46 protein-coding genes and 2 pseudogenes are annotated in these 56,942 nt (G+C 44.8%); 26 read left to right on the forward strand and 22 right to left on the reverse strand.

Going from position 1 to position 56,942, the window contains the following annotated elements; genetic code table 11:
• Positions 1 to 125: 125 nt before the first annotated feature.
• The gene (locus K6Y31_RS18870) at positions 126 to 1,385 is read right to left on the reverse strand and encodes an HD-GYP domain-containing protein (RefSeq protein ID WP_233054574.1); all 1,260 of its coding nucleotides are present in this window, start codon (positions 1,383 to 1,385) and stop codon (positions 126 to 128) included.
• Positions 1,386 to 1,499: 114 nt separating this feature from the next.
• Between K6Y31_RS18870 and metA the strand changes: the two genes are divergently transcribed.
• The 10 genes from metA (at position 1,500) to cobD (ending at position 18,263) form a co-directional block, all read left to right on the forward strand.
• Positions 1,500 to 2,426, forward strand: coding sequence for a homoserine O-acetyltransferase MetA (metA, locus tag K6Y31_RS18875; RefSeq protein ID WP_233054575.1), 927 nt, complete (start codon positions 1,500 to 1,502; stop codon positions 2,424 to 2,426).
• A gap of 133 nt (positions 2,427 to 2,559) precedes the next feature.
• Positions 2,560 to 6,252, forward strand: a complete 3,693-nt coding sequence (gene metH, locus K6Y31_RS18880; protein WP_233054577.1) for a methionine synthase — start codon at positions 2,560 to 2,562, stop codon at positions 6,250 to 6,252.
• Between the two features lie 136 nt (positions 6,253 to 6,388).
• A complete protein-coding gene (locus K6Y31_RS18885) occupies positions 6,389 to 6,556 on the forward strand; it encodes a rubredoxin (protein WP_233054579.1) in 168 nt (55 codons plus the stop codon).
• A gap of 5 nt (positions 6,557 to 6,561) precedes the next feature.
• On the forward strand, positions 6,562 to 9,357 hold the full coding sequence (gene prsT / locus K6Y31_RS18890; protein WP_233054580.1) for an XrtA/PEP-CTERM system TPR-repeat protein PrsT: 2,796 nt from the start codon (positions 6,562 to 6,564) through the stop codon (positions 9,355 to 9,357).
• A 177-nt stretch (positions 9,358 to 9,534) separates the two neighbouring features.
• Complete coding sequence (locus K6Y31_RS18895; protein WP_233054582.1) at positions 9,535 to 10,641, forward strand: EDSAP-1 family PEP-CTERM protein; 1,107 nt, start codon at positions 9,535 to 9,537, stop codon at positions 10,639 to 10,641.
• A gap of 180 nt (positions 10,642 to 10,821) precedes the next feature.
• Positions 10,822 to 11,643 (forward strand): PEP-CTERM/exosortase system-associated acyltransferase, encoded by an 822-nt coding sequence (locus tag K6Y31_RS18900; RefSeq protein WP_233054584.1) that lies wholly within the window; start codon positions 10,822 to 10,824, stop codon positions 11,641 to 11,643.
• Between the two features lie 91 nt (positions 11,644 to 11,734).
• Positions 11,735 to 13,336, forward strand: coding sequence for an FAD-binding oxidoreductase (locus K6Y31_RS18905; protein ID WP_233054586.1), 1,602 nt, complete (start codon positions 11,735 to 11,737; stop codon positions 13,334 to 13,336).
• Between the two features lie 18 nt (positions 13,337 to 13,354).
• Positions 13,355 to 16,156: an XrtA/PEP-CTERM system TPR-repeat protein PrsT gene (prsT, locus tag K6Y31_RS18910; protein WP_233054588.1), complete on the forward strand. Its 2,802-nt coding sequence runs from the start codon at positions 13,355 to 13,357 to the stop codon at positions 16,154 to 16,156.
• A gap of 76 nt (positions 16,157 to 16,232) precedes the next feature.
• Positions 16,233 to 17,192 carry an adenosylcobinamide-phosphate synthase CbiB gene (cbiB, locus tag K6Y31_RS18915; RefSeq protein WP_233054590.1) on the forward strand — a complete coding sequence of 320 codons (960 nt, stop codon included), beginning with the start codon at positions 16,233 to 16,235 and terminating at the stop codon, positions 17,190 to 17,192.
• On the forward strand, positions 17,193 to 18,263 hold the full coding sequence (cobD, locus tag K6Y31_RS18920) for a threonine-phosphate decarboxylase CobD (RefSeq protein ID WP_233054592.1): 1,071 nt from the start codon (positions 17,193 to 17,195) through the stop codon (positions 18,261 to 18,263).
• A 7-nt stretch (positions 18,264 to 18,270) separates the two neighbouring features.
• Here cobD and K6Y31_RS18925 read toward each other — a convergent pair whose 3' ends face one another.
• The 6 genes from K6Y31_RS18925 to K6Y31_RS18950 all read right to left on the reverse strand — a co-directional run bounded on the left by K6Y31_RS18925 (position 18,271) and on the right by K6Y31_RS18950 (position 21,914).
• On the reverse strand, positions 18,271 to 18,747 hold the full coding sequence (locus K6Y31_RS18925) for an Lrp/AsnC family transcriptional regulator (protein WP_233054594.1): 477 nt from the start codon (positions 18,745 to 18,747) through the stop codon (positions 18,271 to 18,273).
• Between the two features lie 324 nt (positions 18,748 to 19,071).
• Complete coding sequence (pyrI, locus tag K6Y31_RS18930) at positions 19,072 to 19,527, reverse strand: aspartate carbamoyltransferase regulatory subunit (RefSeq protein ID WP_233054596.1); 456 nt, start codon at positions 19,525 to 19,527, stop codon at positions 19,072 to 19,074.
• Positions 19,524 to 20,459 carry an aspartate carbamoyltransferase gene (gene pyrB / locus K6Y31_RS18935; RefSeq protein WP_233054598.1) on the reverse strand — a complete coding sequence of 312 codons (936 nt, stop codon included), beginning with the start codon at positions 20,457 to 20,459 and terminating at the stop codon, positions 19,524 to 19,526. The genes pyrI and pyrB overlap by 4 nt, the downstream gene beginning before the upstream one ends.
• A 135-nt stretch (positions 20,460 to 20,594) precedes the next feature.
• Positions 20,595 to 20,822, reverse strand: a complete 228-nt coding sequence (locus tag K6Y31_RS18940) for a hypothetical protein (protein WP_233054600.1) — start codon at positions 20,820 to 20,822, stop codon at positions 20,595 to 20,597.
• A gap of 8 nt (positions 20,823 to 20,830) precedes the next feature.
• Entirely contained in the window at positions 20,831 to 21,370 is a 540-nt protein-coding gene (locus tag K6Y31_RS18945; protein ID WP_233054601.1) for a hypothetical protein, read from the reverse strand.
• Complete coding sequence (locus K6Y31_RS18950; RefSeq protein WP_233054603.1) at positions 21,360 to 21,914, reverse strand: sigma-70 family RNA polymerase sigma factor; 555 nt, start codon at positions 21,912 to 21,914, stop codon at positions 21,360 to 21,362. Before K6Y31_RS18950 ends, K6Y31_RS18945 begins: the two co-directional genes overlap by 11 nt.
• Before the next feature lie 210 nt (positions 21,915 to 22,124).
• Here K6Y31_RS18950 and dacB point away from each other — a divergent pair, with 210 nt between their 5' ends.
• Together dacB and K6Y31_RS18960 are read left to right on the forward strand one after the other, a co-directional pair.
• A complete protein-coding gene (gene dacB / locus K6Y31_RS18955) occupies positions 22,125 to 23,570 on the forward strand; it encodes a D-alanyl-D-alanine carboxypeptidase/D-alanyl-D-alanine endopeptidase (protein ID WP_233054605.1) in 1,446 nt (481 codons plus the stop codon).
• A 93-nt stretch (positions 23,571 to 23,663) separates the two neighbouring features.
• Positions 23,664 to 24,356 carry a DUF2064 domain-containing protein gene (locus tag K6Y31_RS18960; RefSeq protein ID WP_233054607.1) on the forward strand — a complete coding sequence of 231 codons (693 nt, stop codon included), beginning with the start codon at positions 23,664 to 23,666 and terminating at the stop codon, positions 24,354 to 24,356.
• 173 nt (positions 24,357 to 24,529) lie between these two features.
• Here the strand turns inward: K6Y31_RS18960 and K6Y31_RS18965 are convergent, their stop codons facing one another.
• Positions 24,530 to 25,552: a GGDEF domain-containing protein gene (locus tag K6Y31_RS18965; protein ID WP_233054609.1), complete on the reverse strand. Its 1,023-nt coding sequence runs from the start codon at positions 25,550 to 25,552 to the stop codon at positions 24,530 to 24,532.
• Between the two features lie 272 nt (positions 25,553 to 25,824).
• Entirely contained in the window at positions 25,825 to 26,811 is a 987-nt protein-coding gene (gene acuI, locus K6Y31_RS18970; RefSeq protein WP_233054611.1) for an acrylyl-CoA reductase (NADPH), read from the reverse strand.
• Positions 26,812 to 26,965: 154 nt separating this feature from the next.
• On the opposite strand from acuI, the gene K6Y31_RS18975 reads away from it, so the two are divergent.
• Together K6Y31_RS18975 and csdE are read left to right on the forward strand one after the other, a co-directional pair.
• On the forward strand, positions 26,966 to 28,186 hold the full coding sequence (locus K6Y31_RS18975) for an aminotransferase class V-fold PLP-dependent enzyme (RefSeq protein WP_233054613.1): 1,221 nt from the start codon (positions 26,966 to 26,968) through the stop codon (positions 28,184 to 28,186).
• A complete protein-coding gene (gene csdE, locus K6Y31_RS18980; RefSeq protein WP_233054614.1) occupies positions 28,186 to 28,617 on the forward strand; it encodes a cysteine desulfurase sulfur acceptor subunit CsdE in 432 nt (143 codons plus the stop codon). Before K6Y31_RS18975 ends, csdE begins: the two co-directional genes overlap by 1 nt.
• A gap of 217 nt (positions 28,618 to 28,834) precedes the next feature.
• On the opposite strand, the gene tcdA is transcribed toward csdE, so the two are convergent.
• A complete protein-coding gene (tcdA, locus tag K6Y31_RS18985; protein ID WP_233054616.1) occupies positions 28,835 to 29,614 on the reverse strand; it encodes a tRNA cyclic N6-threonylcarbamoyladenosine(37) synthase TcdA in 780 nt (259 codons plus the stop codon).
• Between the two features lie 290 nt (positions 29,615 to 29,904).
• Here tcdA and K6Y31_RS18990 point away from each other — a divergent pair.
• Together K6Y31_RS18990 and K6Y31_RS18995 are read left to right on the forward strand one after the other, a co-directional pair.
• Positions 29,905 to 30,270, forward strand: a pseudogene (locus tag K6Y31_RS18990) (diacylglycerol kinase).
• Entirely contained in the window at positions 30,267 to 31,913 is a 1,647-nt protein-coding gene (locus K6Y31_RS18995) for a phosphoethanolamine transferase (RefSeq protein WP_233054618.1), read from the forward strand. Before K6Y31_RS18990 ends, K6Y31_RS18995 begins: the two are co-directional and overlap by 4 nt.
• 94 nt (positions 31,914 to 32,007) lie before the next feature.
• Here the strand turns inward: K6Y31_RS18995 and ilvC are convergent, their stop codons facing one another.
• Positions 32,008 to 33,495 carry a ketol-acid reductoisomerase gene (ilvC, locus tag K6Y31_RS19000; protein WP_233054620.1) on the reverse strand — a complete coding sequence of 496 codons (1,488 nt, stop codon included), beginning with the start codon at positions 33,493 to 33,495 and terminating at the stop codon, positions 32,008 to 32,010.
• Positions 33,496 to 33,665: 170 nt separating this feature from the next.
• Between ilvC and ilvY the strand changes: the two genes are divergently transcribed.
• The 3 genes from ilvY to ubiK all read left to right on the forward strand — a co-directional run bounded on the left by ilvY (position 33,666) and on the right by ubiK (position 35,798).
• Positions 33,666 to 34,544, forward strand: coding sequence for an HTH-type transcriptional activator IlvY (gene ilvY / locus K6Y31_RS19005; RefSeq protein ID WP_233054622.1), 879 nt, complete (start codon positions 33,666 to 33,668; stop codon positions 34,542 to 34,544).
• An 88-nt stretch (positions 34,545 to 34,632) separates the two neighbouring features.
• The gene (locus tag K6Y31_RS19010; protein WP_233054624.1) at positions 34,633 to 35,436 is read left to right on the forward strand and encodes an AAC(3) family N-acetyltransferase; all 804 of its coding nucleotides are present in this window, start codon (positions 34,633 to 34,635) and stop codon (positions 35,434 to 35,436) included.
• Positions 35,437 to 35,519: 83 nt separating this feature from the next.
• Positions 35,520 to 35,798, forward strand: coding sequence for a ubiquinone biosynthesis accessory factor UbiK (gene ubiK / locus K6Y31_RS19015; RefSeq protein ID WP_232803696.1), 279 nt, complete (start codon positions 35,520 to 35,522; stop codon positions 35,796 to 35,798).
• Positions 35,799 to 36,023: 225 nt separating this feature from the next.
• On the opposite strand, the gene K6Y31_RS19020 is transcribed toward ubiK, so the two are convergent.
• Positions 36,024 to 38,096: a bifunctional 2',3'-cyclic-nucleotide 2'-phosphodiesterase/3'-nucleotidase gene (locus tag K6Y31_RS19020; RefSeq protein ID WP_233054625.1), complete on the reverse strand. Its 2,073-nt coding sequence runs from the start codon at positions 38,094 to 38,096 to the stop codon at positions 36,024 to 36,026.
• 273 nt (positions 38,097 to 38,369) lie between these two features.
• Entirely contained in the window at positions 38,370 to 38,885 is a 516-nt protein-coding gene (locus tag K6Y31_RS19025; RefSeq protein ID WP_427901919.1) for a methylated-DNA--[protein]-cysteine S-methyltransferase, read from the reverse strand.
• Positions 38,886 to 39,467: 582 nt separating this feature from the next.
• On the opposite strand from K6Y31_RS19025, the gene K6Y31_RS19030 reads away from it, so the two are divergent.
• The gene (locus K6Y31_RS19030) at positions 39,468 to 40,211 is read left to right on the forward strand and encodes a hypothetical protein (protein ID WP_232803693.1); all 744 of its coding nucleotides are present in this window, start codon (positions 39,468 to 39,470) and stop codon (positions 40,209 to 40,211) included.
• A 1-nt stretch (position 40,212) separates the two neighbouring features.
• Positions 40,213 to 40,869, forward strand: a complete 657-nt coding sequence (locus K6Y31_RS19035; protein ID WP_233054627.1) for a MalM family protein — start codon at positions 40,213 to 40,215, stop codon at positions 40,867 to 40,869.
• 81 nt (positions 40,870 to 40,950) lie between these two features.
• Here the strand turns inward: K6Y31_RS19035 and K6Y31_RS19040 are convergent, their stop codons facing one another.
• Entirely contained in the window at positions 40,951 to 41,595 is a 645-nt protein-coding gene (locus K6Y31_RS19040) for a hypothetical protein (RefSeq protein WP_233054628.1), read from the reverse strand.
• A gap of 142 nt (positions 41,596 to 41,737) precedes the next feature.
• Between K6Y31_RS19040 and K6Y31_RS19045 the strand changes: the two genes are divergently transcribed.
• Complete coding sequence (locus tag K6Y31_RS19045) at positions 41,738 to 43,675, forward strand: alkaline phosphatase D family protein (RefSeq protein WP_233054629.1); 1,938 nt, start codon at positions 41,738 to 41,740, stop codon at positions 43,673 to 43,675.
• Between the two features lie 374 nt (positions 43,676 to 44,049).
• Positions 44,050 to 46,194, forward strand: a complete 2,145-nt coding sequence (locus tag K6Y31_RS19050; protein ID WP_233054630.1) for a polysaccharide lyase — start codon at positions 44,050 to 44,052, stop codon at positions 46,192 to 46,194.
• A gap of 57 nt (positions 46,195 to 46,251) precedes the next feature.
• Here K6Y31_RS19050 and K6Y31_RS19055 read toward each other — a convergent pair whose 3' ends face one another.
• The 4 genes from K6Y31_RS19055 to soxR all read right to left on the reverse strand — a co-directional run bounded on the left by K6Y31_RS19055 (position 46,252) and on the right by soxR (position 52,024).
• Entirely contained in the window at positions 46,252 to 46,641 is a 390-nt protein-coding gene (locus K6Y31_RS19055; protein WP_233054631.1) for an MmcQ/YjbR family DNA-binding protein, read from the reverse strand.
• 36 nt (positions 46,642 to 46,677) lie between these two features.
• Positions 46,678 to 47,484, reverse strand: a complete 807-nt coding sequence (locus K6Y31_RS19060) for an ABC transporter permease (RefSeq protein WP_233054632.1) — start codon at positions 47,482 to 47,484, stop codon at positions 46,678 to 46,680.
• Between the two features lie 148 nt (positions 47,485 to 47,632).
• Positions 47,633 to 51,400 (reverse strand): metallophosphoesterase, encoded by a 3,768-nt coding sequence (locus K6Y31_RS19065; RefSeq protein ID WP_233054633.1) that lies wholly within the window; start codon positions 51,398 to 51,400, stop codon positions 47,633 to 47,635.
• 177 nt (positions 51,401 to 51,577) lie between these two features.
• A complete protein-coding gene (gene soxR, locus K6Y31_RS19070; RefSeq protein WP_232804113.1) occupies positions 51,578 to 52,024 on the reverse strand; it encodes a redox-sensitive transcriptional activator SoxR in 447 nt (148 codons plus the stop codon).
• Positions 52,025 to 52,101: 77 nt separating this feature from the next.
• Between soxR and K6Y31_RS19075 the strand changes: the two genes are divergently transcribed.
• A complete protein-coding gene (locus K6Y31_RS19075) occupies positions 52,102 to 52,902 on the forward strand; it encodes an SDR family NAD(P)-dependent oxidoreductase (RefSeq protein WP_233054634.1) in 801 nt (266 codons plus the stop codon).
• A gap of 78 nt (positions 52,903 to 52,980) precedes the next feature.
• Here the strand turns inward: K6Y31_RS19075 and K6Y31_RS19080 are convergent, their stop codons facing one another.
• Complete coding sequence (locus K6Y31_RS19080; protein ID WP_233054635.1) at positions 52,981 to 54,282, reverse strand: protein kinase; 1,302 nt, start codon at positions 54,280 to 54,282, stop codon at positions 52,981 to 52,983.
• Positions 54,283 to 54,643: 361 nt separating this feature from the next.
• Positions 54,644 to 55,141 carry a GFA family protein gene (locus K6Y31_RS19085; protein WP_345790273.1) on the reverse strand — a complete coding sequence of 166 codons (498 nt, stop codon included), beginning with the start codon at positions 55,139 to 55,141 and terminating at the stop codon, positions 54,644 to 54,646.
• A 64-nt stretch (positions 55,142 to 55,205) separates the two neighbouring features.
• Here K6Y31_RS19085 and K6Y31_RS19090 point away from each other — a divergent pair, with 64 nt between their 5' ends.
• Positions 55,206 to 55,787, forward strand: a complete 582-nt coding sequence (locus tag K6Y31_RS19090; protein WP_232804109.1) for a TetR/AcrR family transcriptional regulator — start codon at positions 55,206 to 55,208, stop codon at positions 55,785 to 55,787.
• Positions 55,788 to 55,827: 40 nt separating this feature from the next.
• Here K6Y31_RS19090 and K6Y31_RS19095 read toward each other — a convergent pair.
• Positions 55,828 to 56,030: pseudogene (locus K6Y31_RS19095) on the reverse strand (IS481 family transposase); the annotation flags it as partial.
• A 44-nt stretch (positions 56,031 to 56,074) separates the two neighbouring features.
• On the opposite strand from K6Y31_RS19095, the gene K6Y31_RS19100 reads away from it, so the two are divergent.
• Positions 56,075 to 56,284 (forward strand): hypothetical protein, encoded by a 210-nt coding sequence (locus K6Y31_RS19100; protein WP_233054637.1) that lies wholly within the window; start codon positions 56,075 to 56,077, stop codon positions 56,282 to 56,284.
• Between the two features lie 2 nt (positions 56,285 to 56,286).
• Here K6Y31_RS19100 and K6Y31_RS19105 read toward each other — a convergent pair whose 3' ends face one another.
• Positions 56,287 to 56,610: a hypothetical protein gene (locus K6Y31_RS19105; protein ID WP_233054638.1), complete on the reverse strand. Its 324-nt coding sequence runs from the start codon at positions 56,608 to 56,610 to the stop codon at positions 56,287 to 56,289.
• Positions 56,611 to 56,942: the final 332 nt, after the last annotated feature.

The following is a 56,942-nucleotide window of genomic DNA, read 5'->3' on the forward strand; positions in this document are numbered from 1 at the left end:
CGCCAAGCGCCAATTAGGCTCATTATGAGCAGTAGAAAGCCCGATTCGAAAGAGTCGGGCTTTTTTACGTCTGCAGAAAAATAATTCCCATCGTACAAGACACAAAAAAACCACTCGAAAGTGGTTTATTTTTTATCATGCTCAAAATAATAGCTGGTTCTCACCCTAGGGTTAAGGTACTCATGCACCGAGGGCGGTAGGCTTTGTGGCTTAATCACTTTTTCAATGGTCAACTCAGCTTCTTCGAGGTCAATAATCGGCGCTTCTGTTCTTGGTACAGCAGGATCAAACACTAGTACCTTGGGAAATAATAAACGATCCGAGGCAACTGACATTACCATGCCTACTTGGCCATTTGATAGTTGAACCACACTACCTGGTGGATAAATACCTAATAGTTTAATTAATCGGCCTAAATAGTCTTTGTTAAACAATTTTGCTTGCTGCTTAAAAAGAATAGACAATGCTTGGTAGGGTATTTTTGCGTGTTTAATATTGGTTGGGTGGCAAATGTTGTCATAGCGATTTACTACTGCAACGATCTGAGCCAATTCATTAATTTCATTAAGCTTTAGTCCGGCTGGATAGCCACTTCCGTCGGCACATTCATGGTGTTGTAATATGATTGTTTTGGCTTGCTCGGGAAAATCTTCAACCAGCTTCAGTAAATCAATTGCATACTTACAATGCATTTTATAAAGATTTTCTTCTGCGTTAGTTAATGGCGTGGCTCTTCGAACGATTTTAGAGGGAAGCTTGATGGTTCCGATATCATGAAACAAAGAGCCTAAGCCAAGCATTTTTATTTCTTCTAAGGTACAGCCTGAGGCTTTGCCTAACATCATGCTGAGCACGCTCACATTCAAAGAATGATAATAGAGCGCCTCGGTTTCTTTTGATTCTCCCATTAAATGTAATACGGTATTTTCCGCATTCATTAGCGATTCTGCCATGGTCTCAATTAATTCTACCGCATCATTAATTGCATTGAGGGGGCGGCTAAGTATTTTCCCCATCACGGATCTAACTTGCGACATGCTTTTAGTGAACTCTTTTTCACATTTTTGTAGCTGGCGTCGATAATTTTTTAGTTCTTCAATACGGTCCTGCTTGTCCTGCCATAGCTGCTTTTGCAATGCGAGTACAGCATCTTCTTCTTCATGAGAAAGTACCGAAATAGGAGTGTTGGCGGCTAGTGGGAGGTTATCTGACTTTTCAGGCACAATAGTGACATGCTTAAGTCCAAGGTTACGTATCACATCAATTTGATCTTGCGACTTAATCTTAAAATTACTGAATAAAAATGGGTGGTTACCCCAATTAACAGGCAGCTTCACATAATTACCGAGTTGTAATCGATTCACCGAGATTTTTAATTCAGCCATATCATCCTTGGCATTAAAGATAGTCTTATAACTTTAGCATATCGCAACTCCTAGCTGACAAGCTAACTTCTTTTATGTAGACTTCTGGAAGTCTAGACATTTTTGGAGATAACCATGCCCATCCGTATCCCTGACGCCTTGCCGGCAGTTGACGTGTTAAGATCTGAAAATATTTTTGTCATGCCTGAATCGAAGGCGATGCATCAAGATATAAGACCCCTTAAAGTATTGATCTTAAACCTAATGCCCAAGAAGATTGAGACCGAGACTCAATTGATGCGGCTGTTGTCAAATACACCATTACAGGTTGATGTTGAGTTAGTCCGCGTTGATGCCCGCGCCTCAAAAAATACACCAAAGGAACATCTCGATGAATTTTATCAAGATTTTGATCGGGTAAAATCGCAAAAATGGGATGGCTTTATCATTACCGGTGCCCCGCTGGGTACCGTGCCCTTTGAGGATGTCTATTACTGGGATAAATTTGTAGAAATAGTTGAGTGGTCGAAACATAACGTTACCTCTACGCTATTTCTTTGTTGGGCCGCACAAGCGGCACTAAACGTTATATATGGATTGAAAAAGCAAAGTCATGAGCAGAAGCACTCGGGCGTGTTTGAGCATCAAACCTTTAATCAACAACACCCACTAGTACGTGGTTTTGATGATTTCTTTCAAGCGCCTTTATCGCGTTATGCCAAATTTTGTCCCGAACAAATAGCAGCACAAACCGACTTGAATATTTTTGCTAACTCCGCAGAGGCTGGCGTTTATTTAGCGGCCACCACTGATTGTCGTCAAGTCTATATCACCGGCCATCCAGAATATGATTTTGATACCTTACATGATGAATATGTTCGCGATCAGAATGAAGGCTTGGCGCCGAAGTTACCGATTAACTACTACCCCAACGACGATGAAACACAAACGCCTAGGGCCAGTTGGCGTAGCCACGGTAACCTTTTGTACAGTAACTGGTTAAATTACTGCGTCTATCAACAAACGCCGTATGATTTAGATCAGCTTGGCCGCACAGAATAATAGTTGTTGGTGTGGCAAATAGAATAAAGCTACTGATTTAATCGTTATATGTTAGGTCATCGTAACGTCTTATCTCAGTCCAAAATATGATAAACTCGCGTAAATTTTGTACGCGTTACAGGCAGTAGAAGCAATGGAAAACAAAAAGCAATTATTGGAAGCGCAATTAGCAAAACGTATTTTGTTGATTGATGGTGGTATGGGTACAGAAATCCAATCTTATAAATTGGAAGAAGCCGACTATCGCGGCGAGCGCTTTGCCGATTGGCACTGCGATGTAAAAGGTAACAACGACTTACTAGTACTGAGCCAGCCGCAAATGATTGCTGACATTCATAAAGCTTACTTGGATGCCGGTGCCCATATTTTAGAAACCAATACGTTTAACGCCACCACCATTGCGATGGCGGATTACGAAATGGAATCTTTGTCTGCTGAGATTAACTTTGAAGCAGCCAAGATTGCGCGTCGCGTTGCCGATGAAAAAACAGCAGAAGATCCAGATAATCCAAGATTTGTTGCCGGTGTATTAGGCCCAACTAACCGCACCGCTTCTATCTCGCCTGATGTAAACGATCCCAGTTTTCGTAATGTCACGTTCGATCAACTGGTTGAAGCTTATAAAGAATCAACTAAAGCGTTGATTGATGGTGGCGCCGACATTATTTTGATTGAAACCATCTTCGATACCTTGAACGCCAAAGCCGCTTCCTTTGCAGTAGAAACTGTATTTGAAGAAATGGGTATCGTATTGCCCGTGATGATTTCGGGCACTATCACCGACGCCTCTGGCCGTACCTTATCGGGTCAAACCACCGAAGCTTTCTACAACTCCATGCGTCACGTTAAGCCACTTTCTTTTGGTTTGAACTGTGCGCTTGGCCCAGATGAGCTGCGCACCTATGTACAAGAGCTATCACGCATCTGTGAAACTTATGTTTCTGCCCATCCGAATGCAGGATTACCTAATGCCTTTGGTGAATATGACCTCGATGCTGAAGAAATGGCAGAGCATATTAAAGAATGGGCTGAACAAGGCTTTTTAAACTTGGTGGGTGGTTGTTGTGGCACCACGCCAGCGCATATTAAAGCCATGGCTGATGCTGTAGAGGGGGTCAAACCTCGTCAGTTGCCAACCATTGAAGTGGCATGTCGCCTAAGTGGTCTTGAGCCACTTAACATTAACGCAGATACCTTATTCCAAAACGTTGGTGAGCGTACCAACGTGACCGGCTCCGCCCGTTTTAAGCGTCTAATTAAAGAAGAACAATACGACGTTGCATTAGAGGTAGCACAACAGCAAGTAGAAGCTGGTGCGCAAATTATCGATATCAACATGGATGAAGGCATGTTGGATTCGCTGCACTGCATGGAAAAATTCCTCCACCTTTGTGCCACCGAGCCAGACATTTCTAAAGTGCCGATCATGATTGACTCATCGAAATGGGAAATCTTAGAAGCTGGCCTGAAATGTGTGCAAGGTAAAGGTATCGTTAACTCCATCAGCATGAAGGAAGGTAAAGAAAACTTTATCAACCAAGCTAAGCTTATCCGTCGGTATGGTGCCGCCGTGATCGTAATGGCATTTGATGAATTAGGCCAAGCTGACACTCGCGAGCGTAAATTCGAAATTTGCGAAAAGTCATACCGTATTTTGGTCGACGAAGTTGGCTTTCCGCCGGAAGACATTATTTTCGATCCGAACATCTTCGCCGTGGCTACCGGTATCGAAGAGCACAATAACTACGCCGTAGACTTTATCAATGCGGTTAAAGACATCAAAGAAAACCTACCACACGCCATGATTTCAGGTGGTGTCTCTAACGTATCTTTCTCGTTCCGCGGTAATAACCCGGTGCGTGAAGCTATCCATGCCGTGTTCCTGTATTACTGTATTAAAAATGGCATGGACATGGGGATCGTTAACGCGGGCCAATTGGCTATTTACGATGACATCCCCGCCGAGCTAAAAGAAAAAGTGGAAGCGGTCGTGCTTAATAAGCACCCTGGCGCCACGGAAGAGTTATTGGATATCGCGGCTAAATATGCGGGTACTGATGCTGAGGTTGAAGACCCTAAAGTAGCAGAATGGCGCAGTTGGCCTGTTAATAAACGTCTAGAGCATGCACTCGTCAAAGGTATCACGGAATTTATTGAAGACGACACCGAAGAAGCGCGTGCGGCAGCAGCACGTCCACTTCACGTCATTGAAGGTCCATTAATGGATGGCATGAACGTGGTGGGTGACTTATTTGGCGCCGGTAAAATGTTCTTACCACAAGTGGTTAAATCGGCGCGAGTAATGAAACGCGCTGTGGCCTACTTACAGCCCTTTATCGAAGCCGAAAAAGGCGAAGGCACGCAAACTGCGGGCAAGGTGGTGATGGCGACGGTAAAAGGCGACGTGCACGACATCGGTAAAAACATCGTCGGAGTGGTACTGCAATGTAATAACTATGAAATTATCGACCTTGGTGTGATGGTGTCGTGCGATAAAATCTTAAAGGTGGCCAAAGAAGAAAACGCCGACTTAATAGGCTTATCTGGCCTGATCACACCATCGCTAGATGAGATGGTGTACGTGGCCAAAGAAATGCAACGTCAAGGCTTTACCATTCCGCTGTTAATCGGTGGTGCCACCACATCAAAAGCTCATACCGCAGTAAAAATTGAGCAAAACTACGATCACCCAGTCGTGTATGTTTCCAATGCCTCGCGCGCGGTTGGCGTCTGTCAAACCTTACTCAGTGAAGACGGTAAACCCGCCTTTATCGAGCGTTTAAATAAAGACTACGACACTGTGCGAGAGCAACACGCACGTAAAAAGCCTCGTACCCCGCCGGTGACGCTAGAGGCCGCGCGTGCCAATGGTTTACAGTTAGATTGGGATGCCTACACTCCGCCAGCACCGCTCAAACCGGGTATCCATAAATTTGAAAATTACTCTATCAAAGAGATTCGTGAGTATATTGATTGGACGCCTTTCTTCTTAACGTGGTCGTTAGCAGGAAAATATCCACGCATTCTTAACGATGAGATTGTCGGTGAAGAGGCTAAGCGTCTGTTAAAAGATGCTAACGACATGCTTGATGAGCTAGAAGCGTCAGGTAAAGTGCAAGCGGCGGGGATTATCGGTATCTTCCCAGCTAACCGAGTCGGTGATGATTTAGAGGTGTATACCGATGAGTCTCGCACTGAAGTACTCACCAACCTTTGTGGCTTGCGCCAGCAAACAAAAAAAGGCAAAGGCTATGCTAACAATTGTTTATCAGACTTTGTCGCACCGAAAACCTCAGGTAAGGCCGATTACATTGGCGCCTTTGCGGTAACCGGTGGTATTGGTGAATCTGACTTAATCGAGGCATATAAAGCCAATCACGACGACTACAACGCCATTATGATGTCGGCGGTATGCGATCGTTTAGCTGAAGGCTTTGCTGAGCTACTGCATAAAAAGGTGCGTAAAGAAATTTGGGCTTATGCTCCGGATGAAAACTTAGATAACGACGATTTAATTCGTGAAAAATATCAAGGTATTCGTCCTGCGCCGGGCTATCCTGCTTGTCCTGAGCATACCGAAAAGGGCGAGATTTGGAAGCTGCTTAATGTTGAAGCTGAGATCGGTATGAAGCTGACAGAAAGCTATGCTATGTGGCCGGGAGCTGCCGTGTCGGGTTGGTATTTCTCGCACCCAGAGAGTAAGTATTTTGCGGTGGCGCAAATTCAGCAAGATCAAGTTGAAGACTATGCCAAGCGCAAAGGCATGACGCTAGTAGAAGCAGAGCGTTGGCTAGGGCCTAACTTAGGTTACAATCCAGACGCATAATCGTGACTAAATCAAGTCGACATCATTTTTAAGCCGCTTTTTGCGGCTTTTTTTATATCTGTAAATTTGCCAGCTATGCTTAGCATATCTTTTCTAAAATGGTTGAGGGAAGATATCAGTCATTATGGAGAAATTAATGCGGCGATGGCGTTGTCAGATCTGTGGATTTGTTTATGACGAACTAAGAGGGTTGCCTGAAGAAGGGATCCCTGCAGGGACTTTGTGGTCTGAGATCCCTGAACACTGGACCTGCCCCGATTGTGGTGCAGATAAGGCCAGCTTTGACATGCAACCGATAAGGTAAATAGCGTGGGCTGTTTATTAAAAATGATCAGCAAAGGTTTTTTTCGCATTTCCCTGTGCCTTGGCGCGCTATTGCTTACTGCTTGCGGTGGGCCATCCACAGCGGAGCATAAGGCGCTTGCTGAGCAGTATTTACAGCAACAAGACTGGGCCGCTGCGGCCTATCACCTAAAACAAAGTATTCAGCAAGATGGCAAGCAGGGCGATGCTCGGCTGAAGTTAGGCCAGTTATATCTACAACAATTTCAACTTGATAATGCGATAAAAGAGCTGCGAGTGGCGAAAGCGCTTGGCTTGGCCGCAGCATTACCACCTTTAGCTCAGGCATATAGCTGGCAAGGGAAATATGCCGATGTGTTAGTCCTTACCGTCAATGAAAAAGTACCCTACGAAGAGCAAGCCGAGCTACTTATGTTGAAAGTAGAAGCGGCCTTAGTGTTAGAGCCATTGGCTAAGGCAGAGCAATACCTTGAAACCTTGGCTAAGGTTGCTCCCGATTCGCGAGATTTTTACTTAGCTCAAGCTTATTATTTATTGGCGCAGCGACAGTTAGATCAGGCCTTGCCTTGGCTGGAAAAAGCGCTAACGCTAAACCCAACCGATCAACGAAGCTTATGGTTGCAAGCTAAAACACTTTATTCATTAAAGCATTATGATGATAGCGCAAAAATTTTAGCGCGCTTACTATCGCTTGCTCCCACCCGTGTTAGCTACTATCTATTAGCTGTTGATGTTGCTTTTGCCATGGGTGAAATTGATTTGGCTGAGCGCTATATCAATCAAGTTGAAGGCTTAGATAAAAAGCAACCACAGCACATCTTTAATCAGGCATATTTAGCCTTGCAGCATAAGAACTTTACTCAAGCTATTGCGCTAACAGATAAGCTACTCCTCATTCAGGAACATTTTGGCGCAAGGTTGATTAGTGGCATAAGCCATTACTATCTGTCTAATTGGGAGCAAGCTTACAATCAGTTTGCTCGTACGGCGGAGCAATTGCCAAAAGATCACATCGTGCAACAGTTGATGGCGGATGTGTTGTTCAAATTAGGTCAAGTTGAACAATCTGCTGAGGTTGCCAGCGCTGCTAATTGGTATGATGTTAATCAGTTACCCTTGCTCCTTTCACTCTCTTCTGGCTTACAGCAGCACGGTCAAAATGAAATGAGCCAACGCCTTTTACATCAAGCGCAGCGTATGGTTGAAACTGGCGCATCAGGGGAATTAAACACAGGTGTTATCCAGTTACTGTCCGGCGAGCTTGAAGCAGGTATTACGTCCCTTGAAATAGCGCTAAGCGAATCAAACGGCATCAAGGGTAATGATAGCGGCCAAGTATTGCTATTTAATGCTTACCTCGCTGCAGCAAAGTGGCCGCAAGCAGAAAAGCTCGCCTTGGACCTATTTAATAATATTGAATACAAGGTGTTAAGTTACCAAATGCAGGTTGTTTTATTACTAAAGCAACAGCAGTGGGATGCGGCACAAAAATTACTGCAGCACGCTATCTTAGAGCAGCCTAAATCAACTGAGTTATTGTACCTTTTGGCCCATTCGCAGTTTTTCCGTGGCAATATAATGGCAGCTCGAACCACTACTGAGCGATTACTACAACTGCAGCCTGAGTCGCAGCAAGGACTCAAATTAGCAACATTAATCGATCTAAAAAACCAGCAGATCGAACTTGCGATAGGGCGGTTATCTCAACAACTATCAGCGTCGCTATCCGCCGCTAATAGGTTATTGTTAGCGCGTTTATATCTGCTCCATCGACAACCTGATGCAGCGTTAACGTTGTTAATGGAGATGCCGAACCAAGAGAAGCTAAGTAAAACATGGCAGTTTTTAGTGGCCATGAGTCATCAGCAGTTACAGCATTGGTCGCAGGCAGAGCAAAGTTTCATCTATTTACTTAACGCTCAAGGGTTAACAGAGGCAATGCTATTACCACTGGCACAGGTGATGTTAATGCAAAATCAATATGCTGAGCTGTTAGCCATCTTAGAGCAATATCCCTTGGTTGAAAGTTCTGCCTATCAAGCTTTATATGTGCGATTACTGATTAAGCAACAGCGTTGGTCTCAAGCTAAGGTTGCGTTACGACAAGCCAAAGCGAATTTTCCTGATCAGGCCGCCATTTTTAACCGCTTGCTGCTACAGCTAACACTCGCGCGGGGAGAAAACCAAAGGGCGGAGCGGTTAATTGAACAGCAGATGCAACAAGACCTTCAGGTGCAACAAGTGCTCGATTTGGTGCACATTTATCGCGCACTCCAACCAGAAAAAGCTTTATTAACACTCGTGTCGGGTTTAAAACAGTTTCCACAAAACTTGATGTTGCTACAAACACAAGCCCAATTACTTTGGCATTTAGGCGAGGTGCAGCAAGCGAAGTCTATTTGGCGACATATTATTACTTTACAGCCAGATGATGTCATCGCCTTAAATAATCTTGCTTGGCTCAGTTACCAAGGTGGCAGGATCAGTGAAGGCTTAAGTTTGATAGAAACGGCTTACCAATATCAGCCAAGTAATCATAAGGTGCTTGATACTTATAGTGCGTTACTGGTCGCTCAGTCTCGCTATTCCGATGCGATTGCATTATTAGAGAGCATTCCTGCTGCATTAAGGGGGGAAAACGAATTGTTACACTTAGCTCAAGCATATTACGGCAACAATGAATATATCAAGGCTAAGCGAGTGCTTGATGAGTTATCGATAACTGAAATGGAGGCTTCTGCACAGATGGAAGTACGCGCTTTACGCGCGATGATAGATGCTAACTTGCAAACTGCTTCTTAGCTATTTACGCTGTCAGGATCCTTTACACTATGCCATACCTAGCGCGCTGTTAAACACGTAAAAACAATCTAACCGAATGAAATAAATAGCTTTAAAATAACTGGCACCAAGTATGCAACTTATGATTCAGAGGCAGCAGCACCGCCTTTGAATCATCTAACATACGAGGTGTACACCATGGATAAGTTTAAGAAAACAGCACTTAATGTTGCCCTAGCGGGAGCGGTATTAGCAGGCTTTTCAGTTCCCGCACAGGCTGAAGGGGTCCTCTCTACAGCTACTTTAGAATTAAAGAACCTATTATTCTTGAAAGATGACGGTTCACATTTCAGTTCTCTTGATTTTGATTTACTTTCCTCAACGGCTGAAAACGAGGTAAATAATGCAACCGCAGAATTAAATGGTGCTTTATCAGCTGCACCTAAGGTGACAGCAGACGCGTTTGGTCCCAATGCAAACATTGATTTAGCGCCACTATGTGTTGGTACTGGCTGCCCTGTCGCTAATAATGACTTTAATACCTCGATTATTAGCAGTACGTTAGGGGATCCAACTGTGAATCGAGCTTATTCTGATTCATTGATCGCGGGCTCGGTAATCGACCGTGATATTAATGGTAATGGTGTCATTGATGCCGGCACCTACTTTTTTGACCATGATGGGGATGCTGGTACGCCCGATATTTTAGTGTCAGAAGTAACCTCAGGGTCGAATACAGGGGCCGAATCTACAGTTGAGCTAATTAACGACGGCAGTGGTGCTGCTGGGGTGACCAACTCATTAAGCAGTACCATCAAGTTTACATATACTGGGCCAACAACCTTCTTCAATATTGCGTTTGATGCTACCGCATATATGGAAACCTATATTTCCACTTCACCTAAAACGCCAATGGATGCGTTTGCTGGTGCAAACTACGCACAAACATTTATTCTGACGGATCTTGCGGCTGGCGACATTCTAGATTGGACACCCGGTACGGCCGCTGCAGCGGGTTCATCAACCGACCCATTCCGGTTAACGGCTAAAATAACTGCGGATGAAATTTCAGCAGGCTTCTCTGAAACGCGTACGCCAACAGGTATAACATTAGGCTCTGTTAAAACAGGCAGCTTCACCGCTCAATCTTCTGCTCTGCTCGTGTCAGGACGGACTTATACCTTTAGTGCGAATACCGATACCAGTGTCAGTGCTTCACTTAAGGTTCCAGAGCCTGCATCTATTGCATTATTTGGCTTAGGTCTATTGGGCCTTTCACAGATTCGTCGTAAAAAACAAGCTTAAGACAGTGATAAGCACCTAGTTCGCTAGGTGCTTTTTTTATTTCTATTGAATTAATTAGCTAAGTGTAAAAAAAGCTGACACACCGTGTTAGACCTAACCCAAAGCTATGTAGTTAATCTTTGGTGGGAGACAAGTTGAGCTAGTTGAGCCGTTCCGTATTTTGTAGGCATGGAAGTATATATGGGCAAACTTAAGCGTAAAATTATTCACTTACCCGGTATCAATTATTTAATACGTAAGGTTGTGTCATACAAAGCAAGCCGTGAGGCTAACGAAATCGCCCATCACTTTGATGAATACTTAAAACCTCTTATCGCCCATGAGCAACACCTTCGCGATGAAGTGCATAAAATTCGTCACAATGTATATTGTGAGGAGTTGGCTTTTGAACCATCTCGCCCCGATGGTATGGAGCAAGATGATTTTGATCCCTTTTCTATTTTTTGTGTGATTGAGCACAAGGCGAGTCATCACTACGCGGGTTGTGTCCGTGTGGTCGCGCCGCAAACACCAGATCAACAGCTACCCTTAGAAAAATTTTGCCAAGGTGCAATTACCGATCCTCACCTAAACCCTGCCAATTTTGATCGTACTAAAATTTGTGAAATATCTCGTCTTGCTGTCCCTGCTGCGTTTCGACGTCGTAATGCTGATAAGTTTGCTGGGGCTGAGACCGGTGCCGTGAATGAAGAAACCTACTCAGAAAAAGAGCTGCGCTGCTTTCCTTTTATTGCTATTGGACTTTATTTAAGTGCGGCCTCAATCGTGATAAACCGTGATATCGAACACTGCTTTGTAATGATGGAGCCGAGGCTAGCGCGTAGTATGCGTTTTGTGGGAATTAAATTTAAACAAATTGGCCCTACGGTTGAGTATCACGGCAAGCGAGCGCCTTATTATATAAACCCAATATTATTTTTACGTAACTTGTCACCCGGCTTCAAAGTACTGCATTTGAACTTGGAAAAAGGATTGGCTAAAGATGTGCGCCATTTAGAATAACTCAGTACAGGGCTTTTCACATCTTTAGCGGGGCGCGAAGCAAAGAACTTAACTACACTCTACAATACCTGTTCTGGCTTGGGGGAGTAAAATGGAAGATGCACTATTAGGTAAGTATGCCGCGATTGTCGGAGAAGCTTATGCTTTAACCTCGCCCGAACAGCTACTTCCTTATGAGACAGCAACTTACGAAACATCAACTAAGGTGAAAGCGGTGTTGTTGCCCAATTCCACAGAACAAGTGCAAGCATTAATTAAGCTGGCTAACGAGCATTTAGATCCTATCTATCCCATTAGTTCAGGTAAAAATTGGGGTTATGGCTCAGCGGTGCCAACCGCAGACGGTTGCACCATTCTAGATTTAAGTCGGATGACAAAAATTGTTAAATTTGATCCTGATTTGGCTTATGTCACGTTAGAGCCAGGGGTGACACAAAAGCAGTTATACGATTTTTTGCAGCAACAAGGTGGTCACATGTGGATGGATGCCACTGGCTCCTCACAAGACTGCAGTATTATTGGTAATACCATGGAGCGGGGCTTTGGTCACACGCCATACGGAGACCATTTTGGTAGTGTTAGTGGTCTTGAGTTAGTGCTAGCCAATGGTGAGCGTTTTAAAACGGGTTTTGGCCGTTTTCCACAAGCGCAAGCCGCGGAGGTTTATCATTGGGGGGTTGGCCCTTATTTAGACGGTCTTTTTAGCCAATCTTCTTTTGCGGTGGTGACACAAATGACAGTGTGGTTGATGCCTAAACCTGCCTACTTTCAAGCTTTTTTTTGCAGTGTTGATAAAGACGATTTTGGTCCGATGGTCGATGCTCTGCGGCCACTACGCCTTGATGGCACGCTAAAAAGTGCCATGCATTTAGTGAATGGTGATAAGGTTGTTTCTGCCTTTGATCAATATCCTTGGCAAGAAATGGAAGGCGCAGCGCCTCTTTCTCGAGAGTGGCTGGCGCAACGTTTAAAGCAGCTAGATGCCAAAGAGTGGAATGCTTCTGGTGCCCTATATGGCACTTGGCTTGAAGTCGCTATTGCCCGTAGAAAGATTAAAAAAGCGTTAGCAAATATCCCTTCGCGTAACATCAAGTTTCTCGATGACAAGCTGTTAAAGCTTGCGCGTTTAGTGCAAAAACCCTATCAGATGATCACCGGTTTTGATTTAAAAGGAGCCCTTGATAAAAGTATACCTGTTTACCTGCTAAAACAGGGGGTTCCCACCAATGCCTTTATTCCCAGCACTTACTGGCGGAAAAAAACGCCGCCGCCTGAAATGGACCAAGCGCATCCCGATCGCGATAGATGCGGACTACTATGGTTGGCGCCCGTCGCGCCGATGACAGGCAAGCATGCAACACGCTTAGAGCATCTCGTTTATAAGTATCTTCTGGAATACGGTTTTGAGCCTGCGATTTCAATGACCTTGCTGACTGAGCGGTGTATTGATTGCGTTATTTGCATAACTTATGACAGAGATAACCCAGAGGAAGAGCAGCAAGCACTGGCTTGTCACGATGCCTTGTTTAGCGCGTTAACCAGCGAAGGCTATTTCCCCTATCGCTTATCAACTCGTGCGATGGGGATGTTGCCCGCCGCAGCACCTGCGTATATCAAGGTTGTTAATGATATCAAACGCGTCTTAGACCCTAACTTGATATTGTCACCTGGTCGTTATCAAGAAAAGGATTAACCTTGTAAGGACACAAATATGATCAGCTTGAGAGTAAAATCTTATATTGCCTGTTTTTTATGCTTTTGTTTAACGATGTTAGTCGGTTGTGGTGAAACCAGTATTAATGAGCAAGAAGCTTATGAAAAGGCGTTAGCGTTTCAGCAAGCCAATGAGCATAGTAGCGCCATTATCGAATTCAAGAATGTAATGAAAGTTAATCCCAGTCGTAATGACGTTAAAATGCAATTAGCTGATTCTTACATTTACATCGGGATGTACCCTTTTGCCGAAAAAGAACTGACGAAAGTTTTAGCGCAAGAAAGTTCGCCCGAGATAAAGCTAAAACTAGCTAAGGTTTTACTAATGCTAAATGATGCATCACGTCTAAAAGAGGTGCTGGCCAACCGACAAGATTGGCCCGTTGCTTTAGAGGTTGATGCCTTAGCTGTACTGTCTCAGGCTGACTTATTAACGAATCAGCCAGATTTAGCCTTAGCGGAATTAAAGCAAGCCAAAGCCCTTAATCTGGTCACTGCTGAGTTATTATTTGCCAGTGCATTGCAAGCGTTGGCTGTAGACGATGAAGAAGAGGCGCTGAAGAATATTGATTTAGCATTGGCCAAAGAGCCGAACTTAGTCAAGGCGATGGTGATAAAGGGGCAGGTATTAATGCAGCAACAAAGGTTTGAACCTGCACTTGCGTTATTTAATCAAGCCGCAACAATGCAATACGCCAATCCAGAACTATTAATGAACCCTGCTCGTGTTTATGTACTAAATAATCAGCTGGACTTAGCGCATCAGCAACTAGACAAGCTATTAAAAATTATTCCAGAGCACATTGAAGCTAATTATTTTAAGGCTTTTTTACAGCTACAAGCTAAAAATTATGAGCAAGCATTAGTTTCAGCCGAAAAAGTGTTAAAAGTGGATAACGAGCATATTGCGTCTCACTTTATTTCGGCTGCCAGTGCCTACTCCCTTGAACAATATGAGAAGGCCTTTTCTCATGCCACTAAAGTGACCTATGCCTACCCCGGCTATACTGAAGGGTTGAAATTAAAAGCCGCCATTCAGTTTAAGTTAGGTGATGAACTGGCAGCGACTGAAACCTTAAGTGCGCTCAATGCATCTGACTTTAATCAGCAGGATATTGGTTTGCTGAAGGCAGCAGGGCAGACCCAGTTACTGAATGATGATTTTGCATTGTCACAGCAGCTATTTGAGCAAGCTGCTCAACTAGCTCAAGATGATCAGTCTCTTACTATGTTAATGACGCAAACTGCGTTCTTGCAGCCCGATATTGATAAAGGGATAGAGCAGTTAGAAATCATCAAGCAAAAAATACCAGAACAAGAAGAAGTCGAAATAGCATTAATTGTCAGCTATCTGAAAAAAGGCGACTTTAACGAAGTTTTGCAGCGAGCTAAAGCGTTACAAACACGTTTACCTAAACAAGGGGTCGGCTTAGTATTGCAAGGGATCGCTTATGTTCTTAACCGGCAGCTTGATTTAGCTGAGCAAGCGTTCCTAGCTGCCCGAGAGATTGAACCGAGCAACTTAGGGACGTTACAGAATTTGGCGGCGATAGCATTACAGCAAAAAAACTATGAGCAGGCAGAGCAATACTACTTGGACACCCTTGCTATCGATAAAACAGACTTGAGTAGTTTATTACAGCTTTATTTACTCGCGAAACGTAAAGGCGAGGTGGAGCAAGGTCTGGTTTATTTAAAACAGGCGCTGCAGTACCACCCCGATAGCATGGCTGCTAATCTTCCCATGATTGAGTATTTCTACTTTAACAACCAACCACAACAAGCCTTAGTGTTGGCAAATAATATGTTAGAAAAGCACCCGCAACCAACACCGGAGCAAGCCAAAATATTGTTCTATAGTGGCGTGGTGCTGCAGTACTATAAACAATGGGAGGCGGCTAAATCTCGTTTAGAGTCATTTGTTGATCGCTATCCCGCCAGTTATTTAGGGCATTTCCATTTAGCTACGGTATATGCCATGAGCAACGATTTACCCGCCGCGCGCAGCGAGCTAGATAAAGCCATTCAAGCTAATTCATTTTATCCGCCGATTGCCATGTTAGACATTCGCTTGTTATTAAGCCAAGGTGAGTTTGTAAAAACGCGGCAGGCAATACAAGGCTATCGTGAGAAATTTCCAAATACAGCTGTTGTTGATGAAATGCAGGCCCGTCTTGAATTGGCTCAAGGTAATTTCAATGAGTCGATAAATTGGTATCAAAAAGCACTAGCCGAGTCGGAGACGAATTACCTCACGGTGCAACTGGCCAATGCTCATTGGTCAGCAGGGCAAGCCGATCAGGCTATTCAGGTACTAACGGACTGGCTTAGTAAATATGATAGCGATGTGTTATCACGCCGTGTGTTAGCTGATTATCAGATGGTCGCAGGGCAAGATCAGCAAGCAATAGATAACTTAGTTAAGCTTAGCTCACTGTTGAAGCCAGATGCGCATATTGAAAATAACTTAGCTTGGCTTTATCAAAAGCAGGGGAAAGCAGATCTCGCCCTTGGTCATGCCGAAACGGCCCATGATTTAGCACCCGATAATGCCGGTATCATGGATACTTTAGCGGTTATTTTATTGCAGAAAGGGGATGGGATCGCCGCTGAGCGATTACTTACTCGCGCGGTGCAGTTTTCACCCGACGACCCTGATATCCAATATCATTTAGCACAGGCGATGATCAAAAACGGTAAGAAAGAAGCGGCGAAAGAGGTGCTCGAAAAACTTATTAGTAACCATCAAGATTTTCCAGCCTTAACGGAAAGTAAGGCCTTGCTGTTGTCGTTATCTTAGTTTTCATCATGTCAGAGTTTCCTATTGCGCTTAAGTTTTGTTAGCTTAGGCGCTTTCTGTTACTAGCGACCCTATAATGCTGCCTTCTGTTGTTATCGCTTTGGCTTATTTTTGCGATCTTATTTTTGCTGATCCTTATCGCATTCCTCACCCAGTGCAAGGTATCGGCGTCCTTATCAACGCTGCTGAACGCTTACAGGGCAGGTTGCTATTGGCTAAAAAGGCATTTGGTGTCTGGTCGAACCTGACCGTTTTAGTGTTGATCTTTTGTTTAAGCTTAGTGATGGCCAATTTGCATTGGCTGGTGGAAATGTATTTGTTATACACCTGTTTAGCGACAAGAAGCCTCTATAACGAAGGAGCAAAGGTTCGGCGGATCTTAAATCAAGGTGATATGGCACTGGCACGCAAAGAGCTCAGTTACTTGGTCAGCCGAGATACGGCAGCAATGGATCAAGCACAAATTACCCGTAGTGCGATGGAAACTATCTCAGAAAATACCGTCGATGGCATCACCGCGCCGTTATTCTATATGTGTTTAGGTGCGCTAGTGTCACCCTGGTTACCCGGTGCCAGTTTGGCTTTTGCCATGACTTATAAAGCCATTAATACCTTTGACTCGATGTGGGGCTATAAAAATGAGCGCTATCTTGAGCTGGGTTGGTTCTCAGCGCGTCTCGATGATTGGGCTAACTGGTTACCCGCTCGTCTAACGGGGGCCGTGCTGCTGCCCTTATCTGCGTTAGTGCTTCGTTATGATTGGCGCAGTGCTTGGCGCATATTTTGGCGCGACCGTTTAAACCATGCCAGCCCTAATTCGGCGCACCCCGAAGCGGCCGTGGCAGGCGCCTTGGGGGTGCAGCTTGGCGGAGCCACGTCATATTTTGGCCAATTGCATGATAAACCGACCATCGGAGATAATAATAAGCCGTTCACCACCGAGTTAATCAATAAGAATCTGAACTTAATGTTAGTTTGTTCTTTGCTCAGCCTAGGGGGCGTATTGCTGGTGTTAATAATAGTAAGTAGGGTGTAAATGGAATTACATGGTGGAAATATACATAAACTAACGCGTGATACAGCCACTGCAGAGTGGTTGGATTTTAGCGCTAATATTAATCCTCTTGGTTTACCAGAAAGTGTCAGCTTGGCCTTGGTTGAACAACTGAGTTGTTTAACGGTATATCCCGATCCTGAGTATGTGAAATTGCGACAAGCTTTAGCTGACTACTGCGAGCAACCGATTTCGCATATTATCCAAGGCAATGGCGCAACTGAACTGATTTATTTGTATTTTAGAGTTCTAAAACCCCGCCGGGTACTTATTGTGGCGCCGACCTTTGCTGAATATCAACGCGCAGCGACTAGTGCAGGATCGCAGGTTGATTATTGTGTGCTAGACAGTGAATTGAATTTTCAGTTATCTGTTGAACAAATCGCTTTAGCGCTTGCGCAGCACGATTATGATGTATTGGTTGTTTGTAATCCAAATAACCCAACGGGTGGTTTTATTGCGCAAGAGCAAATGCAGCAGTTGGCCGAACTTACGTTGGCCCATCAATGCCGAATGCTGGTGGATGAGGCGTTTATTGAGTTTGTTGATGATGGCCATGCGCCAAGCATCGCAGAATTAGGCTTGCCTCATGTGTTTGTGGTGCGCGCGTTAACTAAGTTTTTTGCGTTGCCGGGAATACGGTTAGGTTTTGCTATTAATGCCGAACAAGAATTAACCCAGCAAATTAATCATGAACGCGAGCCATGGAGTGTTAATGCTCTTGCCGAAGTGGCCGCGATTAGTGCGTTACAAGATAAAGCGTATATGCAAGCTTCACTACATTGGTTACAACAACAGCGCGAATACTTATTAACAGAGCTGCACCAGTTAACCGGGTGGCATGTTTATCCATCTCGGGTTAACTTTGTCTTGTGTCGTCTGCCAACTGGTTTAACCGCCTCTAATTTGCGTCAGCGCTTACTAAAGCAAGGTATTGTGATTCGTGATGCCAGTAACTTCTATGGACTTGATCAGCGCTACATTCGCTTAGCAGTAAAAAGCCAGCAAGATAACCAACGCTTGATTAGCGCATTACAACTCGTGTTGGCTTGATTTGAGGTTACTTAATGTGGTTTAACGGCAGCGCAGTATTTTGAAAAATACTGCGCAGCATAAAGCTAGAGCGCACACCTGTCACGCCGGAAATACGGGTCAGTTTACCCAGTAAAAACTCTTGATAGGCTTCCATATCTGGCACCATTACCTTCAGTTGGTAATCAGCATCCATTCCAGTGATTAAGCAGCATTCGACTATTTCAGGGTATTTTGCCACTTCTTTTTCAAAATTTTCAAAGCGATCCGGAGTATGCCTGTCCATGCTTATATGGATATAGGCGGTCAGTTTTAAACCCAGCTTTTGAGGGTTAAGTAAGGTGACGTGTTTATCGACATAGCCTGCCTCTTCAAGGCTTTTGACGCGACGAGAGCAAGGTGACGCGGACAAGCCAATTTGTTCGGCCAGCTCTAAATTACTGATCCGGCCATTCTCTTGCATCAAGGTTAAAATATGTTTGTCGGTGCGATCTAGCTTACTCATGACTTACTTTCCTTATAGATTGCGCATAATTTTAATATATTGGAATAGTATTGCTTAATTAATATGAATAATAGATAAAAAAGGTAAGTTATTGCGTGGTGAGTTAGCTATTATTTTTCTTAGTGAAGGGCACAGCTAAGCAGATAGAATATTTACCCTTTATTCTGGCAAAAACCTTGTTACCGCAAGTGAGTAGCCGCTTAGGCGTAATATCACCACGCACCCAGGCTTACCAGCAAAGTTGAATGAGACCCAAGTTCAAAATGAAGAGATTAAAAAAAGCGATTCATCTGAATCGCTTTTTTTATGCTTGTTAGCTCGACGTTAGTCTAATTCTTTAAAGAAAGAGGTCGCGAAGCTTTTTTCACAATAGTGGCACTTAAGTTTAATCTGTTGTTTTTGTTTTATATAAAACAAGCTATCAACAGGCTCATTGTGACTAATACAATTGGAGTTAGGGCAGGCTAGAACGCCGCTGATGGCTTCTGGCAATTCAACCTTAAACTTTTTCACCACATCGTAATCGTCAATCAGGTTGATGGTCGCATCAGGTGCAAATAAAGCCAATTGGTTGGCTTGCACGCCGGTGATTTGCGTGTTTTCAATTTTGATTAAGTCTTTAGTGGTGCTGCCACCCGTGGGTAAGTTTAGACCGATAGTGATTTTTTGATTGGTATCGGTTAGCTGAAAAAACTTAAGGATTTTAACGCCTTTTCCAGCCGCAATATGATCAATCACCGAACCATTTTCAATGGCTTGAACTTCTAACTTCTTTTTCATGCTTGCTCCTGAAAAAAGTTGGACAGCACTAAGGCTAATAGGGCTTGTCTGGCATACACGCCATTTTCGGCTTGTTCAAAGTAGTAAGCGTAGGGGGTGTCATCGACATCGATAGTGATTTCGTCAATGCGAGGTAATGGGTGCAGAATTTTTAGGTTTGCTCGTACGTTTTCTAGCATGCTACCTGTCAGAACGAAGGCTGATTTCAGGTGTTGATATTCGGTTTCGTCAAAGCGCTCTTTTTGTACCCGTGTCATATACAGAATATCGAGTGAGTCAATCACCTCTTCAATACTGCTATGGATGGAGTAGTTTATGCCGGCGTCATCTAATTCTTCCAAAATATAATCAGGCATCGCCAGTGCAGGCGGTGCAATAAAGAAGAAGTTACAGTTAAATAATGACAAGGCTTGCGCCAGTGAATGCACGGTGCGTCCATATTTCAAATCACCGACAAAGGCAATATTGAGATTCTCTAAGCTGCTTTGTGTTTCATAAATAGTAAACAGATCCAGCAAGGTTTGTGTTGGATGCTGGTTTGAGCCATCACCACCATTAATCACCGGAATAGAAGCAGACTCAGCGGCTAGGCGTGCTGCCCCTTCTTGCGGATGGCGCATAAAGAAAGCGTCGGCATAAGAAGAGATCACTTTTACTGAGTCGGTGAGCGTTTCCCCTTTTTGTGCCAGCGAAGTGTTGCCGCCACTGTCAAAACCGATCACCGAGCCACCTAAACGCTGTACTGCTGTTTCAAATGAAAGGCGAGTACGAGTCGATGCTTCAAAAAAGCAGCTAGCGACTATTTTGTTTTTAAGTAATTCGGGTTGGGGTTGGTGCTTGAGTTTTTTTGCTGTTGCTACGATGAGCTCAAGTTCGCTACGTGAGAGATCTGCGATTGAGACTATGTCTTTCTTAAATAAGGGGTTCGTCATTTTTTATCCTGCCGGGCGCGTGGAACAACCGGAGCAAGATTATAGCACCCCTTGTCGGGCGATGCTGCTTAATATTCACCATACCAGCAGCATTTGTTTGTCGTTGGCAGAGGCAGCAAATACCACCTCACCGTTTTAGTTGCCCCGATACAGCGCCGCGTCAATGATACACCAAATATGCAACGGCACTGCAATGATCAGAAAAATGCCAAAGGTAAAGCCAGCAATACCATATGCGGCATAGGTAAATAGGCAAAACATTAAGGCTGCTAAAATGCGCCCTTGCACCAACTGGCCTAAACCACAAATGAAAAAGCTACACACTGCGGCAATCACATTGCCTGTCGAACCTTGAGAAGCCATCTTACCTCCTAGTTTAATTTAAGATCTTGAATCACAATGCTAATAACCTCACCCTCTGAGCCACCTGCATGGCCTTGAACTAAGGCTTGCTGATGCTCAAACTCGGCAATATTACTGGGTGGGTTTTCAATTAAGATATCCTGTTCAGAAGTGACTAACCACCACTGCTGATCGCGTTGTTCAATTTTGCCTTGGAACTGCAGTTGCTCTGCTAGGTCAGCCTGTGCCATTCGTTCTGGTGCTGCGCTTTTCATTAGTGCAGGAGCGGAAATAGACATCGGAGCAACTTCAGCTTGCGGTATAACCTGTTCTGGCTCTTCTTGTTGTGCCACAAAAACCGCAGCAACAAAGAAGGAGGCGGCAATAGCCGGTAAAAACGGCATGTTACGCCATGAACGTTTTGGCGCAATGGATGTTGGTTTTGCGGCAACAGCACGTCGCGAGGCGGCTAAAATTTTATCATCGAGCGCACTGCTAGGCATGTCGTTGCTTTGTTGTTGATACGTTTTGCTAATCGCATCATCATTAAGCGGTGATTTATGGCTCATATGAAACCCCCTGTTTAAGCTTGGCCATGGCATAGCGCAAGCGACTTTTTGTTGCTTCAAAACTTGATTTTGTTAGGTTTGCAATTTCTTCTAAGCTAAACCCAGCTTCGTGGCGCAACAAGAAAACTTCTTTTTGTTGTGCGGGTAATTGTTCTACCTGACTGATTAATTCGTCTGCTTGGCGACTGTGTGTGAGCTGCTCTGACAAGTCTGGTAGTTCGTCTTCCGGCTCCACAATGTCATCAAAATCAAGTAGGTGTGCCTTGCTGTTTTTACGATAATAATTCACCAAATGATTGTGTGCTAACGTGTACAGCCAAGTTGTAAACTTTGCCGTTGGCTGATAGCTCTCACGTGCATTGATCAGTTTCATCCATATATCATGATGTAACTCTTCCGCTACATCCGCGCGGCTGCAGTGGCGTAAAAAATAGCGATAAACGCCGCCTTTATGTTTTTGATAAAGCTGCTCAAATGCCGCAGCATCTCCTTTACCGTAGTTCAGCATCAGCTGCTCATCGGTTAATAATTCGGTCTTAGTCAAGCGTGCTCCGCGCAACAAAATCTAGATGCGGTCAACATACCCTAGCCCTGCATTGCGCTCAAGTTTTGCGGCATATTTCTGCATATAAATCGAGCATGCAGGGGTATAAACCAGACTTATTGTTAATTGGGTTAACATTGTGATTATTTGATGCTTTTTTTAGATAGAAGCCCTAAGCTATTAGTTCTTATTGGTTCGGGGTTTTGACTTATGTTACGCGGTGTTTTTTTTCTTTCTTTTATCTGTTTTTCGACCTTGGCATTTGCGGGGACGCAGTTTGAAGAGATGTCGTCTAAACCGGTATTGGCTTATGTGGTAGCCAAACCAGATGGCACGATTATTAATCAACAAAATCGCCATCTAAATTTATCGCCTGCCAGTACTCAAAAACTAATTACAGCCACTGCTGCTCGCTTGCACCTTGGCGGCAGTTATCGCTTCAATACTCAAATTGAAACCTTAACCGAAGCCAAGTTAAGGCAAGGAACGATTGAGCAAGACTTACGCTTTAGGTTGTCGGGGGCGCCTGATTTTACTCGCAAGCAACTGCGCGACATGCTGAAAACCCTGAAACAGAGTGGCGTCAAAAAGATCAGCGGTGACATTTTAATTAATGATGGCCGTTTTAATGGCTATCACTGGAGTAATGGCCAATCTTGGAATGACTTGGGGGTTTGTTATACCTCGCCAGCTAGTGCGGTGATTATCAACCGTAATTGTGTGCAAGGTAACTTATCGGTCACGAAAGAAGGGAAAACGCGGGTGTTTATTCCTGCCCATGAACCAATTCGAGTAGATAACAGTACGTACGCTCTAAAAACGTGGAAAGAGATGCGGCAGTCTCATTGTGCGTTAGAGCTAAACCGTGGTGATACTAATCATTATGAATTAATGGGCTGTTTTGTGGCGACCAAAGATCCCATTCCAATGAAATTTTCGGTTAATGATCCCGTAACATATTTTGCCAGTATTTTAGCGGCTGATTTAAAAGGGGCAGGTATTACTCATACGGGAGTTATTCGCCGTGAATCGACACTTGAGCCTGAGGGAGTTGTGTTGGTTCGCCAGCGTTCGGCAACGCTAGACAGCTTGCTGGAAAAAATGCTGAAAAAATCCGACAACCTGATTGCTGATGTGGTGTTTAAAACGCTGGGCGCAGAATATTACAACCAAGCGGGAAGTTTTCGCAGCGGTGAGGCAGCGGTTAAAGCAATATTGAAAAGTCAGGCCAAGTTAGATTTATCCGATGCCATCATGGCTGATGGCTCAGGCTTGTCTCGACATAATTTGGTGACGGTTGATCAGTTACTACAAGTGATGCAATTTGTTTATAACAATGATAACAAGCTTAAGTTATTAGATTCTCTTGCTGTTTCAGGGGTTGACGGCACACTAAAATGGCGTACATCACTTCGTGTCGACGCGCTCAAGGGTAAGGTTCGCGGTAAAACGGGCTCGTTAAAAAGCGTGGTGAACATGGTTGGTGTCATAGATACGCAGCAAGGCCCCAGATTATTTGCTTACATGGTGTCAGGATATAACTTGCCGCCAAAGCAAGCGCGACTATACAAAAATAAATTAAACCCAATCCGTCAATTTGAGCGTGATTTTTTTACTGAATTACTGACTTCAGGGAAAACATCTAAAAATAAGTGACCCTAGTTTCAGATTGCGAACGACATCCTAGATTGGGGTCGCTGTTTTGATATATTTGTTCAATAAATAACAGGTGGCTGAAGTGAGGGTTGGATGAGGCGATTTATTCCTGCATTAGTAGTGCTGCTGGCGCGTCCTCGAACAGGAGTTTGTCAACTTGGACTAGCAGAAACACTAGGAGCCAAACGGGCGATGCAGCTGAGCCAGCTGTTTATTGACTGTGCGCTGGAAGATGCACGAGTTTGGCCGGGCCGGGTGGTACTTGCTGTGCCTGAGCAAGATCGCTCTTGGGCGGAATACCTTGCTGATTCGCATCAACAAAAGCAACCTTGGCTGGTAGCATGCCATGACTCACATGGCCTTATGGGTGAGACGCTCACTTATCTAGATTTGAGTTTACGCGAGCAAGGCTTGCAGCAATTTATTTATATTTTCGCCGACGCTCCTGTGTTGTCCGGTGACCATTATCGCAAAGCGATTCTTATTCTACAAAACTACGATGTTGTATTGAGTCATGAGGCGACATCTGGGCTAAGTTTAATCGCAAACACTCGCCCTTGGCCTAGCTTTACTGCCATTGATTGGCGCAATACTGCTGTGGCAGAACAGTTGCAACTAAGGTGTATTCAATCAAGCTTTAGCGTTAGTGATATACAAGCAGGCTATGCGATTAAGCAATCGTCTGACTTGTTGCGTTTACAACATGATTTAGCTCAAGATAAACGTCCTGCTCGAATGCGTTTAATGCAAGCGCTGCAGCCTGTTTTCAGTCAAGTAACCGCTTAGCCTGTTATCGCTTAGTTTGTTATCACTTAACTGGTTATCAGTTATAAATAGGTGGCTAAACCGACATGGGTAACACGCGCTTAGGAGCTAAGCGCTGCAGCATAAGCCAGTGTTCAGTCAAGTAACCGCTTAGTTTGTTATCACTTAGCTTGTTATCAGTTATAAGTAGGTGGCTAAACCGACATAGGTAACACGCGATTACGACCTAAGCGTTTAGCTTCATAAAGTTGTTTGTCTGCTTTATCGATCAAGCTACTGGCACTTTCTTTAGCGCTGTATTCGGCAACACCAAAAGAGGCGGTAATATGGTCGACTTGGCGATTACTGCGCTTGTCCTTAACCGAAACCTTTTCAATCGCACGGCGTATTGATTCAGCGAGTTGGCGTGCAACCCTAAGATTTTTTCCAGGCACCACTAAGGCAAACTCCTCACCACCAAAGCGATAAGCGGTAATACCATCTCGACAGCTGAGTTGTAACCGACGGGCAATGGCTTTGATCACCGAGTCACCAAACAGATGGCCATATTCATCATTGAATTTTTTAAAGTGGTCGATATCAACCAAAATAAAACTAAACGGCTGCTCGGTGGCGCATAGGCTGACTAAGTCGTTATCTAGCGCGCGGCGATTAAGCAGGCTGGATAAACTGTCATAGAGTGCATCTTTTTGTACTTGTTCCAGTTGCTTCTTGAGTCGCTCAACTTCTGAACTAGCCGTATTTAACTGATTGTTCAAAAACCGAGTTGAATGGCGGATTTCTTTTGATTCGGAAATGAGTCCACGAACCAGCTCCATCACTTCTTCAAATGACAAGCCTTCATCTTCAACACGCGATAGGCAATCAAAGTTTTTATCTATCATTTGCTGAAAATCTTGTGTGTCCGCTAAAGTATCTGTCATTGAATGAGACACTTCGTTTAAGAGTAGTTCAAGGCTTGATCTCAGCTGGCGAATGTCGGTTTCAGTTTTGCTGGCCACATAGGTGCGATATAAGGTTTCGCCCGTTGCCGGTGGGCACATGCCATAGTCAGTAATAGCCTGATCCAATTCTTTATTCATTTGTGGCAGACTATTGTCAACGTAGGTGTACCACAAGGCATAGTTAGTCGGCGTAGTGGGCACTTGGTTTTTGATCATCAAGGGCACTGCTTTGCGCAAATTCTCTGTTGATTTTTGAAATAGTTTTTTGCTCATTGCTGCCTGTGCCTAAAGTTTAAATACACGCCTATTGCGGAGTGAGTGGTGTCTTACCAGCTGTACTTACGTAATTGATACTTTCTTTCTAACGTTAGCCGATCTTGGCGCTGGTTTCTCTTTAAATTTTCGCAAACTGGTATTTTTTATACCTGCTAGTAGGGTGAAAATTTAATTTTGTGGGATAGACCTTAAGTTGAGCTTATATTTACGGGTGTGTCTGTCAGTGCAGTAGGAAAGGAGCGGGAAATACACGCCGCCCCCATCATTAATTATGACAATTGTAGGTCGACCAATAGGCGCCCTGTTATCTGCCCTGCGATTAATTTATCCGCGTACTCTGGCACTTGTGCCAAGGAAATAGTATTACAAGCAGCAGAAAAATAAGATTTAGGTAGCGTGGTTGCCAATAAATGCCATGCTTGCTGGCGCTGCTCAAATGGACAACTTACTGAATCGACCCCAAGTAGTTTTACACCACGTAGAATAAACGGCATTACAGTGGTCGGTAAATCAAAGCCACCAGCTAAGCCACATGCCGCGACTGCGCCATTGTAGTTTACTTGGCTTAATACTTTCGCTAACACATGGCTACCGACAGTATCGATTGCACCGGCCCAAAGTTGTTTGTCCAATGGACGGTTTGGCGTCAGCATTTCTTCACGAGAAATCACGCGAGTGGCGCCGAGTTCGGTTAACCACTGAGTGTTTTCAGCTCGGCCTGTCACAGCAACCACTTGATAGCCTAAGGTGCTTAATAGTTTTACCGCAACACTGCCAACCCCGCCGCTGGCACCCGTTACCAAAATTTCACCTTGTTCTGGGGTAATACCAGCCTGTTGCAGTGCTTGTACGCATAAACTTGCGGTGAGTCCTGCAGTACCAATTTGCATTGATTGTTCGGGCGTCAGGTCTTCATTTAATGGCACTAACCAATCTGCTTTCACCTGCGCTTTTTCAGCTAAGCCACCCCAATGGTTTTCGCCTACGCCCCAGCCTGTTAATACCACTTGCTGGCCTTCTTGGTAACGTAAATCGTTAGATGAAATTACCTTACCGGTAAAATCGATGCCCGGCACCATAGGGAAATTGCGGACGATTTTACCTTTACCTGTGATGGCTAAGCCGTCTTTATAATTAAGGGTCGAATACTCAACTTGTACTAATACTTCACCGTCAGGCAGCTCAGTTTCTGCTATTTGTTCTACTTTGGCTAAGGTTTTATCTTGTTCTTGTCGTAACACTAACGCATTAAACATATTGTAACTCCTTAAGGTGAATCGAAATTTTATTATAAAGACGGTTTTAAGCATAAGCCCCGATAGCAAAGCCTGCAATCAATATAAACCCCTACCTTGTCAGCTTCCTTGTAAAAGTGGATCATAGGGGCTCTTGGTTAATAAGGTGGTTAGTTTGAGTCAGTCATTTTCTGTATCCGCGCTGCGAGCGCAGTTTCCTGTGTTGCAACAAAGCTGTAATGGTCATGCTCTGGTCTATCTCGATAGTGCCGCCACCACACAAAAGCCGCAGTCAGTGATTGACGCGATGAATAATTACTACCAATACAACAATGCCAACGTACATCGTGCGGCACATTGTCTAAGTGCTAAGGCGACCCAAGCCTTTGAACAAGTAAGAGACGAGGTGCGCAGCTTTATTAATGCGCCTAAGCGTGAAGAAGTGATTTGGACTAAGGGCGCAACCGAGGCCATTAACCTAGTGGCGCAAAGTTATGGCGCCTTGTTAGAGGCAGGAGATGAGATCATCATTTCCACCATGGAGCATCACGCTAATATTGTGCCTTGGCAGTTATTAGCGCAGCAGCTGAAGTTAGTGTTAAAAGTGATCCCACTGACTGACACGGGTGAATTGGATTTAACCGCGTTTGCGCAATTACTGACAGAGAAAACGCGTTTAGTCGCGGTGACGCATATCTCTAATGTGCTGGGCACGGTAAACCCCATCGCTGGGATTGTTGCGTTAAGCCATCAAGTAGGCGCGAAAGTGCTGGTGGACGGCTCACAAACGGTGGCGCATTTGCCAATTGACGTACAGGCCTTAGATTGTGACTTTTATGTGTTCTCGGGTCATAAAATGTATGGGCCAACAGGCATCGGTGTACTTTATGGTAAGGCTGACTTACTCAATGCCATGCCGGTATGGCAAACCGGTGGTGAGATGATCAAAAAAGTGAGCTTCTCAGGCACTACCTTTAATGCCTTGCCGTTTAAATTTGAGCCCGGCACCCCTAATATTTCAGGTGTGATAGGCCTTGGCGCGGCAGTCGCGTTTTTGCAACAGCAAGATCGCGCAGCATTATTGCACTATGAGCAGGGGCTGTTTGAGTATGCTAAAGCGCAGCTCTTATCATTACCCGATATAGCCCTTGTTGGTAATGCCGCACAACAAGCAGGGGTGATAAGCTTTGTGGTGAAGGGAGAGCATCACAGTGATATCGCTACCTTACTGGATCAACAAGGCATCGCGATTCGCGCTGGCCATCACTGTGCCATGCCATTAATGGAGTCGTTAGGGCTCGGTGGCACCTTGCGCTTGTCGATCGCTTGTTATAATGATCAACAAGATATAGATAGCTTTATTGCCGCCCTGCACAAAACCTTGGAGTTTTTATAATGCCCAATCAATTAGTGCCTAATCTGTTTGGTAATGAAATCAGCAGTGATGACGTGCTGGATTTATTCGCGCAGCAATCGGGTTGGGAAGCGCGCTATCGGCAAATTATTGTGCTGGGCAAGCAGCTCAGTGAGTTACCACAAGTCTTTAAAAATGAAGAACATCAAGTGGATGGCTGTGAAAGTGCGGCTTGGCTGGTCAGCCGTGAACAAGCGGGCGTTTGGCAATTTTATGTTGCCAGTGATACCCGCATTGTTAATGGTTTACTCGCGATTGTACTGGCGGCTTATAATGGCAAAACCGCTAATCAAATTAATGACTTTGATATTGAAAGTTACTTTGATCAGCTCGGCTTATCCAAGCAACTTAGCCCGTCACGCGCGAACGGTCTGCATGCGGTGGTACAAGCTATTAAAGGTGTTGCTGTTTAGGCTTTGTAGGACCTGAGCTTGCTCAGGGAATCGGTGAGATATTCGCCTAGCTCGCCTCCTATATGTTTTATGCCTGATTAAAACTGATAACTCGCCAGTGGCGGTAACTTCGACTCAGGCATAAATTCACCCTTGATTATCCACTGTGGGGAATCGTCAGTTTCAAACTCCGGCAAGAGGCCAAATTGGTAATAATAAGAAGCAAAGAATTGGTCGTTTAGGTTTTATCTGCCAATTTTTTTAACACCCGCGACACCGCGACAAAAGCAAAGCTGGCGGTGACATGGGTGGCTGCGCCAAAGCCGGAGCTGCAATCCATCTTCATATTGCCATCACTTTGCGCTTTGGCATGACATACGCCGCCGTCTAAATCGGGGTAAATCAATTGCTCGGTCGAATACACACAATCAACGCCAAATTTGCGCTTGGTATTTTTAGTAAAGTTATAAAAGCGGCGTAGATCCGAGCGCACTTTTGCGGCTAGCGGGTCCTGAATGGTCTTGGCTAAATCACCCAGCTGAATTTGCGTTGGATCGATCTGACCACCGGCGCCGCCAATAGTAATAATCGGCACCTTATTGCGTTTGCAGTGAGCAATGAGTGCCGCTTTGGCGCGCACACTATCAATGGCATCCACCACATAATCAAACTCGGTGGAGATATGCTCAAACAAGTTCTCTTTGCTAATAAAATCGTCGATGCAATGCACTTGGCATTCTGGGTTTATTTCAAGAATGCGCGCAGCCATTGCCTCAATTTTTTGCTGGCCGATGGTGCTGGTTAAGGCGTGGATCTGACGATTGGTATTGGTAGTACAAATATCGTCCATATCGATCAAGCTAATTTGGCCAATGCCTGAGCGAGCGAGCGCTTCTGCTACCCAGCTGCCCACGCCGCCAATGCCAATCACACACACGTGTGCTTGCTGAAATGTTTGCAAAGCTGCCGCGCCATAAAGCCGTGCAATCCCACCAAACCGATTCTCAAATGACGACATGTAACCCCCTTTTATGCTCGCGGCGCATTATATACCCAATCGACCTAGAGATGCTTGAAACATGCATCTTTGGTTATCGCGAAAACACGCCAAGCATCGATTTTTTAGCTCTATTGACGTTAATGCCTCTTTTTTAGGCACAAAAAACCAAACCTCACACAAGCTTACACACCATGACAAAATTGCTACAGAACCAAGTAATAGGATCGCGTACCTTGCCATCATCACATCATGGCTATTATCCATAGCCTATTAAAAACATGAGCAATTGTAGAAAAATGGAGTTTAACTTGAAACCAAATAAGGTGGGTATTGAGCGTATTATTGATGCGACAGGCTATTCAATTAAAGGGCTAAAAGCGGCATGGTTAAATGAAGCTGCATTCCGTCAAGAAGTGGTCCTCTTGGTGATTTTTTCTGTGGTAGCAACCCTGTTACCAGTGTCTAACTTAGCGCGCATTTTGCTTATTTCGAGCCTGCTGCTTATTGTTATTGTTGAACTAATGAACTCCGCGGTTGAAGCTGTCGTGGATCGAATTGGTGATGAGTGGCATGAACTGAGTGGCTGAGCGAAGGATATTGCCTCTGCTGCGGTGTTTATTGCTTTGGGGCTAGCACTATTTGTTTGGGTTTCCGTTGTGGTGGACTTACTATGAAACAAATAAAACTAGCTACACTAAGACTTTCCTTTAGCTCCTTCACTTTTTTGTTGGCGCTTTACTTTGCCTTAATCGTCAATATTCCCGTCTACAAAGAGCTGCACAGTATCTTAATACAACAGGGTGAATTCAAAGTTGGTTTTGCTATTTCGTTACCGATTTTTTTTATTGCAGCGCTAAATTTAATCTTCAACCTGTTTACTTGGCCTTGGCTAGGGAAACCGTTCTTTGCTTTACTGTTGGTTCTGTCATCGATGGTGAGCTATGCAAGTTTTCATTATGGCACCCTATTTGACTATGACATGATGGTCAACATCGTTGAAACCGATCCTAGCGAAGCCAGTTCTTACCTAAGCTTATACTCAGTAAGTTGGACATTAATGATGGGGATTATTCCCGCTATTTTGGTCTTTGCTGTTAAGCTGACGACAGAGGGGGCATTTGGTCGTGTGTTGTTGAAAAAATTACTGAGTATGGCGCTATCGATAGTGGTTATTGTATTGATTGCCGCACTCTACTATCAGGATTATAGCTCTGTAGGTCGTAATAATTCTTACCTTAAAAAGATGCTGATCCCGACTTATTTTGTTCACAGTGCGAGTAAATTAGTCAACACAAGATACTTAACCACGCCACAGCCTTATCGCCAACTTGGCCTAGATGCCAAGCAGTCTGAGCAAGCCTTACAAATGGCCGAACAAAAAACCACCTTGTTAGTATTGGTTGTCGGTGAAACAGCGCGTTCGCAAAATTATGAACTCAATGGGTATGATCGCCCGACCAATAAATACATCCGAAACCTCAACGTCATTTCATATCAAGATGTCAGCGCTTGTGGTACATCGACGGCCATATCGTTACCTTGTATGTTTTCTTATCTGCCTCGCTCTAATTTCGATCGCCAGGTTGCAAATAACCAAGATAATGTACTGGATATCCTTAAGACGGCAGAGGTGTCTCAGCTTTGGCTAGAGAATAACGGTGGTGATAAAGGGGTTGCTCGCAATATCGAATTATTTACCGTCGACCGTTCTCGTAAAGACAGTTTCTGTAACGGCAGTACTTGCCATGACATGGCGCTATTGCAAGATTTTGAGCAAAACGTCGCTAAATTAAAAGGGAACATGCTAATTAATATGCATTTAATTGGCAGTCACGGGCCCACTTACTTTCAGCGTTACCCTGAAGAGCAACGTGAATTTAAGCCTGACTGTCAGAGGGCTGATATCGAAAACTGCTCCGTTGAACAAATTATCAACACGTATGACAACACCATTCTTTATACGGATTATGTGTTGAGCGAAACAATAAAAAAACTCAAAGTGCTAGAGGCGCGCTATAACACGGCATTAGTTTATATCTCGGATCACGGTGAATCGCTGGGCGAGGGCGGCTTATTTCTCCATGGTATGCCTTACCGCTTAGCGCCAGAATATCAAACCAAAGTACCCTTGATGCTCTGGATGTCACCAAGCTTTGCGCAAGCAAAAAATATCAATCAAGATTGCTTAAAGGCATCCGCACGCCAAACGGATCTATTTTCACACGATTATATTTTCCATTCATTACTTGGAATTCTGGATGTTCATACCAAGGTGTATGACTCCTCTCTCGACTTGTTCGAGCCTTGTCGAGCATAAAGCGAAAGTATCTATTGCGAAAGATAGAGAGCCCACTACAAAAAAACCAAGGCATTAGCCTTGGTTTTTTGTTTAAAACAAGTTGCTTGCTAGCTTATTTAGCCGCTTCAACAATTGCTTTCATGTCGCTCATGTAGCCGCGTAGTTTCTTACCTACGATTTCTACTGGGTGAGTGCGAATTGCTTCGTTCACTTCGATTAAACGTTTGTTGTCTACTGAGTTAGTTTTCAGGTTTAGACCCTTACCGATTAATTCAGAGCTTAAGCCATTTACGTAGTCTTTCAGCATTGGCACGGCAGCGTGAGCAAACAAGTAACAGCCGTATTCAGCTGTATCTGAAATGACCACGTTCATTTCGTAAAGTTTCTTACGTGCAATCGTGTTAGCGATTAGTGGTGTTTCGTGTAGTGACTCGTAGTAAGCAGACTCTTCGATGATGCCAGATGCAGTCATCGCTTCAAACGCTAGCTCAACACCTGCTTTAACCATCGCCACTAGTAGAATACCGTTGTCGTAGAACTCTTGCTCATCGATAACTACGTCTGAAGGACCTTCTTTTTCAAAGCCAGTTTCAGCCGTTTCTTCACGCCATGTTAATAGGTTTTTGTCATCATTGGCCCAGTCTTCCATCATAGTTTTAGAGAAGTGACCTGTGATGATGTCGTCCATGTGCTTGTTGAAAAGTGGACGCATGGTCACTTTCAACTCTTCAGCCATGTCGAATGCTTTAATTTTAGCTGGGTTAGATAGACGATCCATCATGTTAGTGATGCCGCCGTATTTAAGGCCTTCTGTTACCGTTTCCCAACCGTATTGGATTAGTTTCGCTGCGTAGCCCGCTTCGATACCGTCAGCAACCATCTTGTCGTATGCCAAGATAGCGCCTGTTTGCAACATACCACATAGGATAGTTTGCTCACCCATCAAGTCAGATTTAACTTCAGCAACAAAAGAAGACTCAAGTACACCGGCACGGTCGCCACCAGTAGCACTGGCGTAAGCCTTAGCAATTTCAAAGCCTTGACCTTTAGGGTCGTTCTCAGGGTGAACCGCCATTAGGGTTGGTACACCAAAGCCACGCTTGTACTCTTCACGTACTTCTGAGCCCGGGCACTTAGGTGCAACCATGATTACCGTGATGTCTTTACGGATTTGCATGCCTTCTTCAACGATGTTGAAACCGTGTGAGTAAGCCAGTGTTGCGCCTTCTTTCATTAACGGCATTACCGCGTTTACTACGCTAGTGTGCTGTTTGTCTGGCGTTAGGTTTAATACTAGATCTGCAGTTGGGATTAGGTTTTCGTAAGTGTCTACGTTAAAGCCATTTTCTTTTGCGTTTTTGTAAGACTGGCGTTGCTCTTTGATCGCTGCTTCACGTAATGCATAAGAAATGTCTAGGCCTGAATCACGCATGTTTAGACCTTGGTTTAGGCCTTGAGCACCACAACCGATAACTACAATTTTCCAACCTTTGATGAATTCACAGCCGTTCGCGAACTCGCTACGATCCATGAAGCGACATTTGCCTAGTTGCTCTAATTGTTGACGCAAGTTAAGCGTATTAAAGTAGTTATTAGCCATGAGATGTTCCCTTTGCATGTATATTTAGAATTTTTGGTGGCCTAGGTAGTTGACCTGATTGCCACTCGACGTAGAGCACTATATAACAAGAACTACGTTGCTTAAAATGATATATTTGCAAACTTATATTGCAAATAGTGCAACATCAGTTTGACGCAGCGGAGGTATTTATGGATTTAAAATCACTACAGGCATTTATCCACCTTGCTAATAGCCATCATTTCGGCAAATCCGCTGAAGCGCTGCATCTTAGCCCATCTACTTTAAGCCGTATTATTCAGCGCTTAGAGCAAGAGGTTGGCAGCAGTTTGTTACAGCGCGATAACCGTAGTGTGGCATTGACACCCGCAGGGCAAAAATTTCTTGGTTTTGCGCAGCAGCAATTGGATAGCTGGCAAATGTTAAAGCTTGATTTACAAGAGCATGACACGCAATTAGAAGGAAAGCTGAGTATTTATTGTTCGGTTACCGCAGCCTACAGTCACCTACCGGCTATTTTGGATCGTTTTCGCTTTGCTCATCCACAGGTTGAAATCGTGCTGGCAACGGGGGATGCTGCGCAAGCAGTAGAGAGAGTGCAGTATGAGCAAGCGGATGTTGCCATCGCTGCTTGCCCAGATAATTTGTCGAGCCAGCTAAAGTTTTACAGCTTGGCGGAAATTCCTTTGTCGGTTATCGCGCCAATGATCGCTTGCTCTGTGCAGCAGCAAATGAGTCAAAAGCCTATTCCTTGGCAGCAACTGCCTTATATTTTGCCTGAACATGGCCCTGCACGCCGGCGTATTAATTCTTGGTTTCGGCAAATGCACATTCGCAAACCCCATATTTACGCTAGCGTGACAGGCCACGAAGCCTTGGTCAGCATGGTTGCCTTGGGGTGTGGGGTGGGTATAGTGCCTGAAGTGGTCGTTGAGAACAGCCCTGTGCGCGACCGAGTGCAAGTAGTCAAAACCGATAAGTTATTAGAGCCCTTTGATCTTGGTGTGGTGTGTTTGAAAAAGCGCGCACCAGATCCGCTGATTAGTGCTTTTTTAACGGCGTTGAATTAGTTCACAGAATCGCCATTCTAGTTGGCCTAAATCATGGTGTATCAGGCAGAAAACCCTTATGGTGTAAATGCTTAATAGGAGCCTGCCAATGACAACAATAGAAGATATTCAACAAGCGATAGCGGATCTGGCGCTCGCAGGAAAAACCTTATTTATTCACGGTTCAATCAAGTCATTTGGTCATTTAGAAGGAGGCGCTGCAAGTTTATTTGATCCTCTTATTGCCGCTGACTGCACCTTGATCATGCCTAGCTTTACTTATTCACCTTTGGCTAATCCGCCATCCAGTTGGCAGTGTGCAGGCAATGGACACCGAGGCGAATGGGATTTTTTTACTCCAGAGCCTTTTGATGTGCAAGGTAATGATATTGAGCCGAGCATGGGCGCGTTGCCGAAGGCGTTGTTACACTATCCCAATCGTGAGCGTAGTCAGCATCCAATTAATTCTTTTGTTGGTGTGGGTCCTCACGCCGCAGAAATATTACAGCACCAGACCTTACAAAACGTTTATGGCCTATACGAAAACCAGCCACAGGCTTGGGTATTAACGTTGGGCGTTGATTTAACATCCGTAACACCGATCCATTATGGCGAGCAACTCAGTGGCCGTGAGCTCTTTCAGCGTTGGGCGCAGCAAATTAATCCGCACACGGGGCAAGTCGAAACCGTACTTGCTGCCATTGGCAGTTGCTCTAACGGCTTTAACAACTTAGCGCCTGTACTTGCACCTATTGCACGCGAATACACTGTTGGCGCTAGCCTGTGGACCTTGTATCCCCTTGAGCCTTTAGTGAAACGTTGTAAACGCGCCATTAGCGCTCAGCAAAGTATCACTCACTGCCCCGATCAAAATTGTATTCGCTGCCAAGATGCCATCGCCAGTGTTGGCTGAATTACATAACGTAGTCGCAAGGTTTAGGGGCTGTTTTTGTCGGGTAAAGGGGCTAGAATGAAGGCAGAATTTAAGGAGTTAATATGATCAACCCAAAGAAATTAGAAGAAATTGCCAAGCAAGTGTCCGAAGCTTTGCCACCCGGTGTAAAAACCATAGGTGAAGAAGTTGAGCGCAAAGTGAAGCAGGTATTGCAGTCACAACTCAACAAACTTGATCTGGTTAATCGTGAAGAATTTGAAGTGCAAACCCAGGTATTGCTGCGCACTCGTGAAAAGTTAATGGACATGGAGCAAAAACTGGCTGCACTTGAAGCAAAATTAGCTGACTCAAGTGATACACAGTTAAGCGAAAAGGAATAGTAATTCGCACGCTGGAATAAACAGAAAGTATATTTTTCACCGAACCAACGTTGTCAATGTGTCGCTATACGCTTTGCGCTTTCATCTCTGAAGACAAAATTTTGCGGTGAAAACATACTGCCGGTGCGAATGAGAGACAGCAACAAAAAGGATGCTTTTCAGCATCCTTTTTTTCATCCTGGAACTACGGCCTAAGCCATTACTTTGCTCAGAAATGATTTACCACTAAGGGTTGGCAGATAGATCTATCTGATAAACCGCAAAGCCTAGCGCATCAGTGTCTGCTAGTTTTGTCATATTACGGCGGGCATATTGAGCAATAAAGGCATCTGCCTTCGCTGAATTTTGCGTCTCAAAGCGGATGTCTAGCGCAACCGTTGCAGGGATACTTTTAAAGTCCCAGTTATAGTCGGCCGATGGATTCACTTGTGAGTTAAAACGGTTAGTGGCAGCCTCATAACCCGATTCAGCCTTAATATAGCTAGCCAGCGCTTCGCGATTGGTGTCAGGAAGCTCCAGTGCAACATAGTCGCTACCTGTCCCCGCAAATTTGCCACCAAAAGCACGGTAGTTATTTGAAGCAACAATAAACGTCATGTTGCTTAGCTCTTCACCTGAGTAAACTTGGCCATTGTCGTCTGTGTATTTCAAATCAACAATACGCTCGGCCCCTGCATTGATAACCTTACAATCGCGGTCGAACTTACTCGGTTGAGTAACATCAATCAGATAAGTCACGCCATCAATAACGTCGAAGTTATAAGTTGGGTGGCCTTGCCAATTAATCAGGTACTGTGGCGTCGTAACATCCGGCTTGATCTGGTTAAATTGGTTGGCACTGCATTCCAGCCAGTCTTTAAGCTCCTTACCTGACACTTTTAACGCCACCATAGTATTAGGGTAAAGATATAAATCTGCTGCGTTTTTATAGGTAAGCTCGCCTGCATCCACTTGTACGTATTGGTCCGCATCGCTTTCGGTACTGTGGCGACCACCGGCTTTAAAAGGAGCTGATGCTGACAATACAGGCAGGCCTTTGAGGTCATCAGTCAAACTTGCTTTAACATGAGCAATTTGTGCATCTGACACGATCTGCACCGTAGGATCATCTTGTACCAAGGTAAGAAAGCTATACATATTCTCAGACGCAACCCCAATAGGTTGGTCGACAAATGAGATCGTCGCTAAATGTTCATTTTCAACTGCATCTTGAATATCTTTGTCGGCGTCAACCATTGGTGTTTTATTAGCACCATCATAAATAGGCTTCACACTTGATTGGCCGTTGGCGACTTGCCAAGTATCATTTTTCCATTCAAGGGTTAGGTCTACCATGCCAAGGTTATCGCCCCAGCGACCCGGCATGACGGCAGGGATACCATTAATCAGCCCTTTTTCAACATCTACTTCGGCAACATCGGCGTAATTTTCGTGAGGGAATACAGAGTGACTATGGCCAAACATAATCGCATTAATGCCATCGACTCGAGTGAGCGCGTAAGTGGCATTTTCTGCCATCATATTACCCGGATTTTCACTAGAACCAATGCCAGAGTGGGGAATAGCAATAATAATATCGGCACCTTTTTGCTTCATTTCAGGTACAAATTTTTTGGCTGAGGCAACAATATCTCTGGCTTCAACTTTGCCCGTTAGGTTTTGTTTGTCCCATTGCATTATTTGCGGTGGGACAAAACCGATATAGCCAATTTTTAGATCATGCTTATTGCCTTTATTGTCTATTACTGGGGTGGTTTTGATTAAGTAGGGGGTAAATAAGTTCTCACCTTTTTTAATACCGTTCCAGCAGGTTTCTTCGGCACAATAAACATTGGCATTAATGTAAGGGAAATCAGCGCCAGCGATAGCGGTGTGTAAGAAATCTAAACCATAGTTAAATTCATGGTTACCTATGTTGGCAACATCGTAATCGAGCAGATTCATTGCTTTAAAAGCAGGGTGAACATCCCCTTCATTTAAGCCAATTTTTGCCACGTAGTCGCCCATCGGGCTGCCTTGTAGCAAGTCACCATTATCAACCAGCACCGAGTTAGTTGCTTCCGCGCGGGCTTGTTTAATCAGGCTGGCGGTACGCGCCAGACCGATTTTGGGGTCAGTGGCGCCAGCGTAGTAATTGAAATCCATAATGTTGGTATGAAGATCGGTGGTTTCAAGCACTCTTAGCGCCACTGTTACAGGCGGTTGTGCGGTTTTTTCGTCTGTCTTAGAGTCAGAGCCACAGGCCGTAAGGGCTAAGCTCGGTATAAGACACATAAACAAGTGTTTACTCGTCATCATAGTGATCGTTGCTCATTGTTAAAAAGGGAATACCGACAAGAACTTAACTGAAATAGTTAGATTCATAGGGAATGTAACTTAATACATTGACTAGACTAGATTTGGAGGATGACAGCAAGGTGACGAATTATTATTTTTTGGTGACACTAAATGTCTTTTTGTTCAGTAGGTTATAGCTATTTGTATAGATATGACATGTGATCGCCGTGCTTTCAGCCACCTAGGTTTTGCGTACCTAAGTGGCGTGTAACATGGTTTGTTAAGTTGTACTCATTATAAAAATAGATTTTGCTCTAACTCTAACAAACGTTTTTTCAAGGGCAGGCCGCCGCCGTAGCCTACTAATTCACCATTGCGGCCAATAATGCGATGACAAGGAATAATGATCGCTAAGGCGTTAGCACCATTGGCTGTGCCTACGGCCCTGACCGCGCCTTCATTATTAATCGCTTGTGCTAAGTCTAAATAGCTGGCGGTTTCACCGTACTTAACTTGAGTGAGAGCTTGCCAAACCGCTTGCTGAAACTCAGTGCCGACCAGTAATAAAGGTAAATCAAACTCACTGCGTTGACCGAGGAAGTATTCTTCTAATTGCGTTATGGTTGCTTCAATAAGTGGATTACTCTGCTCAATAAATTCAGCCTTTAACTGCTTTTTCAGTCGATTGTCGACCGTTGTACGCATTTTACGGTAGCGAAAATCACATAAACACAGCTGGTTTTGATAGGTGCCGATGACAAACTCGGCGTAGGGATGCTTGAAATAGGTAACTGAAATTGTATTTTTCATCATGTTAAAATTGTGCCTTCCAGATAGGAACCGCTAAGAACTCACCCAAGCGTTGCGCAGATTCATCTACATCTTTGCTCGTGCTGTCGGGAGTATTATGCCTTTGTTGATTTATTACGCTGTTTCTTGGTTTCAAAAACGCGCTTCCCGACCCAGCATCGGTCAATATGACACATTCCAATCAATGCAGCGATGACCCTTCTAATTATTTCTTTGTTTTGACATGGCAGGCTTTGCACCGCTGCTACGGTCAATTATGTTACTACTCCGCTATCTTAGTCTCTGTTGGTTACAACCATTTTTTTCATCAGCTCGCTCGCCAATTAGTCGTGCTTAGCTTTACGATCAAATATAGCGAGTGCTATGCGCGAAAAGTCTTGTATTAGTTGTTGAAGTTATTGATGTTTTTATCTTTATTGTAGGTCGGTTTTTGATAATGGTATTTATATAAAAGGCTCACCACGTGGTCTTTGTGGTGCTGATTGGTGGGCTTGGCTGGTTTGGTCGAAACCTATCGATTGCGCCGAGCTGGGTTCTTACTAAAATCCGCGCAATTATATCTTTTGAGCTGGAGTGTTTGTTGTGGGCAAGTTATTTGTATTATTGGCAGTGGTGTTTCTAGGTGGTTGTGCAGGCATGCCTAAACCGCAACATTTTAATCCGGAAAAAAACCAGCACTTGAAGCACATTACCATTATCGAGCCAGCGCAACAGGAAGAGGTGCCTGTGCGAATTCAAACCCATGCTGGTCAAAGTTTTGGTCTTTTAGGGGCGTTAATTGCGGAAGCGGATATGGCATCTGATACCAGCACTTTTAATGAAGCAGTTGGTGAAACAATGCCGGATTGGCAACAAGCTATTGTAACCGCTCTTAAGGCTAGCCTAGAGAAAGAAGGCTATCAGGTAAGTTCGATCATCACTGATAGAAAGCGTGAAAATGGCTATTTAGTTTCTTATAAGGATTTAGTCGATCAGAATACCGACGCAATACTTGATTTAAATTACTACCTAGCTTACTTGGCCGCTGGGATGGAGAGCGACTTTATCCCTAACCTTATCGGTCAGGTGCGCTTAATTGATACCCAAAACAAGGCGGTTGTATTCCAAAATCGCTTCTTTTTTGGCTTCCCGCCTTCAGAATATGATATCGAAGCAGACCATATCTTAAGCGACAAGCAATATGCCTATAACACCATAGAGTTATTAGCCGCAAGCCCTGAACAAGCGATTGATGGACTAGAGGAAGGCGTTCAAAAGTTTGCTGAAAAAGTGGCGCAAAAACTGGCTAAGCAGCCTAACGCACAAGTCGAGCAGATAGTTGAGTAATATGACTAAGACAAATTTAGCCTGCTGCTTGTTATTGGCTACGCTGCTTTTATCGGGTTGTGCCAACACCCAGCCTAATTTTAGTCAGCTGCTAGCTGCGCGGACTAACTGTGTCGATGAATTTGATCAATATTCTTACATCAACTTTGATGAAGATGGTCAGGTGAAGGCTATGTTAGGCAGTCAAGAAAGTCAGTGTGGCGCATTTAGTTGGGGAGCTACGTTTGTTTTACCTATCGTGCTACCGGCGTCAGAGCAAGACTATCAATTAGTGATTGATTCTTTTGTTGGGATAGACAGTATCTTAAGCCCTATGGCCCTCTTCCTTAACGAGCAGTATCAGCCTGTGGCGCAGGTAGGAACAGAGCAATTTGGCTACTCGAATCGCCGATACCGAGCGGTTATCAATGTCAATTCTCGAGAGCGTGAGCATTTTCGATACTTATTATTAACCACGGACCCAAAAGCCCTAGGTAAAGAAAATGAATTGGTTGCTATCACCCAGTTCATCACGCCTATTGTTGTGCCTGTGGGGCCCATTATGTACACCTTCAACATTGCTAGCTCTGATTCAAACATAGGCTCTATTGCTAATGTTGAAGGCGGGCAAGTTAAGGTGAAAATGCTGACCTATCAACCTGAAGTGGTAGATTTGTAAATCCCGCGCCTCAGCCAAGTAACGGTACCCAGGCCAACCTGATGGTTGGCCTGGGTAAAAACTACACAAGCCTAGTGAACTTTAAAATTGTGCCTTCCAGATTGGAACCGCTAAGAACTCACCCAAGCGTTGCGCAGATTCATCGACATCTTGGCCCTTGCCGTGATCCATAATATTGACGCGCTCGCCGTCTTTTAATACCAGATTCATTTCATAGCTCATGTAGTTGCTGGAGCTACCATTGCTTGAGCTGGAACGAATATGCTCTGCAATTAGTTGTATGGCATGAATGTCTTTAAGATAGCCTTGCTGGCTGCGGTCGTCATTGCCAAAGTCATCGAATACTTTTCCCCTAAAATAGATACCCTTGGCCTTATCGAGGGTGAATTTTTTGCCTTTGTGCAGAACAAAAAATCCTACACCGCCAAACATACCGCCCCATACCAACATAAAAAAGCCGAGAAATAACTCGCCACTGATAAAAAAATAGGGGCTACCAATCAACAATGCCACGAATCCCGGAATGGCAAAAACCAAGGCAAACAACAAAGCGCCAATGGTTTTGGTTATCACTATTTGTTGGTTAGTTTGAATCAGTTTTTGCGCCTTAAAATTAGTGCCGCCGGGGTTGGCAGGCTCCCAACTGATCTTGGCTGCCAGTGGATCGTCAGTGTCTTTTAATTTCACCTCAACGCGATTAAGGTGAATGTGCTGTATTTGCCCCATCTGTAAACGTCCTTTTATGGTTGCGTCAATTGACAAATGATTGATATTAACAGTTGCTTGGGTGTAAACAAATGCAAATTATTTGGGTAAAAACCCACTACCTGCGTAATATAAAGCGACTACATGAATGAAATAGGGTGTTATGTCTAACGTTGCTTTACCGCTGGTACTTGCCGGCCCCATTCTTAGACGCATCACTGCGCAACGGTTAACCTTGTGGTTAGCCACCAGTGAAAACGTGGCCATTGAGCTGACGTTATCGCCAGCACAACAGCCCGACCTGCAGTTCAGTCAAGCGCAGTTACAAAGTGCTACGCAAACATTGATGGCCGGTAAGCACTTGGTCTTTCACTTGATTGACTTACCCCTTGAAACCGCGCTGCCCGAACAACAGTGGATTGGTTATCAGCTTGATTTAATCCCGCAACAAGGTGCACAAGCGGGGCAGCGGTTAGGGTGGCAAACATGGGCGCCGCAGCTTTGTTATCCACAGCAATCGCGTCCGGGCTTTATTATTAAGCCCCAAGTTGAGCATCTACTTCATGGCTCATGCCGCAAGCCTCATCATCCCAGTGATGATGGTTTAGTAGTGGCCGATCAGCTGTTGAGTCAGGCTGTCCCTGAACAGTGGCCATCGCTATTAATGATGAGTGGTGACCAAATATATGCTGACGATGTGGCAACGCCAATGCTGGTTGCTTGTCATCAGTTGATTAAGCGCCTTGAACTATTTAACGAACCTTTTACCGATGCTGCTATTGATGATGCGGCGCAATTGCATGGTTCTCAAGCGCACTATTTAACCCGCGAGTTGTTATTACCCGATTGTCATGATGAGCAAGCCCAAGACGCGATCAAAGCCTTGTTTAAGGGGGTTAAGAAACCGATATTTACTTCTGACACCGCTCACAACCATTTGATCTCGTTGGCTGAGGTGTTGGCAATGTACCTGCTGGTGTGGTCGCCTGCGCCGTGGCAGCTGGTCAGTGTTAGTCCGCCTGAAGCTTTAACGCCAGAGCAGCAAGGTGTTTTCGCTCAAGAAGCAAAGACGATCGCGCGCTTTAGTGAAGGGTTGGCTCAAGTGCAACGCGTGATGGCGCATTTACCTTGCGCCATGATTTTTGATGATCACGATGTCACTGATGATTGGAATCTCTCCGCCGCTTGGGAGCAGGCCGCCTATGGTCACCCGTTTTCCAAGCGTATTTTGGGCAATGCCTTAGTGGGATATTTGTTGTGTCAAGGGTGGGGCAATGGGCCGGAACATTTTTCAACGGCGTTAATGGGTCAACTTGCACTGGGATTACAGCAACCCGGCACTCAACCCCATAACGAATTGATCCAACAACTTATCGACTTTGATCATTGGCACTACCAATGGCCGACCACGCCCGCTTTGGTGGTGTTAGACACGCGCACTCATCGCTGGCGCTCTGAGCGTAATCTTAATGCGCCATCGGGGCTTATGGATTGGGAAGCGTTAACGGATTTACAACAAACCTTGCTTGGCAAAGAAGCGGTGATCTTGGTATCGCCAGCGCCGATGTTCGGCGTGAAATTAATTGAGGTGATCCAACAGCTATTTACTTGGGCCGGGCATCCCTTAATGGTGGACGCCGAAAACTGGATGGCACATCGGGGTGCTGCTAATGTGCTGCTGAATCTCTTTCGTCACTCGAAAACGCCGCAGCACTTCATCATTTTATCTGGCGATGTGCACTATTCTTTTGCTTATCAAGTGCAACTGCGAGGGCGTCAAGGCGGCCCTGATATTTGGCAAATCACCAGTAGCGGGATCAAAAATGAATTTCCGGCGCGCTTGCTCAGCGTGTTAGACCGTCTTAATCGCTGGCTTTATGCGCCTTACTCGCCTCTTAACTGGTTTACTAAACGTCGTAGAATGAAAGTGATCCCCCATCGACCTGATCTGGGTGGCAAAGGAGAACGTTTAGTTAATGCTTCCGGCATCGGCTATTTATCACTGCAACCAGATGGCTCACCCGCCGAGGTGAAACAGCTGTGCAGCAGTGGCGAGCAAATTGGCTTTGAACTGGATGAGCATCAAGCTCGATGGGAATGAAACCATTACTTTATGTTTTTGTGATTTTTATATGTAAAACAGAGGGTTAAAGTTTGGTTGAGTTCACAATCTTGTTAAATAAAGAAAATACCTAGCTGTTACTTACTTAAGTCTCAACTTGCACTTGCTGATACTATAAAATCATTAATTATCAATTCGTTACGTTTTTAGTGGCTGCTTTTTTATTTGTTAAGTTAACTGCCTAGTTGTTAAGTAAATTCAGTTATATCATTAAATATCAATTGGTTGTGTATCTTGTCTGCGTGTTCATAAGCGCTTGGCATTTGCTATTTTTCATACTATTTTCATCCTGAAACACGCAATACGTGGAATGGATTTCCACGATAAATGTTAGCTTTAATTAAGGATGATTAATGAAAAACCTCTCTTATTGTACGTTGATAAGCGGCGTGCTTATCGCATTGACACCCACCTCAGCAAGTGCGGCTTTAGACTGTTCTAATCTGACGCAGTGGGACGCAAACGCAGTTTTCGTTGGTGGCAGTGAAGTTGCTCACAAAGATATTAAATATAAGGCAAATTGGTGGACCCAAGGTGCTGATCCTAGTCGCAATTCTGGGCAGTGGCAGGTTTGGAATAAACTGGGAGAATGCGCTGGCTCAGAGCCTAGCGATCCCAATAAAGCGCCAACGGTGTCGTTAACAATACTAGAGGGAAGTGCAATCAGTGTTGGCGATACGATCACCATCATGGCTGATGCTATCGATCTTGACGGCGACATTAGCAGTGTTCAGTTGTTTGATAACGGTGCTTATGTGGCGAAATTAACTTCAGCACCTTTTGAATGGCGTCTTACTCCTAGTGTCGGTTCACATCAATATAGCGCAGTGGCGATTGATAATGAAAGTGCGGCAAGTGACGCATCGAATGTCGTTCAGGTTGACGTTCAGGATATAAGCTATCCAGAGCCGACAGCTTCATTGCTGCCGCTGTCTCAAACGGAGTTCACGCAAGGGCAATCTGTCACATTGACGGTCGATGCGGCGGATGTGAAAAATGAACTTTCCGAGGTTGGTTTTTATAATAACGGGGCTTTACTTGGCTATGCCAAGCAAGCGCCTTATCAGTTCTCATTTGTGCCAAACATAGGTGAGCACAGGATTACTGCGATTGCATTTAACCACCGTGGCCAGCAGTCATTAGAGACGGCAGCGGTTGTTTTTAAAGTTGTCGCTAATGAGCAGCCGCTCCCAATGCCGGAGCTAACTTGGCTCAGCCCACTTGCTAATGCCGCCTACCAACAAGGTGATAACATCCTGCTAGAAGTTAATGCCGCTAGCCCAGATAGCGAGGGAAGCATCGCGCGTGTCAGTTTTTACGCAAACGGTCAGCTACTTGGTGTGGCTGATCAAGCCCCCTTTAATTTTGCTTATGTTGCAGCAACGCTAGGGAGTATTCAGCTAAGCGCGATAGCAGAAGACAATCAGGGAATAAGCACAGAATCAGTTAGAACTATTAATGTCGCTGCTATCCCAGTGGGCGGTGAGTATGTCTATCATAACAACTTCAATCAGCATGCTTTAGGTGCTTATACCGCAAGTGATTTTGCAGCTGATTGGGCTATGCCGGCGAATGCTTCATCAGGTATTGCGGCTGGACGTTTAGATATTGTTGCCGATCCTGAAAATGCTGCCAACCCAGTGTTGCGAGTAAAATATGAAGCTGGTCAAGTGGGGGGTGGCTCTGCTTCAGTGTTTAACTACACGCTAGCAGAAGCTAATCATGAACAACTCTGGTTGCAATATAAAGTACGCTTTGATGACAATTTTACTTGGGTTAAAGGGGGCAAGCTACCCGGACTTGCCGGTTGGGATAGCGGACAAAAGCCAACAGGTTGCGTTACTAATTCATTGCTAGATGGCTTTAGTGCTCGTTTTATGTGGCGTGAAAATGGTCATGCGCTTAGTTATCAATACAGCCCAGTTAAGCAAGAATACTGTGGCGATTACGACAGCACTTATAAATTCTTTAAGCAAGGCGAGTGGTACACCATTAGTACGCACGTCAGCTTAAATAATATTGGTCAAAGTGATGGTACTATCGTTGCTTATATTGATGGCAAACAGGTGCTTAGTTTAGTGGGGTTAACTTTGCGTACCAATGAAAATGTGAAGATTAATAAGCTACTCTTTGAAACGTTTTTTGGCGGTAGCAGCAGTGATTGGGCTCCCGCAACCGCGCAATATAGCTATTTTGATGACATCATTATTAGCCAAGAGAGCCCGTTAGCGCAGGTGAATACACAAAAGGCCGAGCACTTGTACCGAGCACCCATCACTGGCTACGCTGAATGGCGAAATGATCAAACCTATCCAGAAACAACTAAAGTTTACCGCTTGGATCAACAGGGGCATTATCGCCATTACCAAGCGCGTAAGTATGTACACAAAAATAAAGACCCATTGGTGGAATCATTACCCGAAGACCACCTAGCTATTTACAATCCAGTGCGACTTGATACTGGGCAATATTGGGTCCTACTTAACGATCCTGAGTAACGTCTAAGCGGTGGTTTGGCTAAGCTGAGCCACCGATGTTCTTTTCCGTTCATTTATTCACTGTGTGGGCTGTTGATTTAAGCCTAGCTCACGCTGTTTTTTCTTAGTCAGGCCTAATGACACCAATCGATAAGACTCTTTCAGATAATAAGTTAAGGCTTCATCTTTTTCTGCTGAGTTATCAACTTGCTGGATCCACTTCATGCCGCGCGACGCCATATAAGGCGCAGGTCTAAAGCCCTCTTGGTGACTTAAAAAATCAAAGTTGAGATCAGAGGTTTTAAACACAAAAGCCGGCAGTGCCTTACCATCGCTTTGCTTGGGTCCCCAACCACCAATGGCAAACACCTTGCCGCCTACTTTCCACACATCTGCACCGCCCCATTGCACCACATGAGTGGTAACGGGCAGTGCGGCGCAAAATTGGTTGAATTCGTCGTTGGTCATTACTCACTCTCCATTATTTATCTGGCTGTAATCGGCTCAATCATGTCTTGGGTTAGTTAATAATGTTACTTTCAGCCGTCCCTCTGGGCTGATCCTTTGCCTCACCACTAAAAACAAACATAAGGTAATCGACACACTCATCATTACCCAAATCGCTATCATAATCAGCAATTGATATTTAATGGCCACCATTGGACTTGTACCGCCTAATATTTGCCCCGTCATCATGCCGGGTAACGACACTATGCCTGTGGTGGCCATGGTTGCCAAAATGGGTGCGAGGGCTTTTTGCAGTGCGCTTTGTACAAACACTCGACAAGCCTGCACTGAGGTTGCACCCAAAGCGATCGCACCTTCATATTCGTCCCAGCGATCTTTAAAAGCGGAAAAAAAGTGCTGCAAGCAAACAATGTTGCTAGTGACGCTATTGCCAAGCAGCATCCCTGCTAGCGGGATTAAGTATTGGGCATGGTAATAAGGTTGCGGCTGAATAATGACCAAGGAAAGCAACATTAACAAAGGCAGCAGTCCAACCAATAAGCCCGATAACACCGGGACAAGCATAGGTCGCACTGGTAACTTAGCTTTTTTAATGATGGCTGAGCTGCCCACCAATAGCATTATCAGTAGCCAAAGCAAATTGACCCATAAGCTGTTTAAGGTAAACAGATACTGTAAATAGAGGCCGATGAGAAATAACTGCACCGTCATGCGCAGTAAACCGACCACGGCATCTTTGCCAATCTCTAACTGATAGCGAAAGTTTATCGCAAAGGGGATGATCAGCGTTAAGCTAAACAGGGCTAGCTGCCACCAAGCAATGTCGATGGAATCTTGGGTCATAGATTGGGTCTACTTGTGGTTTGATTTTGCAAGCATGCTGGGTCTTATACTAGACCGCACAAAGAATAGACTCAAGTGGGTTACCGTTGCGTGAATAACAAGTTTTTGCAGACAAAAAAAGCGCCCCACGAAGGCGGGGCGCTGTGTTTTATAGCATGCGTTTAAGCGCTAGCTGGTCGAAATAGATATCGTTGTCGTTACCGGCATTGCCTTGCCCGCCAACCACAATAATAACCTCTACTGCATCATTTGGCAGTTGCAGCACTTGCTGACGGTAGTCCCAGACCCGCGCATAGCGCGTGGTTAAACGAGCTAGTTCCGTCAGCTTGCCATCACCTGTGCGAACCAGTGCTTTAACCGCAGGTTTATCGCGATTCTCCCACGTGGTCATCGCGACCGATAGCAGCAGTTTTTCACCGCCGGTAACCGCAAGGGACTGTTGCATCCAGTCTTGGTTGCCGTTGGCCGTCGCACCGCCGTGACCTTTACCCGCCCAAACTTTGCTGTTAGAGGCAGGGGCAAACTGCGAAGATGTTGGCACATTAATGCGCTGCATGACCCCTTGCGTAACTTGCCACTGATTGTCGTCGAGTAGGTTGTCGGAAATGCTACCTGTCACGGCGACAGGGGCGGTGTCTGACCAATCACTCCAAACCATGTTGTTGGAACGACTACGCGCACGCCAGTACAGTGTCTCTCCCGGTTCAACACTGAGGCTAGGGCGGTATTGGTTGTCATATTCATTCAATTTACTGCTATGCGTGGCTTGGCCGGTATAGAGCTTGCGCCAGTAAAACTGATCGTCACCGCCTACCGCTCTGCCACGTTGCGAGAGTAATTGCGCCAGCGGTAGCTTAGATATATCGGCCCCTTTTTGTAGATTTTCAGGTTGATGACCGATAGGTCGAGAGCCTGAAATTTTCTTCACATCACGCTGATACTGCCAGTTTTCTACACGTGTATCATTGCCCCACAAATCAAATACTAGGCCACTAAAGTCAGCTTGTTTGCTGACTTGCCAGTGCAATTCATACGCGTTATCAACGCCGGTGACCGCTAGCGCTAAATCACTTAGTGCTTGTACCGATTGCGCGGCTGGTATTGGTGCTGCCACTACGCCCTCTGGTGCAAATTGAGCTTGATCGGTTTGTGGAAAGGTTTGCGCTGTGCGGTCGAAGTCGCGGCGCTTGGTCACCATGGTATTCGCGTTAAAATCAAACTCTAAGGTACTGTAGCCGTAGTGGTTGTTTGATACCGCTATGGTGTCGTAGTCAAACACCTCCCGCTCAATATAGGATGGGTCATTGAGTGGCTCTAGGGTGCCAGAGACACTTGCAGCATTGAGCCAAAGATGAGGCACGTCGCGTGATTGGCCACGAGAATAACTGTGGGTATGACCATAGACATGACCAGAGGTAATGCCCGTTTCAGCACTAAAGTCTTCTAGCATACGCACGGCTTCACACATGCCAATTGATTCGCCTTTTAACCACATTTCCGATAAACACGGGTGGTGAAAAGCCGCCATCACAAATGACTTGTCATTAGACTGCGCCAGAGTATCGGTTAGCCAATTACGTTGCGTTTCTAGAGTATTACGATTAAAACGACCATTTATCCCCGAAACTGGGTAGCTATCTAGCCCGATGATGCGAAGGCCTAAATAATCTAGGGTGTACCAGTGCTCTGGGTACTCACTGCTACCATTTTGAGGTGGCGCAAAATAGCTCCGATAATTGGTCAGCTCAGCATCAGAGCTATAGTCGTGATTACCTGTTACGGGGATCATTGGCACATACGGCGCTATCGCTTTCATGCGCGCCATTAGGTCCTTACGCCAATTACTGCGATCGCCCCCGGTTTCGGTAATATCGCCTGCCATAATGATACCGGCCAAGGTTTGTGAACACTTCGCTACTTGGCCATCACATTCGTGTTTGATAATGCCATTCACAATCTCAGCCAGCACGTTTTCATTGCCCCTTTGTACGTCGGAGATAGCGATGAATTTAGCTTGCGCTTGTTGTGCACTAGAGGCTGGATAAGTGCGAAATTGATAGGTCTCAGATGCTTGCTTACCCACCATCACACGATATTGATAGGTAGTATTGGGCGCTAAGTTAGTCAGTGTGGCTTCTTGCACCAACGCCATCGGGTCTTCTTTGGAAACGCTGGCGGCTACCTGTTGTGCCGGTTCGCCCTGTTGCCAGTATTCAACAACACCGCCTTTTGCTTGCATTTCGAACATGACCGTCATGTGGTCGGGTCCGGGCGCTTGCAAATAAGGCGCCGAGATGAAATTTAACTCACAGGTTGCGTTTTTATCTAAGCCTAAGTAATCCGAATAACACGCCATTGGCGCAGGCTCGCTAATCAGCTTATCGGCACTAATACTATAGCGCACGATGGTTTGGTCGGTTAGGATAATATCGGCGTAATCATAACCGTGGTTGAGTACCGCAGAAATTTTGTTCGCGTACTTGCCAAGGCCTGGCCAAGTGTTGTCATTGATGGCTTTTGGATAACCTGAATCGACCGACTTGGTGGTTAAATTCATTCTTAGGTAGCTGCCATCATCCAAGAATAAAAATGCCCGTTGATCGTTCCATTTCAGTGCGCCGACTATGGTTCTATCGGCGGCGATACCTTGCCAAACTTCATCCCGATCAACCGGGAAGCCCGCCAATACTTTACCTGTAGTGGAGTCAACTTCAACATATTGGCCATCATTCAAGAACCAAGCATTGCTCGCGTTGTTTAAGGCAAATGCCGCGGTGAGTTTCGCTGCCTGCTCTGCCGCGCGAGGGTCTTGCCATTCGTTGTAGCCAGTGTTGCCTGCAGCCGTGATCCAACCCGTTGCATCCACCCCTGCGCGAATTTCGAGGGGGTTATTATAGGGCGCATCAATTAAACTCGCAGGTAGGTGTTTCGGGTAGCCAGCGACCACACGATCGGCGGCTAAGTCATAGCGAGCGACGCGATTATCCGTTAAAAATACATCGGCAAAATCGGGTAATACGGTTGAAATGCTAATAATCTCAGTGCCGTAGTCTTCTAGTCCCGGCCAGTGACCGGCGATTGCCTTAGGATATCCGCCATCAACCTTGCCGCGGCTGAGGGTAATGCGATCATAGCTGCCGTCATTATAAAAAGCGTAAATACGGTCGCTATTACGCCAACGCATGACGCCGACGACGCCCGTTTGCATGCCTTCAAAGCGCTCCGTCATCGGCATTGGATAGCCAGGCAAAATAGCTTGTTCGGCAATTGAATATTCTAAGTAAAGATCATTGCTTAAGAACACCCCGAGGGTGTTTGCGTCAAGATTAAATGCGCCCGACAGCAGATCAATATACTGGTCTAGGCCTTGGTAAGCCGACTCGGATAGCGCTTGTTTATTAATGGATAGTTCGCTGAACTGATAGTCAACGGTTAGCAAGGTATTGTTATCTCGCCAAACATAATGCTTGCCATCTCGTGCAACCGCCATCATAGGGTAGGCTTTAGGTGGCACTTTAGGCTGACAACTTGCTGCTTGCCAAAACCAGCCCTCGCGGGGCGTTTCCCACTTCCCGGGCGCATTCTTAGCCTGCCAGCATTGGCCGAGATAAAAATAAATTTGGTCAGTTTCTGGTCTGGTTTGGCCTAGGTCAAATTCAGGGTGGATGCTGGTGTTAACAAACGCTTTCGGCAACCCCTGTTTATTTAATAAATCCCATGCTTTGGGCCAAAATTCACCGACGCCGGGCTGGTATGGGGCTAGGTTACACCAGCCGTCGCTCGGCCAAGGTTTGCATTGATAGGTATCGCCATTATGAGTGACCTTGTCACCTGCTTGATAATGTTGTTGAGCGCTGCTCGCGCCAGCCCAACCGGCCCCTGTAATAAGAGCCATGCTAAGTATTATAGTTTTCATTCCACCTCCTAAATTGGTCTATGCCAGTTAAGCAGGCGGGTATGAAGGTTAGATTTCACCTAAGTGTCGTTTTAGATAAAGAAATATGACAAACAGGGTGTTATCGATGGTATTACATCTGGTTCTATTCGCTTTTTATGGTGTAAAAAATTGTCTGCGGCGGTTTAATGAATTGCTCTACTTAACGTCTTCCAAGAGTATTGCGCCTGTGCCTATTGCTGATAATTCATCATTGTTGTTGTAAAGGGGGCAGGCTTTCATTGATAAACAGCCGCAGCCTATGCAACCTGTTAGCTGCTCTCTTAAATTTTCCAAATACCGAATACGGGAGGTTAGGCTTGCTCGCCATTGGCTTGCCAATTGCTGCCAATCCTTATCATTGGGAGTGCGGTTATTGGGCAGAGTAGCAAAAGCTAGCTTAATTTCTTGTAAGCTGATGCCCATTTTTTGCGCTGCTTTGATCACGGAGACTCGTCTTAGCACCTCTTTGTGATAGCGACGTTGATTGCCTTGATTTCGGCTGCTCTGAATGAGTCCCTTTGCCTCATAAAAATGTAAAGCGGAGCTATTTACGCCACAGCGCTTAGCGACTTGGCCAATTGTCAGTATTGCTTCTTGGGTCAATGCTTGCTGCCCTGAATATTTATCCGTCTTTGAATTATATAAAAATAATCCTTTACCTCAAGTTAAGTTGAGGTTTTATGCTGAACTTTGGTGTTACCAAATCGGAGCAGTTTTTTGCTGTTTATCTAAGGAGTGTTGAAGTGATGTTCACAGGCAAAAAAATAGTTATTACAGGAGCTAGTCCAGATTTAGGCCAAGCATTGGCAATTTTATTTGCTCAGTTAGGTGCTGAGCTGTTTTTATCGGCGCGCACACTGCCTAAAGCCGAAACGACGGCTGCCTTAGTGCGAGAAGTTGCACCGCAAGCGAAGGTGTCTTGTTTTCAAGTTGATGTGACGCAGCAAAGTGAGATTAAACAGTTTGCCCAAGATGTTGCTGCGCAGGCAGGAAAGGTCGATATTTTGATTAATAATGCCTCTTCGTGGTTAACGGGTAATATTATTGAAGCCAGCGATGCTGACATTGCCGCCAGCCTGAATTCGACCGCCTTAGGAAGTGTATTGGTGACCAAGCATTTCTTGCCATTACTTGAACGCTCTACTTGCCCTGATATCGTATTTATTAATAGCACAGCCAGTTTACCTAACGATACTCACGGCACTTGTAATGAAGCCTTTAGTGCGGCCAAAGCGGCACAATCTACCTTTGCGGATAGATTACGACATCGACTTAAAGGCAGTGGAATTCGGGTTTTGGTGATTTATCCACCTGATTTTGATAGTCCATCGCCACTTGTTAAAGAAGAGTGGGATGAATGTAGAGGCGCTAATCATTCAGGCCACATGACGGCTCGAAATGTATTTAATAGCCTGAAGTTTGCCCTATCACAAGATAGGATTTGTTCAGTTGATAGCATCGTGCTCAGTAACAATAAATGATGCTCAGTCCGCGTACCTAAAACAACATGCTCTGCTTTGACTGCTACAAGAATTGGTAGCAGTCATATTTGGAGGGGCTTACCTGTATTGATGTAATTGCGTCAATATTGCCGCAAAACTCGGCCTTTGTGCCATATTCTCATTCATACACGCCTTAGCTACTTCACTTAAGTTAGCTTTAAGCTCAGGCTGACCAGTGGTCACTTGGCCTAGCAAATCATCCAACAAGCAGCCAAAGGCGCGCACTTCAATGGCTTGCATTGCCTGTTGCTGCCCAGTGCTTAGTTTGTTTAAGTTAGTCGCTGCGCCAAAGTCGCCAAACAAAATATCGCTGTGCAGATTCATTAAAATATTGTGGGCGTAAATGTCGCCGTGGCTGACCCCTTGCTGATGCATATGCGCTAAGGTGTCGGCCATTTGTTGGGCAATGCTTAAAATCTGCTTGGGGCTAAATTGTGTTCCTTCCACAAAAGTGTCGCGGGTGCAGCTTTGCAAGGAAGGGGGTAAGCCAAGGTTGGTAAACTGTGGCGGGATCAGCTCCATCACCAGAGCGAGTTGATCGGCTTGATCAACTTGGCCTAGCACTTTTATCAGATTGGGATGTTCGCCAGTGGTTAGGCAGCAATTAAGCTCATCACTGGGATAGCCGTCACTGGTAATGCCGCCTTTGAACACTTTTACCGCTACTTCATTTATCTGCTCGCCCTGCGTGAGTTGAGCGCGATAGATAATTCCTGATGCCCCTTGCCCTAACACTTCGGCTAATTGGTATTGGCTCGGGTCGAGGGTTAACACAGTGCTATTTTCACTGTGTTCAACATGGCTAAATTCATTACCCGAAAACGCCAGCCATGCCAGTTTTGGCAAGTTTAACAACCAATCGGGCACTGTGCTTAAGCGGTTTGCAGATAAGCGCACTAACTCTAGATTGCGACAACCTTCCATCGACTCAGGCAGGCTGGTGAGTTGATTACCGGCAAGGGCTAATTTTTGTAGCCGATGTAACTCGCCCATGCGTGCGGGCAGCTGCTCAATTTGATTGTCGGTTAAAATCAACCAGCGCGTTTGCAATGGTAAAGATGCGGAAGATACTTGTTTGATTTGATTAGACTTAAAGCCAATCATTTCCAGTTGTGGGCATTGCCCTAACGACTCAGGTAAATGCTCGAAACGGTTGTTAGAGGCAAAGATGATTTTCAATTGGTGCAATTGATGCAAATCGTCAGGCAGCTCAGACAGTTGATTGTTAGAGATATCGAGAATTTCTAAACTGTCGGCTAAGGTAAAAATTTCACGCGGGAACTCGGTTAAGTCCTCGGCTAATTGCAGACGCTTGCAGCCCGCTAATTGACCTGATTTAAGTTGAGCTAAGGTGTGCACTGGCGCTTCTCCCGAGTAAAAAAAGCGCCATGATAGCCCAGTTTTGGGTGAAACTGAAAACAGCATCTCTGGCAGAGGCGCAGGCTGGGGTCTGGGGCGTATCCAGAGAAAGGCACCCAGACTAAGCGCGGTTAAGGCTCAAGGCAGCAATTGGCTTAATCTGAGTTTTGTATAGGCAAAATAGTATGAAACGCTGGGAATAGACCCAAACAAAACCCTGTAAATAATTCTAAGCCAGAAGTCCTTAAGGTTGTTTGGGTATATATCCCTATACGCTTTGCGTTTTCATCCCTGAAAACGAAATTTTGCAGTAAAACATACTTTATCCGCTCGTAATCAGCTTAGGCAAAACTAAGGTTATTTAGCCTCTCAACTCTGGTGGTAGAGCATCAAACTTTGGCACATCAACGGGGAATATTGCCCATGGTGGGGCGGATGATGCGTAGATTGACATCTTGGGATTGAACTTATTATTTTTCAATGAAGTTGCTGATACAGAGTAAAAATTGCCCGCAGTTACCTCAGCACACAAAGTTGTGCTACAAGTACCGCAGAACTTATAATTTACGTCTTTACCTGAATTACCAGCTCGCGTATAAGTTGAAGGTGCGCCTTTAGTAAATTTAAAATTATCTCTTGCCACCCAGAGCCCAAACCATTTATCCGATCCAGTGAGCGCTTGGCACTCCTTGCAATAGCAAAAAATAGAGTTAATCGGGTCGTTATAAAAGCAAAATTCAATGTCGCCGCAGCGACAGCTTCCAGTATGTATCTCCATGTGTAATCTCCGATTTGATTGATATTTAACGACAATATCGTAATAAATATTTATTTCTAACTTCGTTACCAAAGGTGGCATTTCATCTTAGAGCGAGTTTTATATATGATAAATAACATATATAGTCGTATTCAGATAAAGCCCAATGCCATATACAGAGACGCACAAAAACAAAACCCGAGAGAAAATTCTTGATAGCTCTTTCAGACTTTTTGCAATAAAAGGCTTTGAGGGCGTTACAATCGATGATTTGATGAGTAACTGCGGGCTTACTCGAGGCGGGTTTTATGCGCATTTCACGAGCAAAGCAGAACTTTACCGTGAGGCACTAAAATTTAGAGCCTGCAGCACGAAACTGGCCGGCCTTAAACCAGAGGGCACCACCAATAAACAGTGGTTGTCTTTGCTGTTAAATACATACCTGAGCTTGGAGCATGTGAGGGGAGAGCGCTCGTTGACTTGTCCATTAGCCTTCCTCGCCACAGATATCAACATGCAGGATAACGCAATAAAAGCAGCTTATGCCGATGTTTACTATGGAATGAATACAGCAATTATGGAGTACGCGAGTAGTTATTGCGACTGCGACGAACAAGATATTTTGTCAGTTACAGCAATGATGATTGGTGCTGTCGCCATAGCTAGAACGCTTCAGAGTCAAGATTCGATTGAGAGTTTACTCGAAGCGTGCAGACGAGAAGTAGGTGTGAAATTGGGTGGAATATAACGAGCCTGTAGAATTTATCTTAAAACAAAGGGGCCAGATCTTGTTTTTTGAAGTTTTCTAAGTTGTGGCGTAGCCATATCGAACGCCGCTTGCAGAAACAAACACGCCTTTTTTTCGCCGCTCGTTACCGGCTTTCACTTGGCCATGGGCAGGAAATTCAACAGCGTAAGCCGTGACCGCTTGTTCCGTGGCTTAGTCAACACGGTTCTTTAGATTGGGAGCTCGACGAGACTTATCAATGAGCGTATGAAATTAAGAATTAAGTGGACCACTTAAAAACAGGAGATGTGACAAGCTTCAAATTTAGGAGGGTGCTGTTTATTTCATTTTATGCCAAACAAGGTTATAAAACGGCGGTAGGCATCGGCTTGTCTAAGTTCTTCGATGAAGTTAACCACGACTTGCTGATAAATCGCATTGGCCGTAAGATCAAAAACAAAGCACTGATGCGCTTACTACCTGATTATGTGGCTATACAGCTATTTACTTTCACCTGATTCTACATTCGATTTTTTACAGATAATAAAGAGCAGAAAGTGAATAATACTCCACACCAAGTTGCAAATGTCCAAATCGCGGGCTCAAGTTCATGCCAACCAGTAATATTTATAACGGCAAAATAGAATAGCCCCAATGAGATAAGTGGTAATAAAAATAAAGAGTAAAAGAGCAACATAATTAAATTTGACAATAGCTTTTGATACATATTTTCTGTTTCAGATCTAAATTCAATAAGGCTAAAAATACATTGCGTAGATAGAAACAAAAGAAAAACTTGTAATAAAGTCCAACCAAAGGCAGCAAGAATAGCAATCCACAGCATTATAAGCTCTCCCAAATATAAGATCACTGACACATCGCGCTAAGCTCAGGCATTTTGCTGGCAGCTGTTTATTTTAATAAGGTAGAGCGCGGGCGAAAAGCTGGGACACCTACCAAAATAAATAGGCAATCTTATACCAAGCCACCACAACAATTGCCAAATCTTATTTACTGATTAGCGACTAGATCATCTGCTGATGCTTCGTTCTGAGGAATCCCCTGATGATTTCATTAAAAATCATAAATTTAAGTAGAATGGCATCTTTCCGTATGATCTAATGAATTCGCCAAAACACAAAAAACCAAACAGAAAGATGCGCGAACTTAAGATTT

The sequence above is a fragment of the Motilimonas cestriensis genome, assembly GCF_021295315.1.
GTDB classification, from domain to species: Bacteria; Pseudomonadota; Gammaproteobacteria; order Enterobacterales; family CBDFNC01; genus Motilimonas; species Motilimonas cestriensis.

What these genes read in the sequence shown, in the direction of transcription:
- cobD (WP_233054592.1), top strand. Translation starts at nt 17,193, where the DNA reads ATGGAATTACATGGTGGAAATATACATAAACTAACGCGTGATACAGCC.
- K6Y31_RS19055 (WP_233054631.1), bottom strand. Translation starts at nt 46,641, where the DNA reads ATGACCAACGACGAATTCAACCAATTTTGCGCCGCACTGCCCGTTACC.
- metH (WP_233054577.1), top strand. Translation starts at nt 2,560, where the DNA reads ATGGAAAACAAAAAGCAATTATTGGAAGCGCAATTAGCAAAACGTATT.
- K6Y31_RS19010 (WP_233054624.1), top strand. Translation starts at nt 34,633, where the DNA reads ATGACAACAATAGAAGATATTCAACAAGCGATAGCGGATCTGGCGCTC.
- K6Y31_RS18870 (WP_233054574.1), bottom strand. Translation starts at nt 1,385, where the DNA reads ATGGCTGAATTAAAAATCTCGGTGAATCGATTACAACTCGGTAATTAT.
- K6Y31_RS19020 (WP_233054625.1), bottom strand. Translation starts at nt 38,096, where the DNA reads ATGATGACGAGTAAACACTTGTTTATGTGTCTTATACCGAGCTTAGCC.
- pyrB (WP_233054598.1), bottom strand. Translation starts at nt 20,459, where the DNA reads ATGACGAACCCCTTATTTAAGAAAGACATAGTCTCAATCGCAGATCTC.
- K6Y31_RS18995 (WP_233054618.1), top strand. Translation starts at nt 30,267, where the DNA reads ATGAAACAAATAAAACTAGCTACACTAAGACTTTCCTTTAGCTCCTTC.
- acuI (WP_233054611.1), bottom strand. Translation starts at nt 26,811, where the DNA reads ATGTTTAATGCGTTAGTGTTACGACAAGAACAAGATAAAACCTTAGCC.
- tcdA (WP_233054616.1), bottom strand. Translation starts at nt 29,614, where the DNA reads ATGTCGTCATTTGAGAATCGGTTTGGTGGGATTGCACGGCTTTATGGC.
- pyrI (WP_233054596.1), bottom strand. Translation starts at nt 19,527, where the DNA reads ATGAAAAAGAAGTTAGAAGTTCAAGCCATTGAAAATGGTTCGGTGATT.
- K6Y31_RS19065 (WP_233054633.1), bottom strand. Translation starts at nt 51,400, where the DNA reads ATGAAAACTATAATACTTAGCATGGCTCTTATTACAGGGGCCGGTTGG.
- K6Y31_RS18965 (WP_233054609.1), bottom strand. Translation starts at nt 25,552, where the DNA reads ATGAGCAAAAAACTATTTCAAAAATCAACAGAGAATTTGCGCAAAGCA.
- K6Y31_RS19060 (WP_233054632.1), bottom strand. Translation starts at nt 47,484, where the DNA reads ATGACCCAAGATTCCATCGACATTGCTTGGTGGCAGCTAGCCCTGTTT.
- K6Y31_RS18900 (WP_233054584.1), top strand. Translation starts at nt 10,822, where the DNA reads ATGGGCAAACTTAAGCGTAAAATTATTCACTTACCCGGTATCAATTAT.
- dacB (WP_233054605.1), top strand. Translation starts at nt 22,125, where the DNA reads ATGTTACGCGGTGTTTTTTTTCTTTCTTTTATCTGTTTTTCGACCTTG.
- ilvC (WP_233054620.1), bottom strand. Translation starts at nt 33,495, where the DNA reads ATGGCTAATAACTACTTTAATACGCTTAACTTGCGTCAACAATTAGAG.
- K6Y31_RS19025 (WP_427901919.1), bottom strand. Translation starts at nt 38,885, where the DNA reads ATGAAAAATACAATTTCAGTTACCTATTTCAAGCATCCCTACGCCGAG.
- cbiB (WP_233054590.1), top strand. Translation starts at nt 16,233, where the DNA reads ATGCTGCCTTCTGTTGTTATCGCTTTGGCTTATTTTTGCGATCTTATT.
- K6Y31_RS18905 (WP_233054586.1), top strand. Translation starts at nt 11,735, where the DNA reads ATGGAAGATGCACTATTAGGTAAGTATGCCGCGATTGTCGGAGAAGCT.
- K6Y31_RS18925 (WP_233054594.1), bottom strand. Translation starts at nt 18,747, where the DNA reads ATGAGTAAGCTAGATCGCACCGACAAACATATTTTAACCTTGATGCAA.
- metA (WP_233054575.1), top strand. Translation starts at nt 1,500, where the DNA reads ATGCCCATCCGTATCCCTGACGCCTTGCCGGCAGTTGACGTGTTAAGA.
- K6Y31_RS18940 (WP_233054600.1), bottom strand. Translation starts at nt 20,822, where the DNA reads ATGGCTTCTCAAGGTTCGACAGGCAATGTGATTGCCGCAGTGTGTAGC.
- K6Y31_RS19050 (WP_233054630.1), top strand. Translation starts at nt 44,050, where the DNA reads ATGAAAAACCTCTCTTATTGTACGTTGATAAGCGGCGTGCTTATCGCA.
- K6Y31_RS19075 (WP_233054634.1), top strand. Translation starts at nt 52,102, where the DNA reads ATGCTGAACTTTGGTGTTACCAAATCGGAGCAGTTTTTTGCTGTTTAT.
- K6Y31_RS19035 (WP_233054627.1), top strand. Translation starts at nt 40,213, where the DNA reads ATGACTAAGACAAATTTAGCCTGCTGCTTGTTATTGGCTACGCTGCTT.
- prsT (WP_233054588.1), top strand. Translation starts at nt 13,355, where the DNA reads ATGATCAGCTTGAGAGTAAAATCTTATATTGCCTGTTTTTTATGCTTT.
- K6Y31_RS19085 (WP_345790273.1), bottom strand. Translation starts at nt 55,141, where the DNA reads ATGCCACCTTTGGTAACGAAGTTAGAAATAAATATTTATTACGATATT.
- csdE (WP_233054614.1), top strand. Translation starts at nt 28,186, where the DNA reads ATGCCCAATCAATTAGTGCCTAATCTGTTTGGTAATGAAATCAGCAGT.
- K6Y31_RS18895 (WP_233054582.1), top strand. Translation starts at nt 9,535, where the DNA reads ATGGATAAGTTTAAGAAAACAGCACTTAATGTTGCCCTAGCGGGAGCG.
- K6Y31_RS19040 (WP_233054628.1), bottom strand. Translation starts at nt 41,595, where the DNA reads ATGGGGCAAATACAGCACATTCACCTTAATCGCGTTGAGGTGAAATTA.
- ubiK (WP_232803696.1), top strand. Translation starts at nt 35,520, where the DNA reads ATGATCAACCCAAAGAAATTAGAAGAAATTGCCAAGCAAGTGTCCGAA.
- K6Y31_RS19105 (WP_233054638.1), bottom strand. Translation starts at nt 56,610, where the DNA reads ATGCTGTGGATTGCTATTCTTGCTGCCTTTGGTTGGACTTTATTACAA.
- K6Y31_RS18885 (WP_233054579.1), top strand. Translation starts at nt 6,389, where the DNA reads ATGCGGCGATGGCGTTGTCAGATCTGTGGATTTGTTTATGACGAACTA.
- K6Y31_RS19045 (WP_233054629.1), top strand. Translation starts at nt 41,738, where the DNA reads ATGTCTAACGTTGCTTTACCGCTGGTACTTGCCGGCCCCATTCTTAGA.
- ilvY (WP_233054622.1), top strand. Translation starts at nt 33,666, where the DNA reads ATGGATTTAAAATCACTACAGGCATTTATCCACCTTGCTAATAGCCAT.
- K6Y31_RS19090 (WP_232804109.1), top strand. Translation starts at nt 55,206, where the DNA reads ATGCCATATACAGAGACGCACAAAAACAAAACCCGAGAGAAAATTCTT.
- K6Y31_RS18945 (WP_233054601.1), bottom strand. Translation starts at nt 21,370, where the DNA reads ATGAGCCATAAATCACCGCTTAATGATGATGCGATTAGCAAAACGTAT.
- K6Y31_RS18960 (WP_233054607.1), top strand. Translation starts at nt 23,664, where the DNA reads ATGAGGCGATTTATTCCTGCATTAGTAGTGCTGCTGGCGCGTCCTCGA.